Consider the following 57,671-nt stretch of genomic DNA (forward strand, 5'->3'; position numbering starts at 1 on the left):
TCGACGGAGAACTCCTCGGCGCCCGGACGGTCTTGACGGCCCGGCCGTGCCGGACCGGTCGGCCGTCGCTCCGCCGGTGGCGCCAGAGGTCGCCGGGCCCGTCCGAGCCCTTCGACCGGCTTGGGGAGCAGCGATGGCGTGCGAGCCCCTGACCTGGAAGGTCCTGGCTCGCTCCTGGCTGCACCGGATTCGTGACCTGGTGAGTTCCGCCGTCGCGTGGGGCTCCGGGGGAGAGGCAGGGTTCCTTGAGGGAGCCCGGCTCCGTTCGGTCGGCGCGACCGTGGCGCACGCGCCTGAGCCCTGGCCCGTGTGGTCGCCCGGAGCGTGTCTCTCCGATGAGCCTGCCAGCTGTCGGACGGTCCATCCGGTCAGTGATCACCGATGTGGTGCGGGGCCGGATCGAGCCTGGTCGGAAGGCATCCCACCGCAACGCGCCCGGCCGGTGCGCCGTTCATCCCTGCCCAGCCGTCGGGCCGTCCGCGGCCCGCTGGGGCGACGTGCTGGTCAGGACGGGGCGGCGTTCGCGTGAAAGCGCGAAGTCGGCCCGGTACGCCCGAATGTGCGTCACATGCCCTGCTGCCCAGGGTCGCGGTCGACCGGCGGCTCGATCGTCTGCCGTTGCCGGGACGCGTAGGACCGGCTCTTGTTGCGGTTCCCGCACACCTTCATCGAGCACCAGCGGCGGCTGCGGTTCTTCGACACGTCCCAGAAGGCCCAACCGCAGGTGTGTTCCGCGCAGCGCTTGAGCCGGGCGGCGTCCCCGGTCGTGACGAGCTCGCTCCACGCGATCGCCAGCGCGGCCAGCGGCCGACGCTCCGCCGGTAGCTCCGCTGCGGGGGTCAGTGCGCCACGCGCTGTGACCAGCACGGGGTGTGCGGCCAGCACCCGGTCCGCCGCCGCGAGCAGTTCCGCGTCGGGGGTGTCGCCGACATGGGCGCCCAACTCCTCGCGGATGCCCGCGCGAAAGGTCACGTAGTTCTGGTGCGCTTCGGTGGAGATCTCGCCGGGCGACGCGAGCAGGCCGCGGTCCTTCAGCCAGTCGGCCAGTCCGGCCGGGGTGGCGATCTCGTCGTGTGCCTCTTCCACGTCGACCGTGTTGGCGAACGCCTCCACCAGGACGGCCGAGGCCGGTGGCTCCAGCATCGCGGGTCACCTCCTACAGGTTTCCACCATTCTACCGCCTAAACGTTTTGCTGGTTGCGTGACGATGGGGTGTACGTCAAAGTGATCTCACCAGCTAAAGCGTTAGACAGTTATAGGATGGTCATGGTTACAGCGATGCCTGAACGAACACGGACCGACGAGAGCCTCGGCGCGTCGACGCCGGGGCCCTGCGCCCCACCGGACCCCGGTCGCCGCAACACCGCTGTCCTGGTCGGCTTCACCGCCGCGACCAACCTCGCCGACGGCGTGATGAAGATGGCCCTCCCGCTGCTCGCCGCCCAGCTCACCGACTCTCCCGCCCAGGTCACCGCCGTCTCGTTGACCCTCACGCTGCCCTGGCTGCTTGTCGCCCTGCACATCGGCGTGATCGTCGACCGCTTCGACCGGCGGCGGCTGCTCTGGGGCGCGAATGGGATGCGGCTGCCTGCGATGGGGTGGCTCACCGTCTCGGCCGTGACCGGTGGCCTCACGCTCGGCCAGCTCTTCGCCGCCGGAGTGATCCTCGGCGTCGCCGACGTACTGGCCTCGACATCCGCCTCCGCTCTGGTCCCGGCCGCGGTGCCGCCAGCGGGTCGGCAGCGCGCCAACGTCTGGATGGTGGGGGCCGAGACCGTGGGGCAGGAATTCGCCGGGCCTTTCATCGGCGGGCTGCTGCTGGCGGCCGGGACGGGTCTCGCGCTGGGGCTGATAAGCGCCTCCTACGCGGTCGCCGCCCTGGCCCTGCTCCTGCTGGTGGGCCGCTTCCGGGCCGACCCTCCCGCCCCGGACGCGGCTCCCGTCCCGGTCAACAGCCGGATCGCCGAGGGGCTGCGCTTCCTCTGGCGGGACGAGGTGCTGCGCACACTGTCGCTGGTCGTCGCGGTGCTCGCCGCCGTCTGGGGTGCCTGGCTGGCACTCATGCCGCTCTACGCCAAGCAGGCCATGGAACTCGGACCGCAGCAGTACGGCATCGTGCTCAGCGCCCTCGGCGTCGGTGGGCTGGCCGGCACGATGGTTGTGACCTGGGTGAACCGGCTGCTCGGTGCTCGCCGGGCGATGTTCGCCGACCTGATCGGCACCGCCGCGATGGTGGCGCTGCCCGCCCTGACCACCAACATCTGGGCAGTGGCGGGCGGTGCGTTCCTCGGCGGCATGGGCGGCACGCTCTGGACGGTCAACTCCCGCACCGTCGCCCAGAGCAAGGTCCCCGACGAGATGCTCGGCCGCTACGACGCGGCGGCTCGGCTCTTCAGCTTCGGCGCCATGCCGCTGGGCGCCGCTCTGGTGGGCCTGCTGGCCGAACTGGGCGGAATGCGGATCGCCTTCGGGGCGTTCGCGGTGGCCGCAGCGGCGACACCGGTGCTGTTCCTCAGGAACGTCACCCGGTCGGCCCTGGAATCCCGCTAGGAACGCGCCTCTTCCGACGCGTTCCCCGCCCGACGCGCGGGGCAGACGTGCCCCGAGGCGATACGGGCCCCGAAAGGTCCGGAGACATACCCCGGCCCCTCCGGGAGAGGGCCCCGTTGACGCCGACGACCGTCCCGGATCTCCTGACCGGACGGGTGACCCCGGCGCCACGGCACTGGACCGAAAACGAGCCCGCCACGAGACCGTCAAGGGCGTGTTCGTCGGGCTCGCCCCGGCCGGCCGCCCCCGCGTTCAGGGCTCCGGCGGCGTACTGGTGCGCCCGCACGACTGTGGAGTCGGCCCCACGGTCCAGTCGGTTTCGTCGTTGGCGTCCGCAGCCGTCGGCACGGCTGCGAAGCCCGTGCCCAGGCGCCGTCGACGGCCCAGGTGATCAGCCGCTTGTGAGTGGTCTGGATCAGTGATCACTGACCGGACAGATACCTCCGATCAACCGGCCATCCCGTCGAAGGGACCACGCTCTAGACGAAGTTCTTGTTGATCAGGAGGTCCAGGATGTCGGTGCGGTAGTTGGGGAAGTCCATCGGCACGATGCCGAAGCGGGCTCGCTGATTCCTCCTGGGGTCCAGGTACTCGTAGACGCTCGGGAAGATCTTCTTGGCCCCGATGGAGGGATCGGGGATGGGGCCCTTGGCGGTGCTGGTGAAGTTGATGAACATCCTGGACGTGCTCTGGTCGTGGAAGGCCGCGTCGAACTGCGCGACGATCGCCCTCTTCTTCGCTTCGTCCGGGACGTTGTACTGGTCCTGGATGTCGCAGTGGTCGCTCCACTTGAGGGTGGTCCAGTCATGGGTGAAGTCGGTGAGGAGCACGACCTTTCCGCGGGCCTGTCCCAGAGCGGGCCACGACGGGTTGGTCCAGAAGAGCGGACGGAAGCCCATGGACGGGTCGTCCAGGTACCAGTTGAAGCGGCGCTTGAATTCCTCCGAGTCGAGTTTGTTGCCGCCCGCGTACTCGTTCTTGATCCGCATGACGATCACTTCACCCGGATTGCCGCGGAGGAAGTGGTCGCAGTCGTTGAGAACGTCCTGGTAACGCTTCTTCATGTAGATGTCGCTGTGGTAGAGACCCATCTCGTTCCTGGTCCCCGCCAGGCCGTTCAGACGGATGTCGAGGAACCGGATGCCGTTGTCGAGCTGCGTCAGCAGGTCCCAGTCCTGACACTTGGCGGCGGGTATCCCACTGGTGGAGCAGGTGTTGTGGGTACCGGGGATCGTCAGGCTGGTGAGGGACAGGCCGCTGGAGAGCGAGCCCATCCAGGACCGGTGGGACCAGCTCGCGGCAGTGGCCGTACTCGGGATGCCGAGCACCGCGGCGGTGGCGAGGCCCCCGGCACCGGCTCCCCACTTCAGAACGTCACGACGGGTAGGGCGCATCCGCACACTCCAGTTCGCAGGAGAATCACCGTGTTTGCTGGGAGCGTACGGTCATCGCCGAAGAGACGTGTCCTGATCCGGAGAACATGTCGATCTGATGTCCGTCGGGCATGGATCCACATTCTTTCCGGTCTGCCCCTGTCCCGGGCGATTCGGAACCGGATCTTCTCAGTTCTGAAATTACGGGACCGGGGATGCCGCGATATTCCGGGTAAATGGGGGTGCCGGGCTGCGGTGTGCCGAACCGGTCGAACTGCGCACCACCGTCGACCGTTTCAGCGACCTCACCCCCTCCCCGCGGTCACCGGCTCCGCCCGAACCCGGCCTCTCCTCCACCAGCACCCGAAGTGTTCCCGAGCCGGTTGACACGGCAACCACGGCGGCCGGACCCGGCCCGTACCCTCCGGCCGGGCGGCCGGACACCGAGACCTCTCACCAGCAGGACAACCGGGGAGCTGACGGTACGAGTCCGTCGGCGGCGGCGTCACCGTCGTGGAGGTGCTCGGAGAGCACCTCCGGCGTCACGAGCACCGTCGTGGGGAAACTCCTTCGCCGGAGGAACGGTCCGATGCCGAACCTCAGCGCTGCTACGGCTGGTCGGCTGCCGTCGACAGGTGGTGCCATGCGTGTCCGCAGGTGCCCTTGCAGGAGGTCTCCCTCCGTCGGGCGTCGGCGACGGCGAACACGGCGACGAGTACACGGAACGCCTTCACGTGCTCGTCGGCGGGGAGATCGGCGAACCCGGTGCGGGGCGGGTCCAAGCAGATCATCACCGAGGGGTTGGCCGTCGGCTTCACCCCGGAGCGCGCCACGCCGACGCGGCCGTCCGCGGCGGTGATGTGCGCCTGCATCGCGTAGCCGCCGACCTCCCGCAGCACCTCCTGCCTACCCGCCGGAGAGAGGCCGGAGAACCAGCTCGTCCCGTCGTCCAGCGTGCGGTGCCCCTGAGCCATCTCGTTGACGACCCGCTCGGCCTCCCGCCGGACGGCGCGGTCGTCCTCACCACTCGTTCCGGTCATCTCTTGATCGTCCCACGCTGCCGCACTTCGGGACGGGCCGCCGAAGGCCACTACCGCGCCCGCGTCCGCTCCCCTCCCCGGGCGACCGCGCGTGCCACGGTCCGGGTACGGCGGGCCTCACCGCCCTACGACGGTTCGGGAACGGCCGGGTGCGGGTTCACGGGCGGCGAGGGAACACCGCCGCCCGGCACCGTCGCGCGGGAGCCCCGGTGCGCGGCCGCCGGGAACGGCCGCGCACCGGCTCCCGATCAGGCGGTGTGCAGCGTGAGGCCGTAGCGGCCGAGGATCTCGTTCACGGGCTGGAACCAGGTCTCGCCGCCGGAGGAGCAGTTGCCCCAGCCGCCGGAGGTGACGCCCTGGGCCTGGTCGCCGCTGATGAACGCGCCGCCGGAGTCGCCGCCCTCCGCGCAGACGCTGGTCTTCGTCATCTGGTGCACGGCGCCCTGGCTGTAGTTGACCGTCTCGTTCTTGGCGAGGACGGTGCCGCAGTGCCACTTCGTGGTGGAGCCCGAGCGGCAGATCGACGTGCCCACGGGCGCCTCGGCGGAGCCGCGCACCAGCCGGTCCGGGATGGCGCCCCAGCCGAGGACGACGGGCACGGTCCACCAGCCGCTGTGGACGCTCACGTACGCGTAGTCGTCGCCGGGGAACGAGGAGCCCTGGAAGGTGCCCATGGCGGAGCCGTCCCAGCCGCGCACCGACGCCCCGGCCCGGCCGCAGTGACCGGCCGTCACGAACCCGCCGTGCACGGAGAAGCCGATCGAACAGCGCACGTTGCCGGTGTAGTACGGGTCGCCGCCGACGGTCCCCGCCGCGTAGGTACGGGGCGCGGTGGCCGCCTCGGCGACGGTGACGGGCCCGTTCGCCCGCGCCTCGTCGACGAAGGCGCGCACGGCGGGGGCGTCCCGCTCGGCCCGTACGACCGTGACGACGACGCTGTTCGCCTTCGGGTCGACGTGCCAGCCGGCCACGCCCTTCGGTGCGGAGAGCGCGTCGAGGCGGGTCTTGGCCCGGTCGAGGACGGCGGCGCTGTGGCGGACCACCCGGGTGTCGGCCCCGAGCGCCCGTATCCCGGCCTCCTCGGCGCGGTCGGTGAGGGCGACGACGAGCCGTCCCGAGGAGGGGTCGAACCACGAGCCTCCGTACGCGCCGCCCGCCGTCTGCCGGGCGGTCTTCTCGAGGCCCGTCGCCGCCTTCTCGGCGCGCAGCCGGTCCTCGGCCTGCCCCGAGGTCAGGCCGAAGTCCTGCCGGAGGGCGTCGAGCAGCCCGGCCGAGGCCGCCGGGGCGGCGGACGGGGGCGGCTCGGGGAGCGGGGCGGCGTTCGCGGCCCCGACGTGGGCGGCGCCGAGACCGAGCGTCAGCAACAGGGCCGCGATGGCGGAGCCCAGGGGGGTGGTGCGTTTCACGAAGCCTCCTGGTGTGGGGGAGTCGAACGCTTGAGAGCGCTCTCAGGGTGCGGTGGGGCGTACGCTAGCGGCATTGATTTGGCAGGGCCATACCAAAACGCGACAGTGCTCGTCGGCCTCGTGTCTCCGGCACCGCCCACCCCGGGGCGGCCCGGCGGGCGGCCGGTCGTCCGGCGGCCCGCCGACGGGCGGCGTATTCGTCGCGAAGGCGTACGGGGTGCCCGCGCGGCTTGGGTGCCGGACGAGCCGAAGAGGGGTTCCGGAACTCCGGAGCGCGGCGCGATCCCGGGCGGGACTTCACCAACTCTGCCGATCCACAGGGGAGTCGGTGCGTTTTGGGGGGATTCGCCGGGTGGGGTTCCTGGCCCGCCGCCGCGGGCGGGGCGCCCGTCCCCCGGCCCCGGGTGCGGCCGAGAGCCGGGTGGTCGGGAAGGGGAGGAGGGCTCCGCCGGAATGCGAGCTAGATCACGTCTCCGCCGTACATCTCTTCGGGTCCCTCGTGCGTCTTGTGTGCGCGAGGTCCGTACGGGCCTCGTGTGACGACGACTTCTACCAAGGGCAGAGCATTTTGATATCTACGACACCGCGCGTGCGCCGTGCCGTGACCATCACGGTCACGACCTCCGCCGTCCTGGCCGGCGGTCTCTTCGCCGGTCAGGCGCACGCCGCGACGCGGCCCGCCCCGTCCATCACGGCCCCCGGCGGCTTCGTGATGAACAACGGGACGGGCACGACGCTGTTCGGCAAGGCGGCGGACACCCGCCGGTCGACCGGCTCCACCACGAAGATCATGACGGCGAAGGTGGTGCTGGCCCAGCGGGGCCTGAACCTCGACGCCACGGTCACGATCGACAAGGCCTACAGCGACTACATCGTCGCCAAGGGGGCCTCCTCGGCCCGGCTCATCGTCGGGGACAAGGTGACGGTCCGTCAGCTCCTCTACGGCCTCATGCTGCCGTCGGGGTGCGACGCCGCCTACGCGCTGGCCGACAAGTTCGGCACCGGCACCACGCGGGGGGCCCGGATCAAGTCGTTCATCGGCAAGATGAACGACGAGGCCAGGAGGATGGGCCTGACGAACACGCGCTTCGACTCCTTCGACGGGATCAGCAACGGGTCGAACTACTCGACCCCGCGCGACCTGACGAAGATCGCGAGCAGTGCGATGAAGAACTCCACGTTCCGCACGATCGTGAAGACGAAGTCCACGAGCCAGAAGGTGATCACCAAGAGCGGTGGCTACCGGTACATGGCGTGGAGCAACACCAACAAGCTCCTGAGCACGTACAGCGGCGCGATCGGTGTGAAGACCGGTTCGGGTCCGCAGGCCAAGTACTGCCTCGTCTTCGCGGCCACCCGTGGCAACAAGACCGTCATCGGCGCGGTGCTCGGTGCGCCGAACGAGACGAACCGCACGGCTGACGTGAAGAAGCTGCTGGACTACGGCTTCACGAAGTAGCAGACGCGACCGGCACCCACGCACGGCTGACCGTGCCGGTCGCGGCTCCCGGCCGCCTCCCGTTCGACGGGAGGCGGCCGGGGCATCCCGCCCGCCTGAGCGGCCTGAGCCGTTGGAGTCCCCGGCCGGTGCGCGGGCCCGTCCCGTTCAGCCCGAGCCCCCGGGCGCCGGGGAGCAGGTGAGCACCGTCTTGCCGGTCGTGGTGCGGGCTTCGAGGGCCGCGTGGGCGTCCGCCGCGTCGGAGAGCGCGTACCGCTGCCCGATCCGGACCCGCAGGTGCCCGTCGCGCACCAGTCCGAGCACGTCCGTTCCCCGCCGGAGCAGTTCGGCCCGGTCCTGGACGTGGTGCTCCAGGTTCGGCCGGGTGACGTACACCGATCCGGCGGTGTTGAGACGCTGGAGGTCGATCGGCGGCACCGCGCCGCCGGACTGCCCGTAGACCGCCAGGACCCCGCGCGGGCGCAGCGCGGCCAGGCTCTCGTCGAACGTCGGACCGCCGATGCCGTCGAACACCGCCGCGGCGCCGAGACCGCCGGTGTGCCGCCGTACCGCCGCGAGCAGGGCCCCCGGTGTGTGGTCGACGACCTCGGCCGCGCCGACGGACCGCGCGGCCTCCGCCTTGGCCGGGGTCGACGCGGTGCCGATCACCGTCCCGCCGCGCAGCCGTACGAACTGGGTGAGCAACATGCCGACGCCGCCCGCCGCCGCGTGCACGACGACGGTGTCGCCGGGCCGGACCGGGCAGGTGTCGGCGGACAGGTAGTGGGCGGTCATGCCCTGGAGCAGGGCCGCCGCCGCCTGTTCGGCGGCGAGTCCCTCCGGTACGGGCACCAGCCGGTCGGCCCGTACCACCGCGTACTCCGCGTAGGCGCCCGGCAGGTTCGCCCAGGCGACCACGTCCCCGACGGCGACCTCGCGGACACCGGGCCCGAGCTCGACGACGGTACCGGCGCCCTCCTGTCCGGGCACGTACGGCAGTTCCTTGGCGTAGAGGCCGGAGCGGAGGTAGACGTCGATGTAGTTGACCCCGGCGGCGGTGAGCCGTACGAGCGCCTCGCCCGCGCGCGGTACGGGGCGCGGCAGTTCGACGAGTTCGAGTACGTCCGGCGCACCGGACCGGCTGACCTGAATGGCTCTCATGGTGGGGAGCGTACGGCGGCCGTCCGGCGCCGGACGGATGCCCAGGGGTTCAGAGCCGGTCATAACCGGCCTCCTCGGCGAGGTCGCGGACGATCGGCAGGACCTGGCGGATCTCGTGCTCGTGACGGCGCCACTTGTCCGGGTCGGGAGCGGTCTGGGTCATCACGACGGGGAGGTCACGGCGGCCCCAGGCATCGGTGAAGGGCAGCTTCACCGCCTCGGCCACGGCCTCCATCGTGGCCACCGGGTCGGCCTGGACGTCCTCGTAGCGCACGAGTACGGAGTTGCCGGTGGGGGCGAGGGCGCGGGCGGCGTCCAGGACGGCCCGGTTGTGGGTCTGCCAGTTGTGCGCGCAGACCTCGGCCAGGCGCAGTCCGACCCAGTCCCGCCAGCCGGGCGGCAGGCTCAGGTTCCACCACTGCTTGCCCCACGGGAACACGTCCGAGTAGCCCTGGATGCGCAGCGGTACGGGCACCGGGTAGGAGAAGAACATCCTCGGGTTGAGCCAGGCGTCCATGAGGGAGCCGATGCTGGTGCGCGGATCGCGGACGACGAACACGAAGGTGGCGTCGGGGTAGAGGGCCTGGAGGAAGGGGACGCGGAAGCAGGACTGGATGCTCTTCTCCACCAGCCGGATTCCGCCCGCCAGATCCTCCGGGGTGGGGCGCGGTCCGCGCGGCGGGAAGCAGAACGGGGTGATCTCGTCGAGTTCGCCGCCGTCCCGGGTGGTGGGCGGTCCTTCGGGCAGGTCGCCGGGGAAACGTTCCCTGAGGGCCTTGAGCGGTACGTCGTAGTAGTACGGCTGGAGGCCCTGGGCGCTGATGAATTCGAGGTGGTCGAGCTTGTCGTCGACGGACCACTCCGCACCGGGCCTGCGCGCGGCGGCGAGCAGGTCGGCGTCGAGCCGGGCCGCCACCTCGGGGGTCGCGTCGGAGGCGTCGAGGGCGTTGGAGTCCCAGCCGCGCCGGCTGGGGTGGAGGCCGCCGCGTTCCCATATCGGCTTGCCCTCTCGGCCGATGCTCCAGACGTGCTCGCTGCGTTCGATCAGGCCCCGGACCAGGCTGGTGCCGGAGCGGGGATGGCCGACGACGAAGATGGGCTGCTTGAGCATGGCGGAGTTCGCTTTCGTGAGGAGGCGGGTTCTCATACGGGCCAGCGGGCGGACCTGACGTGCCGGTTCGCGAGTCCGGCCACGGTGATCACGGCCTGGGCGCCCGCGATCAGCACGATCGCGCCGGTGACTCCGAGGAACTGCAGGGACACCCCGCCGACCAGGGAGCCGAGCGGGGAGCCCGCCCCGATGAGGGTGATGGTCGCGGCGATGGCCCGGCCCCGTCGGTGGTCCGGGGTCTGCCGGAAGATCATGATGTCGACGAGGATCTTCAGCGCGGGCAGTCCGAGGGCCGCCAGGGTCAGCATGGCGAAGACCCAGACCGGTCCGAGCGGGACCGCGAGGAGGGCCACCGCCGCCGTGGTCAGCGTGGACGCGGAGATCAGCAGCGCGCCGGGGCTGAGCAGCCGGTTGAGCCTCGGCACCAGCGCCGAGCCGACGAGCATCCCGACGGCGGTGCCGGACAGGGCCAGACCGATGGTGCCGGGGGAGTGGTGCTGGTCGCGCAGGGTCACCATCACCATCAGGATCGCGGCGGTGATGCTGAAGTAGAAGATGCTGATCAGGAGCAGCGCGGACCGCAGCAGCCGGTCGCCGAGGAGTTCGACCACCCCGGAGAAGGCGGTGGTCAGCGGCCCCAGCGCGCTCTTCCTCTCCCGCTCCACCGGTTCGTCGGGCGGCGTCGTCTTCGGTACGCGGACCAGCAGGGCGCAGACGAACGAGATCACGAAGCCGATGATCGCGGCGAGGAACGGGAACGTACGCGACACCAGGTAGAGCGCGCCGCCGAGCGGCGGTCCGGCCAGGGCGGCGGCTCCGCTGCGGGCCTCGTCCTGACTGAGCGCGGCGGTCAGCTGATGGTCCGGCACCACGGCGCGGATCAGCAGCATCCGGGCCGGTGCGCCGAAGGCCGTACCGGCGCCCAGGACGATCGCTGCGAGGATCAGCAGACCGAAGTTCGCGCGGTCGGTCATCAGGGTGAGGACGATGAACGCGAGAGTGAGCGCCCGGACCGCCTCGGAGATCAGCAGGATGCGGCGCCGGTCCCAGCGGTCGACCACCGCCCCGGCGGGCAGTCCGACGAGGAGGGCGGTGCCGATCTGGGCGAAACCGAACAGGCCGGCCAGCGCGGGCGACCCGGTCAAGGACATGATCAGCAGGGGATAGGCGACCTCCACGGTTTCGAGGCCGAGGTTGGCCGATGCCGCCCCGATCCACAGAATTTGGAAACGCCGGTTACGGCGCAGGGGCACTGGCGTGGCGGAAGCCGTGCTATCACCCTGACGTAAGCGTTCACTCATGCGTGAAAGGTAGCATGTGCGTGAATGGTTTGCTACGAGGAAACGGAGATGGGTCCATGGCTGACGATGCCGACGCGGTGACGGTCGTCCGGGAGGTGGACGACGTGGAGACGCTGAAGGCCCTGTCCGACCCGCTGAGACTGGCGATCCTGCGCGCGATGATGAGCGATGTGCGCGCCGCGCACCGGGTGAAGGACATCGCCCGGCTCCTGGACCAGCCGACCACACGGCTCTACCGGCACATCAAGGTGCTCGAAGCGGCGGGCCTGATCAAGGTGGCGCAGACCCGGATGGTCTCCGGCATCCAGGAGAGCCAGTACCAGGTGGCGCAGTTCGCCCTGCGGCTGAGCCGTGACCTGCTGGCCGCGCCGGGCAACGCGGGCGACCTGGCCGACGCGTTCGCCGTGACGCTGAACGACTTCCGCGACCGGCTCGTACGGGACATCATCAGCGGTCGTTTCCAGCCGGAGCCCGAGGCCGGGGAGAAGCCCGATCCGCTCGGCCCGATGGTCGTGGCACTGGACCGGCGGCTGACGCCGGAGCGGGCCACCGAGTTCCGGTCCCGTCTGTCCGCGCTGATGGAGGAGTTCAACCGGCCCGACGACGAGGAGAACGCCGTCGTGCCGGTCGAGTTCCTGCTGATGTTCTGGGCGCCGAAGGAACCGGTGGGAGAGCCGCCCGCGTAGCCCGCGCTCCGCCCGGGGCGCGGCGTCCCGGAGGCGCGGCGTCCCGCACACGCGCGGGCGGGCCGGACCCGGGGCGCGTGACAGCGCCCCCGGGTCCGGCCCGTCATGGCCGTCAGGGGCCGTACTCCCGCACGAGTACCGGCGGTCGGACCCGAGGCGCGGGGGAGCGCCCCTCAGGTCCGGTCGGCCCGTCCGCCGGGCAGGGCCGCCGGACGCCTGCGGGGCAGGGCCGCCGGGCCCGCGCCGGGTCTCACTTGGCCGCGATGAAGAGCCGTCCGCCGGGGAACCGGTGCGGCACACAACGGGCCTGGTCGAAACCGGCCTGCCGGAAACGGTCCAGCCAGTCCTCCTCCGGAGGCAGCGTCACGTTCATGAACCCGGCGTGCAGATAGGTGAACAGCGCGCTGAACCTGCGCTCGCGCTCCGCCGACGCGTACGGCACCGCGTCGGTGATCGCCATGATGCCGCCGGGCCGCAGCGCCTCCCGGCACCTGCGCAGCACCCGGTCGAAGACATCGCCCTCCTGCACGATGTCGTGGAACACGAACCCGGCGTGGATGACATCGGCACCGGCCACCGGAGAGGGGTCGTCCGCGACGGACTGGATCGGCCGCTCCACCACCGTGAGCCGGTCGCCGACGCCCGCCGACTCCGCCGCGCGGGCCGCCTCCTCACACGCCCCCGCACTCATGTCCAGGGCCACTCCGGTGCTGTCCGGCAGCCTGCCGAGCAGATCGATCAGCAGACCGGCCGCACCGGCGCCGAGGTCGACGATCCTCCGCGGCCGGACGGCGAGGATCGCCTCGGTGGCGGCAGGGTAGAAGCCCTGGCTGCCGATCCACCGCGAACTGACCGCCACCTCGCGCCCGTTCCGCCTGTACTGCGCGGCGGCGGCCACCGGATCGCGCAGGAACTCGGCGGGATGCTGGACGTACGGCTGGTTGGCCCGCAAGGACCAGGTCAGGTAGCCCGACTGGTGGATCCGGTCGGCGAAGTCGTCCGAGGCCCGGAACTCCTTCACGCCCGTCGGCACGAGCAGCGCCGCGGCGACCAGCACGGACAGGAAACCGCCCATGCCCTCCTCGGGCACGTCCGCGGCCACGGCCAGCTCGGCCACGGTGACCGGCTCGCCGCGCTCCAGCAGCGGGACGACACCCAGCCGGTCGGCCATCTCCAGCAGGGTGGCGACGGCGGCGAGATCGGCCGCGGTCTCAGGGGGACTGATGCTTGACATCGCGCTCTCCCACTCCATTTCGACGATCATCTCGAGTTCCACGGTGCCGGGCCGGTACGGTTCCCGGCCGGGCGGGCACGGCACCGTCGGCGCCGTGCGGGTCAGGGGGCCCGCCGCCACCGCTCGGCGGCGGGGCGACGGGAAGGGCGGGGGCGCGCGGACCGACCGGGTTCACCGGGGTCCGGGCCACCCTCGGGCCTACGGAGCGACGGGCGGGTGCCGACCGCTCCGCCGGGCGCGGACGCGCGGGACGTCCGTGCCCGGTCTCACCGGGGATCCGCCCCGGTGCCCCCGGTACGCCGACGGAGCTTCGGACGGGCACGGTTCTCCGCCCGCCCGAGCCGCGCGGCGAGCGCGGCGACCGTCGGCGACTCGAACAGCGCGGCCACGCTGAGGCTCGTGTCGAACCGGGTCCGCACCCGGTTGAGCAGCCGGGTGGCGAGCAGGGAGTGGCCGCCGAGGTCGAAGAAGTTGTCGTGCACGCCGACCCGCGAGGTCTTCAGGACCTCGGCGAACATCGCGCACAGAGCGGCCTCCCGCTCGTCCCTGGGGGCCACGTAGGCCGTGTCGGACGCGCCCGGTCCGGGCGCGGGCAGCGCCTTCCGGTCGACCTTGCCGTTGCCGGTGAGCGGCAGCCGGTCCAGGGTGACGAACACGCTCGGCACCATGTGGTCCGGGAGCGTCAGCGCGGCGTGCGCCCGTACGGCGGCCACGTCCACGTCCGACGGCACGAGGTAGCCGATCAGCCGTTCGCCGTCCCCCGTGACCGTCGCGTGGGCCACGTCCGGATGCCCGGTCAGGGCCGCCTCCACCTCGGCCGGCTCGATCCGGAACCCGCGCACCTTCAGCTGGGCGTCGACACGGCCCTCGAACTCCAGCACCCCGTCCGCCCGGTACCGGGCCAGGTCCCCGGTGCGGTACATCCGCCCACCGGCCGGGCCGTACGGGTCGGCCAGGAACCGGGACGCGGTCACGTCCGGCTGGTACGCGTAGCCCCGGGCCAGGCCGGTCCCGGTCACGTACACCTCACCGGGCACCCCGGCGGGCACCGGCCGCAGCCGCTCGTCGAGCAGGTACAGCCGGGTGTTGTCCATCGCCCGGCCGATCGGCACCGTACGGGCGGGCACCGTGCCGATCGGGTACCAGGAGGAGATGACGGTGGTCTCCGTGGTGCCCCAGGCCGCCGCGACCGCGGTGCCCGGCGCCTCGGCCACCAGGTCGGCGACCGCCCCCGGAGACACCACGTCACCGGCCGTCCACACCAGGTCCAGCGCGGCCAGCGCCGGTGCCGCCTCGGCCACCATCAGGTTGAACAGCGCCGAGGTGAAGACCGCCGTGGTGGCCTTCCCCCCGACGATGGCGCGGGCCAGCACCTCGGTGTCCAGATCGCCCTCGGGCGCGATCACCACCCGCCCGCCGGTCAGCAGCGGCAGCCAGATCTCGTACGTGGACGGGTCGAACGACGTCGGCGAGTGCATCAGCGCGTCGGCCGGGCTCAGCCCCTCCCAGGCCCGGTCCGTGACGAACTCGGCGACACTGCGGTGCGAGACGCTGACCGCCTTCGGAGTCCCGGTCGAACCGCTGGTGAACATCGTGTACGCGGTCCGGTCCGGGTGGCGCAGGGCCGTGGGGCCCCGGTCCTCGGCACCGGGGGAGGGCGTGAGCACCGTGACCCCGGTCAGGTCCGTGGGCCGGTCGGTGACGAGCAGCCGCGCCCGCATGTGGTCGACCATCCGCTGCCGCCGGGCCAGCGGCGCCGCCCCGGGCAGCGGCAGATAGCCGCCCCCCGCCTTGGCCACGGCGAGCACCGACACGAGGTAGTCGATGCCGCGCGGCTGGCTCACTCCCACCGGCTCGTCGGGCCCGCACCCCGCCGCCACCAGCAGGTGCGCCAGATGGTTCGCCCGCCGGTCGAGCTCCCGGTAGCCGATCGTCCGGTCGCCCTCGACCGCGGCGACCGCGTCGGGGGTGGCGGCGGCCTGCCGGGCGAACAGCACGGCGAGGTCCTCGTCCACGACCGGCCGCGCGATGTCGTCCCGCTCCGACAGCGCGGCCCGCCGCTCGGCCTCGGAGAGCAGGTCGACGCGCCCGATCGGCACATCGGGATCGGCGACGGCCGCCCCCAGGACCCGCAGCAGACGGTCCGTCAGGGAGACCACGGTGTCCCGGTCGAACAGATCGGTGCGGTAGCGCACCTCACCGGTGACGCCCTCGGGCACCCGGCCCTCTCCGTGGTGCTCCGTGAAGCTCAGGTTGAGGTCGAAGTCCACCGGACCGACCCGGACGGCCTCGACCGCGCCCTCGGCCGGTGCGGGCGACACGTCCACGCCCGGCAGGGCGACCGCGGCCCCGGCGTTGTTCTGCAGCACCAGCATCGTCTGGAAGAGGGGGTGCCTGCTCAGCGACCGCTCGGGGTTGAGCGCGGTGACGATCCGGTCGAACGGCAGTTCCTGATGGGCGTACGCGGCCAGGTCCAGGTCCCGCACCCGGCCCAGCAGCTCACGGAAGCTCGGGTCGCCCGAGGTGTCGGTCCGCAGGACCAGACTGTTGACGAAGCAGCCGATCAACTGGTCCAGACTGTCGTCGCTGCGCCCGGCGACCGTGGTGCCGACGGGGATGTCGGTGCCCGCGCCGAGCCGGGTGTACAGCGCCGCGAGCGCGGTGTGCAGCACCATGAACAGCGTGGTGTGCGTCCGCCGGGCCAGCTCCAGCAGACCGGCGTGCAGCGGTGCGGGCAGGGTGACCGTCAGCAGGGCGCCCGGCAGGTCCGAGGAGTCGGGCCGGGGCCGGTCGTAGGGCAGCGCCAGTTCCCGGGGGAGCCCGGCGAGCCGCTCGGACCAGTACGCCGTCAGACCTTCCCCGGCCGGCCCTTCCAGCAGGGCCCGCTGCCACAGCGTGTAGTCGGCGTACTGCACCGGCAGCGGACGCCGGACCGGGGCGTCACCCCGGACCCGGGCGGCGTACGCCTGGGCGAGGTCATGGCTCAGCGGAGCCAGGGACCAGCCGTCCCCCGCGATGTGATGCATCAGCAGCAGCAGCGTGTACCGGTCGGGACCGGTACGGAACAGATGGAGCCGCAGCGGCAGATCGGTGGTGAGGTCGAACCGGTGCCCGGCGGCGGCCGTCAGCTCCCGGTCCAGACCGGCCGGGTCCACCCGCGTGATCCGCAGCACCTCGTCCGGGTCGGCCACCTCCAGGACCTGCTGACGGGGTACCCCGTCGGTCTCAGGGAAGAGGGTGCGAAGCGTCTCGTGCCGTTCGAGGAGGTCACCCACCGCGGCCCGCAGCCCCTCGGTGTCCAGCGGCCCGTCCAGGCGCAGCACCAGCGGCCAGCCCAGCCCGTTCCAGCGGGAGAGGAACCACAGCCGTTCCTGGGCGTACGACAGGGGCAGCGGGGAGGGCCGGGCCCCCGGGACCAGGGCGGCGCGGGCCCGCCGCGCCCCCTCGCCGGAGCCGAGCCGGGCGGCGAGCGCCGCCGCCGTCGGGGCCTCGAACAGGTCCGCGACGCCCAGGTCGGCCCCCAGGTGCGTACGGATCCGGTTGACCAGACGGGTGGCGAGGAGCGAATGCCCGCCGAGGTCGAAGAAGCTGTCGTGGGCGCCGACCCGGGACCTGCCGAGCAGCTCGCCCATGAGCGCGACGAGGATCTCCTCGGTGGGGGTGCGCGGCGCCGTGTACCCGCCGCCGGTCTCGAACTCGGGCTCCGGCAGGGCCCGCCGGTCCAGCTTGCCGTTCGCCGTGAGCGGCAGCCGGTCGAGGACGACGAAGGCGCTGGGCACCATGTAGTCGGGCAGCGCCGAGGCGATCCGGTCCCGTACGTCCGCGATGTCGGGAGCCGCGCCGTCGGGCACCAGATAGGCGACGAGCCTGCGTTCGCCGCCGCGGTCCTCGTGGGCGGTGACGAACGCCTGGGCGAGCTCCGGCAGGGCGGTGAGGCAGGACTCGACCTCGGCCGGTTCGACCCGGAAGCCGCGGATCTTCAGCTGGGCGTCGGCCCGCCCGACGAAGTCCAGGGTGCCGTCGGCACGCCACCGGGTGATGTCACCGGTCCGGTACATCCGGTCGCCGGGCGGCCCCCACGGGTCGGCGGTGAACCGTTCCGCGGTCAGGTCGGGCTGTCCCGCGTATCCGCGCGACACGCCCGAACCGGCGATGTACAGCTCGCCCGGGACCCCGGCGGGAACCGGCTGGAGCCGCCCGTCGAGCACGTACAGCCGGGTGTTGTCCATCGGGGCCCCGATCGGCACCCGGCCGGGCACGGCCGCCGCACCGGACATCGAGAACCGGGAGGAGCAGGTGGTGGTCTCGGTCGGACCGTACAGCGCCCGGACGGTCAGACCGGGGTGCCGGTCGAGGAGCCGTCCGACCGCCGCGGGAGGCACGACGTCGCCGCCGGTCAGGACCTCCCGGACGCCCGCGAAGCACTCCGGGTCCTCCGCGAGCGCCGCGAACAGGCCGGAGGTGAGCCAGACCCGGTCCACCCCGGACGCGGTCACCGCGCGGGCCAGACCGGCGTCGTCGAGGACCTCCCCCGGAGCCACCACGACCGTGCCGCCGGTCAGCAGCGGGGTCCAGATCTCGTGGACCGAGGCGTCGAACCCGGTGGCCGAGTGCATCAGCACCGTACCGCCGGCCCGCCAGAGCCGGTCGCGGACGAACCCGGCCGCGTTCCGGTGCGTCAGGACGACCGCCTTGGGCGCACCGGTCGAGCCGCTGGTGAACATCACGTACGCGGCCTGGTCCGGGTGCGGCTCCGGGCGGGGCGGCCCGGGAGCCGCGCCGTCCTCGGGCGCCAGCACGGTCAGACCGGTCAGGCCGTGGGGCCGGTCGGTGACGAGCAGGGCCGCGCCCGCGAGCTCGCACATCCGGCGCAGCCGGTCCGTGGGCACGGCCGACGGCAACGGCAGGTAGGAGGCACCGGCCTTGAGCGCGGCGAGCATGGACACGATCAGATCGGCCGACCGGTCCTGGAGCAGCGCCACCGGTCGGTCCGGGACCGCTCCGGCCGCGACGAGCCGGTGCGCCAGGTGGTTGGCGCGCCGGTCCAGCTCGGCGTAGGTCAGGACGACCGGCCCGGTGACCGCGACCGCGTCGGGCGTCGCCGCGGCGCGCTCGGCGAACAGCCCGGGTACCGAGGCGTCGGGCAGCGGCCGACCGGTGTCGTTCCAGGAGCGCAGAAGGGTGTCGCGCTCGCCGTCGTCCAGGACGTCGAGCCCGCCGAGCCGCTGGTCGGGGTCGGTGGCGACGGCCCGCAGGACACGGACGAAGCGGTCGGCCAGCGCTTGTACGGTGGCCGGGTCGAAGAGCCCGGTGCGGTAGACGATCTCGCCGACGACACCGTCGGCGGCGCCGTCCCGCCGGTAGGCGTCGGTGAGGTTCACGAACAGGTCGAGCTGGGCGGCGGACGGCGTCGACCGGACCACCTCGACGTCCAGACCGGTCAGGCCGAAGTCGGCGTCCGCGTTGTTCTGCAGGACCAGCATGGTCTGGAAGAGGGGGTGACGACCGAGCGCGCGGGCCGGGTTGAGCGCCTCCACGACCCGGTCGAAGGGCAGCTCCTGGTGGCTCAGGGCGGCCACGTCATCGGTCCTGGCGCGTTCCAGGAGTTCACGGAAGGTCGGATCGCCCGAGGTGTCGGTGCGCAGCACCAGGTTGTTGACGAAGAAGCCGACCAGATGGTCGAGCTTGTCGTCGCCGCGCCCGGCGACCACGGTGCCGATGGGGATGTCGGTGCCCGCGCCGAGCCGGGTGAACAGCGCGGCGAGGGCCGTGTGCAGCACCATGAAGAGGGTGGTGCGGCTCTGCTGCGCCAGCGCCAGCAGCTCGGCGTGCAGCGCCGCGGGTATCCGCATCGGGAGCAGCTCGCCCGCGTGGTCGGCGCCGCTGGGGCGGGGCCGGTCGTAGGGCAGGGCGAGTTCCTCCGGAAGGTCCCTCAGGTGGTCGCGCCAGAAGCCGGTCAGCTGCTCCTGGTACTCCGTGGTCAGCAGCTCGCGCTGCCACAGCGCGTAGTCGGCGTACTGCACCGGCAGCGGCTCCCACCGCGGCGCCGTCCCGGCGGCCCGTGCCGCGTACGCGGTGGCCAGGTCCTGGGCCAGCGGGCCCATCGACCAGCCGTCCCCGGCGATGTGGTGCAGCACGAGCACCAGGGTGTGCCGGTCCTGCGCGGTGCTCAGCAGCCGCACCCGCACCGGCACGTCGGCGGTGATGTCGAAGGGCTCGCGGCAGACGGTCCTGACGGCCTCGTCCAGGTCGTCCCCGGCCACGTCGAGTACCCCGACCAGGGCGTCCGCCGCCACCTCGGGGAGGACCCGCTGGTACGGCCGCCCGTCCCGCTCCTCGAACACGGTGCGCAGCGACTCGTGCCGCGCGAGGAGGTCCCCGACCGAGGCGACGAGGGCGGCCCGGTCCACCGGGCCCGTCAGCCGCAGGACCACGGGCAGGTTGTAGGTCCAGCCGAGCGGATCCATCCGGTTGACGAACCACAGGCGCTGCTGGGCCCAGGACAGCGGAACGCGCTCCGGGCGCGGGGCGGCGACCAGCGCCGGTGCCTCCTGTCCCGCGCTCCCGGCGATGGTCGCCGCGAGACCGGCGACGGTGGGCGTGGCGAACAGCGCGTCGAGCCCGAGCCGGACGCCGAAGGCGCCCCGGATCCGGTTGAGCAGACGGGCGGCGAGGAGCGAGTGCCCGCCCAGGTCGAAGAAGTCGTCGTCGATGCCGATCCAGGCCCGGTCGAGCAGTTCGGCGGCGAGCTCGCAGAGCAGCTTCTCCCGCGCGTCACGGGGGGCCCGGCCGGACACGTCACCGCGGAAGTCGGGTTCGGGCAGCGCCCGCCGGTCCAGCTTGCCGCTCGCGGTCAGGGGCAGCGCGTCGAGCACCATGAACGCGGAGGGCACCAGAGAGGAGGGGAGCCGCTCCTTGGACCAGTCGCGCAGGGCCGCGACGAGCAGCCCACGACGACGGGTGGCGATCGGGTCGTTGGTGAAACCGGTGAGCCCGGTGGGATCGCCGACGGGGACGGCGGATGCGGGGGAGGCGACGGCGGTGGCGGCGGATTCCGGGGGTGCGGTGGAGCCGGGGGAACCGACGGACCCGGACCCGGGCGTGCCGGTGGGTCCGGTAGCGGCGCGATGCAGGTACACGCCGTCCAGCACCCCGCCGCCGTCCGCCGCGGGGAAGAGCACGTCGAGCAGGTCCGGGCCCTCGGCGGACCAGGTGACCACGGCGGTGCGGCCGTGCGCCTCGGCGAGGGCGTGCCAGTACTCCGGGTCGATCCGGTCGTCCGGCCCGTCGAGCGCGGCCCGCGCGGCCCCGGCCGGGGCGCCCGCCCGGACCGCGCGCGCGGCGGCGACCTCACCGGCGACCCGGGCGTTGCGCACCCCGGTGAGCCGCAGCGCGGCGCCGTCGGCCAGCCGTGCGGCCAGGTCCTCCGGGCCCCGCACGTCGAGCCCCCAGCCCAGCGCCGGGACCGCAGACAGGTCCTGGGCGTCGGCGCCGTCCTCGTGCAGCACCACGTCGTAGCGGTGCTTGGTCAGTTCGTTGTGGTCGGCGCCGCGCTTGAGCCGTACGTCCACGGCTCCTGCGCCGACGGTGCCGAAGAGGCCCGGATGGATCAGGAGCTCCTTCTCCAGGACCACGGCCTGCTCGATCTCGCGGCGCAGCACCCCGGGGCCCGGATCGTGGTCGAGCTGCCCGAGCCGGACGCCGGTCCACATGCTGTCCACCAGCGGCAGGCACCGTACGTCCCCGACGAGCAGCCGGCCGCCCGGGGCGAGCAGGCCGAGGAGCTTGGCCAGCACGTCCCGCAGGTACCGTTCGTCGGGGAAGTACTGGACGACCGAGTTGATGACGATCGTGTCGAAGCGGCCCCGGGGCAGACCGGTGGTGACGTCGGCGGCCTGGACGCGCAGGGTGACCTTCCCCGCGACGTCCGGCTCACCGGCGAGCCGCTCGCGCAGCCCCTCGATCGCCGACGCCGAGTAGTCGGTGCCCCAGTACTCGTCCACCAGGCCGACCAGCTGCGTCAGGATCAGCCCCGATCCGACGCCGACCTCCAGCACGCGCCGGGGGGCGAAGCCCCGTACGCGGGTGACGACGGCCTCCCGCCAGCGGGCCATCTGCTCGACCGGGATGCCCTCACCGGTGTAGGTGGAGTTCCAGCCGGAGAAGTCCGCCCCGAAGGCCGACCGGTCGGACTCGTCGTAGAACGTGTCGTAGATCTGCTGCCACTCGTCGACGTGCCGTTCCGCGTTGCCGTCGTCGGTGTCCCGCGCCGGTGCGCCGACCAGATACGCGGCGAGCCGCTTCTCGCCCCGCCGGTCCTCGTGGACCAGGACGCGGGCCTGCTCCACCGCCGGGTGCCCGGCCAGGACCGCCTCGATCTCGCCCGGCTCGATCCGCAGCCCCCGGATCTTGACCTGGTCGTCGGCCCGGCCGCAGTACGCCAGCTGACCGTCCGGCAGCCGCCGCACCAGGTCGCCCGTGCGGTACATCCGGGCCCCCGGCTCCCCGAACGGATCGGGGACGTACCGCTGCGCGGTGAGCCCGGGACGGTCGACGTACCCACGGGTCACGCCGCCGCCCCCGCCGTACAGCTCGCCGATCTCGCCGGGGGGCGTCGGGCGCAGCCGGTCGTCCAGGACGTACAGACGGGTGTCGCCGGACGGGAAGCCGATCGGCGGGGCGTCGGGACCGGGGACGAGCGGGGCCGAGAGGGTGACGGCGATGGTCGTCTCGGTGGGGCCGTAGCCGTTGACCATCCGGCGGCCGGGGCTCCACAGGTCCACGAGGCGCGCGCCGCACGCCTCACCGCCGACCATCAGGGACCGCAGCTCCGGCAGTTCCGTCCGGGGCACGGTCGCGAGGACCGACGGCGGTACGAAGGCGTGGCTGATCCGGTGGTCCGCGAGGAACGCGGCCAGCTCCTCCCCGGCGAGGGTGCCGGGGGGCGAGACGACCAGGGTGCCGCCCGGCGCGAACGCCAGGAGCACCTCGATGATCATGGCGTCGAAGCTGGGCGAGGCGAGCTGCGACACCACGGAGCCGGGGCCCGCGGCCATCCGGTCCACCAGGTCGGCGGCGAACGGCGGCAGCCCCCGGTGCGGCACCGCGACGCCCTTGGGACGGCCCGTCGAACCGGACGTGTAGATGACGTACGCCAGGGACAGCGGACGGTCCACCGGATCGGGGGCCGTCACCGGCGCCGACGCCGCCTCGGCGAGCAGCTCGGGCAGCGACAGCTGGGCGGTCCCCGGGGTGTCGGGCAGCGCGGGCCGCCCCGCCCCGGCGGTCAGCAGGACGCGGGGCCCGCTGTCGGCGCACATGAACGCGATCCGCTCGGCCGGGTGATGCACGTCCACCGGCAGGAACGCGCCTCCGGCCTTCCCGACCGCGAGCAGGGCGACGATCAGGTCCGCCGAGCGGGGCAGCGCGAGCGCCACCACGTCCTCGGCGCCGATGCCGCGACCGCGCAGCACATGCGCCAGCCGATTGGCCCGGACGTCCAGCTCGGCGTAGCTCAGCTCGACCGGTCCGCAGCGCAGGGCAGGTGCGTCACCGCGCCGCGCCGCGTGCCCGGCCACCAGACCGTGCAAGGACTCGGACGGTTCGACAGCGGCCGACGGCAAGCGCTCCGGCGAAAACGGCATCGCGGCTCTCCATGATCGATGTGTGCCGGTGGTCCCATGAGGGCTGGCCCGTGACGAGTGGTCCATGACGAGTGGTCCATGAGGGCTGGCCCATGATGAGCGGGCGCCGAGCGGCCCGACAACCCCTAGAAGAGGCCGCCGGAACCCCAGCGGACGGGGCCGTTTCGAGGCGGTCCGCCCTGCCCTCCGCGCCATCGGCCTATCGTGTGCGGCCGACGACCGTCGATGTCTCGCAGGCGCAGGAGGATCCGTGTTCCCGTTGTCTTTCGCGCAGCAACGCCTGTGGTTCCTCAACCGCCTCGACACGGGCGCCTGGACCTACAACCTGCCGCTCGCGCTCCGGCTCGACGGCCCGCTCCACACCCCGGCCCTGCGCTCCGCCCTGGCCGATCTGGTGGCCCGGCACGAGAGCCTGCGCACGGTCTTCCCCGAGGTCGGGGGAGAACCCCGGCAGAGCGTCCGGGACACCGTCGACGTCACCGAGTTCCTCACCGAACTCGACGTCCCGGCCGCGGAACTGCCCACGGCACTGGACCGGCTGGCCCGGCACGCCTTCGACCTCACCACGGACCTGCCGCTGAGGGTGTGGCTGCTGCGCGCCGACGAGCACGACCACACGCTGTACCTGGTGCTCCACCACATCGTCGGCGACGGCTGGTCCACGGCGCTGCTCGGCCGCGACCTGGCCACCGCCTACGCGGCCCGCCGCGCCGGAGCCGCGCCGGACTGGGAGCCCCTGCCCGTCCAGTACGCCGACTACGCGCTCTGGCAGCGGGAACTCCTGGAGGGTCCGGACGGCGCGGACCTCCTCGCCCACTGGACCGCCCGGCTCGACGGCCTGCCCGACGAACTGCCGCTGCCGCTCGACCGGCCCCGGCCGGAGATCTCCGGCGACGACGGCGGCGAAGTCCTCCTCGACCTGCCCCCGGAGCTGCACGCCCGTCTGCTGCGGCTCGCCCGCGAGGCCGACGCCTCGCTGTTCATGGTCGTCCACGCGGCCCTCGCGGCGCTGCTGACCCGGCTCGGCGCCGGCACCGACATCCCGCTCGGCACGATGGACGCGGGCCGCGCCGAAGAGGACCTCGAAGACCTCATCGGTTTCTTCGTCAACACCCTGGTGCTGCGGCTCGACACGGGCGGGAACCCCACGTTCCGCGAACTCCTGGCACGGGCCCGGGAGACCGACCTCGCCGCCCTCGCCCACCCCGAGCTGCCCTTCGACCGGCTCGTCGAAGCCCTCAACCCGAGCCGGTCGCTCAACCGGCACCCGCTCTTCCAGGTCGCGCTCGTCCTGCAGAACAACGCCGCCGCGCGCTACGCGCTGGACGGCCTGACCGTCACCGAACTGCGGAACCGGACCATCGCGGCGCACTTCGACCTGTCGGTCGCCTTCACCGACCGGTACGCCCCCGACGGCACCCCCCTCGGGATGTCCGCGCAACTCGTCCACCGCACCGAACTCTTCGACCGGGACACCGTCACGGCCCTCGGACACCGCCTGGTACGGCTCCTCGAAGAAGCCGTCCGGGACCCCGACCGGGCCCTGGGCGACATCGACCTCCTCGACGCCCGGGAACGCGACACCCTGCTGCGCGTCTGGAACGGCACGACCCGGCCGGAGACACCCACCGGACTCGCCGAGGCGTTCACCCGGCAGGCCGCCCTGACACCCGGCGCCCCCGCCGTGTCCGACACGGACGGCACCCTCGACTACGCCGAACTGGACCGGCGCAGCGACCTGCTGGCCGGCCGCCTGCGCCGCCGGGGCGTCACGGCGGAGACCCGCGTCGCCATCCTCCAGCAGCGCTCCGCCGACCTGATAGTGTCGATGCTCGCCGTGCTCAAGGCGGGCGGCTGCTTCGTACCGCTGCCGCTGACCGCGCCCACCGAACGGCTCCGCGACATGCTCCGGCAGGCCGGCGCGGAACTGCTCCTCGTCGACGACGTGCTGCGCGACCACGAAGCGGCGAGCGGCACGGGCACAGGCACGGGCACGGGCATCGGAACCCTGACGGTGACCGGCTTCCGGGCCACCGAGGCCGATCGCGCCGCCGTCCCGGCCGCCTCCGCGCACCCCGAACAGGCCGCGTACATCATGTACACCTCGGGCTCGACCGGCGCGCCCAAGGGCGTCGTCACCACCCAGCGCGGTGTGCTCGCCTTCGCCCGCGACCGCTGCTGGAACGACGAACGGCCCCGCCGCGCCCTGCTCCACTCACCGCACGCCTTCGACGCCTCCACCTGCGAGATCTGGGTGCCGCTGCTGTCCGGCGGAGAAGTCGTCGTGGCACCCGTCGGCGACGTCGACGGAACCGTCGTACGGGCCGCCGGACTCACCGACGTCCTCCTCGTCTCCGGCCTCTTCCAGGTCATCGCCGAGGAGGACCCGGACTGCTTCACCGGAGTGCGCGAGGTCATGACCGGCGGCGACGTCATCAGCCCCGCCGCGGTCCGCGCCGTCCTGCGCCGCCACCCCGGCCTGACCGTCCGCGCCACCTACGGCCCCACCGAACTGACCATGTGCTCCGTCCAGCTGCCGCTGCGCGACCCGGACGCGGTGCCCGACAGCGTGCCGCTGGGCCTGCCGATGGACAACACCGCCGCGTACGTCCTCGACGACCGGCTGCGACCGGTACCGGTCGGGGTCGTGGGCGAGCTGTACGCCTCCGGCGCCGGTCTGGCACGCGGCTACGACGGCCGCCCCGGACAGAGCGCCGAACGCTTCCTCGCCGACCCGTTCGGCGCGCCCGGCACCCGCATGTACCGCACCGGCGACCTCGCCCGGTGGCGCGCCGACGGCACCCTGGAATTCGCGGGCCGGGCCGACAGCCAGGTGAAGATCCGGGGCTTCCGGGTCGAACCCGGAGAGGTGGAGAGCGTCCTGGTCCGCCACCCGCACGTCGCACAGGCCCATGTGCACGCCCGCGAGGACCGGCCGGGCGACAAACGCCTCGTCGGCTATCTGGTGCCCGCCGTACCCTCCCCGGACCTCACCGGGATCCGCGCCGCCGCCGCCTCCGTACTGCCCCCGTACATGGTGCCCGCCGCCCTGGTCCCCCTCCGGCAGCTGCCGCTCACCCCCAACGGCAAGATCGACCGGAGACTGCTCCCCGCACCCGACGAGACCGCCTCCGGCACCGAGCACGTCGCCCCCCGCGACGACCGGGAACGCGCCCTGTGCGCCCTGTTCGCCGAAGTGCTCCAGATACCCCGCGTCGGCGTCCACGACGGCTTCTTCACCCTCGGCGGCCACTCGCTGCTCGCGATCCGGCTGATCAACCGCATCCGCACCACGCTCGGCGCGGACCTCGGCGTCGCCACCCTCTTCCAGGCCCCCACCGTCGCCGAACTCGCCACCCGCCTCGCCGCACCCGGCGGCACCCGACGCATCCCCGCCGCCCCCCGCACCACCGCCCCGCCCCTCTCGTACCAGCAGGAGGGCCTCTGGTTCCTGCACCAGCTCGACCCCGCCTCCCCGGTCTACAACGTGCCGCTCGCCCTGCGTCTGCGCGGCCGACTCGACACGGAACGGCTCTCCCGCGCCCTGGGCCTGCTGGTCGCCCGGCACGAGAGCCTGCGCACCCGCTTCGTCGCCGTGGACGGCGTGCCCGTCCAGGTGACCGACCCCGCACCGGCGTCCTGGCCGCTCACGGTGACCCCGACGCACCCCGACGCGGTGCCCGAGGCGCTCGCCGGGGCCGCCACCCGCCCCTTCGACCTGGCCGCCGACCGACTGCTGCGCACCGAACTGCTGCGGCTGGGCCCGACCGAGCACGTCCTGGTGCTGTGCACCCACCACATCATCGCCGACGGCTGGTCGGCCGGTGTCCTGCTCGACGAACTGGCCACCCTGTACACCGACCCGGACGGCTCCCTCCCCGCCCTGGACATCCAGCCCGCCGACCACGCGGTCTGGCAGCGAGCCCGGCTCGCCGACGACGTCCTGGACAAACAGCTCGGCTACTGGCGCGAACAGCTCCACGCCCTGCCCCGGCTCGACTTCCCCGCCGACCGCCCGCGCGGCACCGGCGCCGGACACCCCGGAGCCACGGCGGAACTCGTCCTCCGTGACGACCTCGGCGCGGCACTGCGCCGACTGGCCGACACCGAACGCGGATCGCTCCTGTCCGTCCTGATGGCCGGATTCCTCGTCGTCCTCTCCCGGCACACCGGACAGGACGACATCGGCATCGGCTCGGTCTTCTACGGCCGCGACCGCCCCGAACTGGAACCACTGGTCGGCTACTTCGCCAACACCGTCGTGCTCCGCGCCGACGTCACGGGCAACCCGTCCTTCCGGGAACTGGTGAGCCGCTGCGAACTCGCCGTACGGGGCGCCGCCGAACACCAGGACCTCCCCTTCACCACCCTGGTCGAACAGCTCCGACCGGCCCGCGAACCCGGCCGCAACCCGCTCTTCCAGATCAGCCTCACCCTGCACGCCGACGAAGTCCCCTCGGCCGCGGCGGCGTTCGGACCGGTCACCGTCGAACCACTGCCGGTCTCCGGCCGGGTCGCCCGCTTCGACCTGGCCGCCCACGCCACCGTCACCGCCGACGGCGGACTGCGGCTCCAGGCCGAGTACGCCACCGACCTCTTCGACGACGACCGGATCAACAGGCTCCTCGGACACCTGGGCCGCGTCCTGACCCGGGCGGCCCGTGAACCCGACGCCACGGTGTGCGACTTCGAGCTCACCGGGCCCGAGGAGACGGCACTGCTGCACCGGTGGAGCGCGGCCCGGCGTACGACACCGGCCGACGCCTCGCTGTGGGACCTGTTCGCCGAACAGGTCCGGCTGCGCCCCGACGCGGTCGCGGTGGTCGCGGGCGAGGAACGGACGACCTACCGGGAACTGGCCCGGCGCGCCGAACGCCTGGCCGCCCGTCTGGCCGCCCGGGACATCACCCGGGGCAGCCTGGTCGGCCTCTGCGCCCGCCGGGACACCGACCTCGTCGTCGGCGTCCTCGGCATCCTGCGCGCCGGAGCCGCCTACGTACCGCTCGATCCCGACCACCCGGCGCAGCGCCTCTCCGCCATGGCCGCCGACGCGGGCCTCTCGGTGGTCGTCACCCAGCGCGGACTGGAGGTGCCCGCGACCCCGCTGCTCCTGGACGCCGACACCGACGGCGACCTCCCCGTGCCGGACGTGACCGCGACCGCGGCCGACCTGGCCTACCTGATCTACACCTCCGGCTCGACCGGGGCTCCCAAGGCGGTCACCGTCCCGCACGGCCAGGTCGTCCGGCTGATGCGGGCCACCCAGGACCTGTACCGCTTCGACGAGCGGGACGTGTGGACGCTGTTCCACTCGTCCTCCTTCGACTTCTCCGTCTGGGAGATCTGGGGCGCCCTCGTCCACGGCGGCCGACTGGTCGTGGTGCCGTTCTGGCAGACCCGCTCGCCCGAGGACTTCCAGGGCCTGCTGGCCCGCGAGGGAGTCACGGTCCTCAACCAGACCCCGGCCGCGTTCCGGCAGCTCGTCGCCGCCGACGAGGAACGCCCGGTGCCGCTCTCCCTGCGGTACGTGATCTTCGGCGGGGACGCCCTGGACATCGACTCGGTGCGCCGCTGGTTCGACCGGCACGGCGAGGAACACCCCCGGCTGGTCAACATGTACGGGATCACCGAGACCACGGTCCACGTCACGTACTCCCCGCTGACCAGGGAACTCCTGGAGGACAACGCCAGCCCCATCGGCGAGCCGATCCCCGACCTGTCCCTGTGGGTCGTCGACCGGGCCGGGCGCCCGGCACCCATCGGCGTACCGGGCGAACTCCTCGTCGGCGGCGCCGGACTGTCCTGGGGCTATCTGCACCGGCCAGGCCTGAGCGCCCAGCGCTTCGTCGCCGACCGGTTCGGCGGCGCCCCCGGCGCCCGCCTCTACCGCTCCGGCGACCTGGCCCGCCGCCGCGCCGACGGCGGCCTGGAGTACCTGGGCCGCATCGACCAGCAGGTCAAGATCCGCGGGTTCCGCATCGAACTCGGCGAGATCGAGGCCGTGCTCGCCGCCCACCCGCGCGTCGACCACGCCTGCGTGACCGTGCGCGACGACCGGCTGGTCGGCTACGTGGTCACCGGGGAGGCGGGCGACCTCGCCGAGATCCGCGCGCACCTGGCGGCCCGGCTGCCCGACTACATGGTGCCCTCCGCGCTGGTGCCGGTGGACCGCATCGCGCTGACCGGCAACGGCAAGGTGGACCGGGCCGCGCTGCCCGCGCCGGAGCCGAGCCGCGTCGGCGAGTTCGTCGCACCGCGCTCCGACACCGAGCGCGCGGTCGCCCGGATCTGGTCCGCCCTCCTGGGCACCGACCGGATCGGCGTCCTCGACAGCTTCTTCGACCTGGGCGGCACGTCCCTCGACCTGACCCGGCTGCGCGCCGAGATCCGCCGACAGCTCGGCGTCGAACTGGACATGCGCGACCTGTACTCGGCTCCGACCGTGGAGATGACCGCCGTGCTGCTCGACCCGTCCCGCCGCGACCGCCCCCAGCCCTCGCCGGACGCGCCGAGCGGCGACCGCCCCCAGCCCTCGCCGCTCGTGCCGATCAAACCCACCGGCGGCAGGCCGCCGCTCTTCCTGGTCCACGCCGTCGGCGGCTCCGTCGTCCCGTACCTTCCGCTGGCCCGTCTCATCGACCCCGAACAGCCCCTCTACGGACTGGAGGACCCGGGGCTCGACGGCGGACCGGTCACCACCTCCCTGACCGCCCTGGCCGCGCGGTACGTCGAGGCGATCCGCGCCGTCCAGCCGCACGGCCCCTACCACCTCGGCGGCTGGTCCCTGGGCGGTGTGGTGGCCGCGGAGATGGCCGCGCGGCTGACCGCCGTCGGCGAGGAGACCGCGCTGGTCGTCATGCTGGACACCGGGATGCCCCCGTACCTCGGCGAGGAACTCCCCGACCGCGCGGTCCTCCTGGGCGGCTTCGTCCACGACCTGGCCGGTCTGGCGGGCGTGCCGGCGCCCCGGTACGACGAGGCCGCCCTGCGGGGCCTGTCGCCGGACCGTCAGGACGAGGCGCTCCTGGACCTCCTGGAGCGCGCGGCCCTCGTCCCCCCGGGCATCCGGGAGGACATGAGGGAGCGCGTCCGGGTCTTCGAGGCCAACACCCGCGCGCTGCTGCGGCACCGGCCGGGCCCGGTCGACGGCCGCCTGGTGCTCCTCTCCGCGCGGGAGCAGCCGCACCGGCCCAAGACCCGCCCGTGGCGCGTCCTCGCCCGTGGCGGCTTCGAGTTCCACACGGTCCCCGGCGACCACCACACCATGCTCCAGCAGCCCCATCTGACCGCCCTGGCGGAGAGCCTGCGCGGCGTCCTGGACCGACTCGTCCGCTCCTGACGCCCAGCCGCCGCCCCGGGCCCGGTCGGCCCGCCCCGGGACGGTGGCCGGAGGGCCCGTACCAGCCCGTACCGGACGGGGGCGCGGGCCCCGGACATCCGCGCGTACGACACGGGGGCGGTGGTACGGGACCGGGCGGGTGCGACGCGTACGGCACGGCGGCGGGGAGGCGCGTGGAGCACGGCGGCGGGGCGGAGACGCACCCCGGACGCAGCGCCGGGGGCGGCACGCACAGGACGGCGGGAGCGGAGGAACCCGCTCCCGCCGTCCTGTTTCCCGTGGACCGGCGCCTCAGGTGCGCCGGGGGTCCTCCCCGGACCGCACCGGGGACGCTTCCCCGGACCGGGCGAGCCGCTCGGCGAAGTCCGCGAGCACCGGGTGTTCCAGCAGGACCCGCACCCGGACCGTGATGCCGAGGCGTCGGCGCACCGCCGCCACCACCTCCATGGCGGCCAGCGACTGGCCGCCCAGGGCGAAGAAGTCGTCGTCGTCCGCGACCGGGACGCCCAGGACCTCCTGCCAGATCTCGGCGACTTCGGTGGTGTCCATCGTGCATCAGCTCCTTGAGGGGCTCACGCCGGGCTCAGCCGCACCGGCAGACTGGTCAGTCCATGGATGAAGTTGGCGGTGCTCCACACCGGGGTGCCCGCCGGGGCCACCGTGCGCACGCGGCGGACCAGCGCGGTCAGCAGTGCGGTCAGCTCCAGCCTGGCGACCCGGGACCCGACGCAGACGTGCGGCCCCCAGCCGAAGGCCAGGTGCCGGTTGGGCGTCCGGTCCGGCCGGAAGGTGTCCGGGTCGGCGAAGACGGCCGGGTCGCGGTTGGCCGAGCAGATCCAGGCCGTCACCCGGTCGCCGGGGAGCAGCCCGGTCCCGGCGACCGTCACCGGGCGGGTCACCGTGCGCAGCGCGTGCAGTCCCGGGCTGGTCCAGCGCAGGATCTCCTCCACCGCGGTGGGCAGCAGCTCCGGTGACGCGCGCAGCGCCGTCCACAGCTCGGGCCGTTCGCAGAAGACGAGGAGCGCTCCGGCCGCCGCGTACCGGACGGTCTCGCTGGCTCCGGTGAGCACCCCGCTGCAGTTGAGGACCAGCTCCTCGTCGGTGAGGTCGCCGCCGGCCGCGAGCAGCGCGCTGACGAGGTCGTCGCCGGGGCGGGCGCGCCGCCGGTCGATCAGGTCGGCGAAGTAGCCGAAGATCTCGGCGTTGGCGTCCAGCCGGTCGATCGGGTCGGGGGAGTCCAGGCCGTCGGTGGTGAGTCTGCCGATCAACGGCCAGTCCGCGCGGGGCAGGTCCATCATGGCGCAGATGACCTGGTTGGGCAGTCGTTGGGCCAGGTCGCCCACGGCGTCCCGGACCAGGGGCCCGGCGGCCCCGTCCGGCCGGTCGTCCGCGCGGCCTTCGCCACCCGTGCCGACGACCTCGTCCACCAGGTCGGTGACCCCGGCGACGATCCGGTCGTGCCAGAGGCGCAGCGCCGCCGGGGTGAACGGCGCCCCCACCACGCGGCGGATCCGGCCGTGCCGGGGCGGGTCGCTGACCACCATCATCCGGTCGGCGACCAGGTCGGCCGCCCCGTCCGATCCGCCGAGCCTGATGCCGGAACGGGAGCTGAAGGTGGCCGGATCACCCAGTACGGTCTCGACGTCGTCGTAGCGGGCGGCGACCCAGAAGCCGGGACCGTCCGGCTCCGGATGCCGGGTCAGCCCCGGGCGCTCGCGCAGGGCCGCGAGCTGGTCGAGGAACCGGTACCCGGAGAAGACGTCCGGTGCGAGCAGGTCGATGTCCATCGCGGGTCAGCGGGCCTCGATCACGGAGAACGGCGACTCCGGGATCGGCAGGACCCGGTGGGTGCGGAATCCGGCCGCCTCCAGGATGCGGGTGAACCCGGCCCGGTCGCGTTCCCGGCCCCCGGTGAGGACCATCATGCCGAGGTCGCTCCAGTGGCTGACGTGCTGGGTGCCGTCCTCCGGCACCAGCATCTCGATGACGAGGAGCCGGCCGCCGGCCGCCAGCGAGCGACGGCTCGACCGCAGGATCTCCACGGCCTGCTCGTCGGTCCAGTCGTGCAGGACGCTGCACAGCAGATGGGTGTCGGCGCCGGTGGGCACCGAGACGAAGAAGTCGCCGGGCACCGCGCGGCAGCCGGGGACACCGCCGCCCAGGTTCACCTCGTCGATCACCGTGGGGCGGTCGAACAGGATGCCGCCCGCGTGCGGGGCCACCGAGAGGATCTCGCCGAGGAGGAAGCCGTCGGCGCCACCGATGTCCAGGATGACCTCGGAGCCCGTCCAGTCGACGGCCTCGGCCGCCTGCCGGTAGAGACGACCGGTCCGTTCCCGCATCCGGCGCAGGAACGCGAGGTTGGCGCCGCGCCGGGTGTTCTTGACCCCGAAGAAACCGCCGCCGCCGTCGCCGTCTCCGCCGTCTCCGCCGTCGAAGGACGCCGCACCGGTACGGAAGGTGTCCGTGGCGCGCAGCCAGGCGAGCTGGCTCTCGGCGTTCACCAGTGACGCCGAGAGGCTGTCCGGGGCGTCCCGGCGCAGCCGGGCGCCGAGCGGGGTCAGCCGGAAGCCGGTGGCCGGGGCGCCGGAGAAGAACCCGGCCGTGGTGAGGGCGGACAGCAGCCGTCCCAGGGCGTCGGGATCGGCGTCGATCAGGGCCGCCGTGGTCTCCACCGGCTGCGGGGCCGTCGGCTCCATCACATCGGCGACGCCGAGTTCGACGGCGATGCGCAGGGCGTGCGGCAGCACCGCGACCATGCTGTCGTCGACGAGCGTGAGGTAGTCCCGCACGATCCTGTCGGTGGCCTCGGCGGCGCGGTCGCCGTCGGCGTCGGCCTCCACGACGGATGCCTCGACGGCGCTCGCGTCGGCGGTGACGGCATCGGCGGCGGAGGTCTCGGCGGCGGTGATCCCGGCGTTCTCGGTGGTCTCGGTGTACGTGGTCATCGTCAGCCCCTTTCCTGGGGTCGGGACGCGCAGCAGTTCTGTCACGGCACGGTGGTCGACCTTGCCGTTGGCGTTGTGGGGGAGTTCGTCGAGGCGGCGCACCAGATCGGGCACCAGATGGCCGGGGAGCAGACCGCGCAGCTCCGCGCGCACCCGGTCCGGGTCCGCACCGCCGGTGAAGGCCAGCGCCAGCCGCTCGTACGCGCCGCTCCGGCCGGTCAGGGCGACCGCCACGCAGTCGCGGACTCCGGCGCGGTCCCCGGCGCGGCTCTCCACCTCGCCCAGCTCCACCCGGTAGCCGCGGATCTTCACCTGCCGGTCCGCGCGGCCCAGGAAGTGCAGGACGCCCCCGGCGTCGCGCTCCGCGCGGTCACCGGTGCGGTAGACCCTGGTCGGCACGCCCTCCACGTCGACCGTGACGAAGCGCTCGGCGGTCCGTTCCGGGTCGTGGAGATAGCCCTGGGCGAGGCCCGCGCCCGCGACGCACAGCTCGCCGTCGATCAGATGGACGTCGGTGCCGGGCACCGGGCGCCCGATGGGCACGCCGTGCGGCAGGTCGCAGTCCTCGGGCCGGATGCGGTGCGTGGTGGCGAAGGCGAAACTCTCCACCGGGCCGTAGCAGTTGTGGACGGTCGTGTCCGGATGCCCCGCCAGCAGCGCGCGCACCGGCTCGGGCGACAGCCGCTCACCGCCGATGAACATCAGGTCGATCCCGCGGAAGCAGCCGGGGTCCAGCCGCACCAGCAGGTTGACCACGGACGCGACCAGGACGAGGGTGTTCACGCCGTGCCGCGCGACCAGGTCGCGCAGGGTGTCCGGCAGCAGATGGTCCTCGTCCGGCAGCACCACGGTGCCGCCCCGGGACAACATGCCCCACAGTTCGAGGCCGCAGGCGTCCCACCCGACCGGGGCGAGCTGGGGCAGCACCCGCCCGGGGGCGAAGGCGGCCAGCGGGCCGCTGTCGAAGAGCCGCAGCACCGCCCGGTGCGGAGTCACCACCCCCTTGGGGGTGCCCGTGCTGCCGGAGGTGAAGAAGACACACGCGGGGTCGTCCGGCCCGAGGTCCGCGTGGACCGGAGGGGTCCCGGGGACGGGCTCGGCCGGTGGCGTCCAGCACGGGGCGCCGGCGAGCGGGACGTCCGTGACGAACAGCGGTGCCCGCAGCAGGCGCAGCAGTTCCCGCACCCGCTCGTCCGGCCACTTCACGTCGATGGGGCAGTACGCCGCGCCCGTCTTCAGGACGGCCAGCAGCAAGGTCGCCATACGGGCCGAGCGGGCGACGCGCACCGGCACCAGGCAGCCCGGCCCCACCCCTGCCGCGACCAGTGCGGCGGCGTACGAATCGGCCGTTGAAACAAGTCGGGAATAGGTGACGGGACCGTTGTCGTCGATCAGCGCAATATGGTCGCCGTATTCTGCCGCGCGCTTGTCGAGTGCCTGATGAATCAGCACGTACCGCTCCTTGTCCGCAGCTTCGATCGCACGCATACTCACCTGCCACGAGCGCGTGCGCAACCCCTATGAACCCCATAGCGGACACCCCGGTACCCAAGCGCGGGAAGGGGTGTTCCGCACTGTTCGGCGGCTGGGGGCGGAGCGCGTTGACATTCTTCCGGGCCCGTCCGTAGCGTTTTTCCGTCGCGGTACCGGGATCTGACAATTCGCGTTCCCGCCGTTGAAAACCGATTATCGAGCCTTGGGGGAATTCATGCCGTCCACACCCCAGACCAGAGATCAGCACGCCGTCGACGCCGGGATCGACCACATCACCCTCTCCGTCGGTGACGCCCACGCCCGTGCGGCCGAGTTCGTCGAGCGCTACGGCTTCGAGGTGATCGCCGCCGGGGAGACCCCGGAGTTCACCGCGGTGGCGGTGGGACAGCGGGACATCGTCCTGCTGCTGCTCGAAGGCCGCACCGACGACCATCCGGCCACCCTGTTCACGGCCCGGCACGGCGACGGCGTGAGCGACATCGCCCTGCGGGTGGCGGCGCCGGACCGCAGGGCGGCCCTCGAAGCCTTCGGTGACGTGACGCACACCTTCGTGACCCGGTCCCCCGGCGAGCCCTGGTCGCTGCCCGGCATCGACCCGGTGCGGGGCGGGGAGACCACGGCCCCGGCCGGGGGACACCTGCTGTGCGTCGACCACATCGCGGTCTGCCTGGAGAACGGCGAACTGGGACCGACCGTCGAGTTCTACCGCCGCGAGCTGGGCTGGCGGGTGGTGTTCGAGGAGGACATCCACGTCGGCGCGCAGGCCATGCAGTCCAAGGTGGTGCAGAGCCCGGACACCGGAGTGACGCTGACACTGCTCCAGCCCATGAGCGGAGCCGTCCCCGGCCAGATCGACGACTTCCTGAAGAGGCACGGCGGCGGCGGGGTGCAGCACCTGGCCTTCGCGGTGCCGGGCATCGTGGCGGCGGTCGCCGAACTCGGCGCCGCGGGCGTACGGTTCCTGACCACTCCCGACACGTACTACGAGGACCTGGAGGAGCGGCTCGGCTCGTCCGGCTACCCGGTGGAGGAACTGCGCGCGCACCATGTGCTCGCCGACCGGGACCACGACGGCGAGCTGTTCCAGATCTTCACCCGGTCCGAGCACCCGCGCCGTACCCACTTCATGGAGATCATCGAACGCCGGGGCGCGACCACGTTCGGCAGCAACAACATCCGCAAGCTGTACGAGGCGGTCGAACGACAGGACTCGGCGTGACGGGCGGCCCGAGCGTACTGGCGGCCGATCCGCTCACCCTCGCCGACGTCGAGGACCGTGCCCGCGCCGTGCTGGCGCCCGAGGTGTACGACTTCGTGGCCGGCGGAAGCGGTGACGAGTCGACGCTGAACGCCAACCGGGCCGCGTTCGACCGGTGCCACCTCGTCCCCCGCGTCCTGTCCGGAGCGGCGAGCGCCGACACCACGACGACCCTCCTCGGGGTCCCGGCGTCGATGCCCGTCGCGGTCGCGCCGATGGCGTTCCACTCGGTGGTCCACCCGGACGGCGAACCCGCGGTGTCCCGCGCGGCGGCCGGGGCCGGGATCCCCTTCACCGCGGCGACCCTGGCCAGCCGCCCGCTGGACGAACTGACCGCCGCCGACGGCGCCCTGTTCCTCCAGTTGTACTGGCTGCGCGACCGGGCCCGCACCGAGTGGCTGATCGACGAGGCCGAACGGCTCGGGGCCCGCGCCCTGATCCTCACCGTGGACGTGCCGTTCATGGGACGGCGGCTGCGCGATCTGCGCAACGGCTTCGCCGTACCGGCACACGCCGCCCCGGTCAACCTGCCCGACGCGCAGCGCGGCGCGGGGCAGAGCGTCGGCGGTCACGCCGCCGCCGTGATCGACCCCACCCTGTCCTGGTCCGACCTGGAACGGCTGCGGCGCAGGACCAGGCTGCCGCTGGTCCTCAAGGGGGTCCTCGACCCGGCGGACGCCCGGCGCGCGGTGGACCTCGGCGCGGACGGCCTGGTGGTGTCCAACCACGGCGGCCGGCAACTGGACGGCGCCGTGCCCAGCCTCCTGGCCCTGCCCGCGATCCGGGCCGAGGTCGGCGACGCCTGCGAGGTGCTGCTCGACAGCGGTGTGCGCAGCGGCACCGACGTGCTGCGCGCGCTGGCCCTCGGCGCCTCCGGGGTGCTGCTCGGACGGCCGGTCCTGTGGGGCCTCGCCTCCGGCGGCGAAGCAGGTGTGACCTCGGCGCTGGAACTGCTGCGCACCGAGATCGAAGTGGCGATGGCCCTCGCCGGAGCCCCGCACGTGGCCGCGGCCGGACGCCTCGGCGTCCGGTGGACGTCCGCAACCCCCGAACGGGAGGACTCATGACCGAGGCGTCCCACGCCTCGACGGCACGGCCGGTGACGGCGCTCGACCTGGCGGACCTGCACGGGTCGCTGTCCGATCCGGCGCTGCTGTCGATGAACCTGCTGAACGAGGTGTCCGAGCGCTACCCGGACGCGGTCTCCTTCGCGCCCGGACGGCCGGACCCCGGCGGGTTCACGGTCGAGGACGTCCACCGGCACCTGCGCACCTGGACCGAGCACGTCGGCGGTGGCGCCGGGGGAGCGGGCGCCGCCCGCGACCGGCTCTACCAGTACGGCAGGACGAAGGGCGTCATCCAGGACCTGGTGGCCCGCAACCTCGCCACCGACGAGGGCATCCGGGTCGACCCCGAGTCGATCCTGGTGACCGTCGGCTGCCAGGAGGCCATGGTCCTGGTGCTGCGCGCGCTGCGCGCCGACGAGCGCGATGTGCTCCTGGCCACCGAACCGTCCTATGTGGGCGTCACCGGCGCGGCCCGCCTGGTCGACCTGCCGGTGGTGCCGGTCGACAGCGGCACCGGCGGCATCGACCTGGACGACCTGGCCGCCAAGGTGCGGGGCGCGCGGGAGGCCGGTCTGCGCCCCCGGGCCTGCTACCTGGTGCCCGACTTCGCCAACCCGACCGGACTCAGTCTCGACGTACCGACCCGGCACCGGCTCCTCGACCTGGCCGCCGAGCTGGACATCCTCGTCATCGAGGACAACCCGTACGGCTTCTTCGGCGACGGCGCCTCCCCGAAACCGACGCTCAAGTCGCTGGACGAGGGCCGCCGGGTCGTCTACCTCGGCTCGTACGCCAAGACCGTGCTGCCCGGCGCCCGCATCGGGTTCGTGGTGGCCGACCAGCCGGTCCTGCGGGACGGCGAGACCGTCGGCACCCTCGCCGACGAGCTCTCGAAGATCAAGAGCATGATCACGGTCAACACCCCGCCGATCGCCCAGGCGGTCATCGGCGGAAAACTGCTGGAGAGCGATTTCGCGCTGCGCGAAGCGAACCGGGACGCCACCGCGCGGTACGGACAGCGGCTGCGTCATCTGCTCGACGGGCTGGCCGCGCGGTTCCCGGCGCCGTCGCCGGTCACCTGGAACCGACCGGACGGCGGATTCTTCCTGGTCGTCACGGTCCCGTTCGTCGCCGATGACGACCTGCTCGCCCACTCGGCCGAGCGGCACAAGGTCATCTGGACGCCGATGCACCACTTCTACGCGGCGGGGGGCGGACTGCGGCAGCTGCGACTGTCCTGCAGCTCGCTCCCGCCGGAGGAGATCGACCTCGGTCTGGACCGGTTCGCCGCGCTGGTGACCGACCTTCTGGAGAGGACCTGAGAACCATGAGAGCGCTGACCGTAAACGAGCGGATCGTGTCGGACGACACCGACGCCTATGTGATCGCGGAGATCGGCCACAACCACGAGGGCGACCTGGACAAGGCCGAGGAGCTGGTGCGCCAGGCGGCCGCGGCCGGGGCCAGCGCGGTCAAACTGCAGAAGCGGGACAACCGCTCGCTCTACACCAGGGAGATGTACGACTCCCCCTACACCGGACGCAACAGCTTCGGCCCCACGTACGGAGCGCACCGCGAGTTCCTGGAGTTCGGCACCCGCGAGTACACCCACCTCCAGCAGCTCTCCGCCGAACTGGGCGTGGACTTCTTCGCGACCGCCTTCGACTTCGCCAGCGTCGACTTCCTGGCCGAACTGGGCGTCCCCGCGATCAAGATCGCGTCCGGTGACATCAGGAACACCCCGCTGCTGGCCTACGCGGCGAAGGCGGGCAAGCCGCTGATCGTGAGCACCGGCGGCGCCGACATGGAGTCGGTGCGGCGCGCCTGCGGCACCGTCCTGCCGATCAACCCGGACCTCGCGCTGCTCCAGTGCACGGCCACCTACCCGGCCGAGCCGGAGGAGCTGAACCTGGCGGTGCTCGGCACCTACCGGGCCGAGTTCCCCGACACGGTGATCGGCTTCTCCGGGCACGACCTCGGCCCGTGGGCCGCCTGGACCGCGTACGCGCTGGGCGCCCGGGTGGTCGAGAAGCACGTCACCCTCGACCGCACCCGGCCCGGCAGCGACCACAAGTTCTCGCTGGAACAGGCGGACATGGCCGAACTGGTCGACGGGCTGCGCCGGGTGCGCCGCTCGCTGGGCGGCCCGGACAAGCGGGTGCTGGAGCGCGAACGGCCCGCGATGGGCAAGATGGGCAAGAAGCTCGTCACCCACCGGGACCTGCCCGCCGGACACCGCCTCACCCTGGAGGACGTGGCGATCAAGTCGCCGGGCGACGGGCTGACCCCCGACCGGCTCGCCGACGTGGTGGGCCGACTCCTCGGCAGGCCCCTGGCGGCCGACGCCGACATCACCCTGGACGACCTGGTGGACGGCGATGCCGGCCGCGACTGACCTGACCGGATCGGTCGCCGTGGTGACCGGGGTGTGCGGACGGCTCGGACCGGTGTGGGTGGACGCCCTGCTCGGCGCCGGTGCCCGGGTGGTGGGCCTGGACGTACGGGACACCGTCGGGCCGGAGCTGCGGGCGGTGGTGGACGCCCACGACCCGAAGCGGTTCCTGACCCTGGTGGCGGACGTCACCGACACCGGCGGTCTGCGCCGGGCGCTCGACGACTGCCTCGAACGGGCCGGGGAACCGACCGTCCTCGTCAACAACGCCGGTGTCGACAGCCCGCCGTCGGCCCGGGGCGGCGGCTGGCTCTTCGAGGACATCCCGGACGAGGTGTCCGGCGGCGTCCTCGACGTCAACGCCCTGGGGACGCTGCGGATGTGCCAGGTGTTCGGGTCACGGATGGCCCGGAACGGCGGCGGCTCCGTCGTCAACATCGGCTCGATGTACGGCCGTCTCGCACCCGACCCCCGGATGTACGAGCACCTGCCGGTGGACCCGCCGTTCCTGAAACCGCCCGCGTACGGCATGTCCAAGGCGGGCGTCGCCGCGCTCACCCGGTACCTCGCGGCCCTGTGGGGCCCGGCCGGGGTCCGGGTGAACACCCTGTCACCCGGCGGGGTGCTGGGCGCGCAGGACCCGGTGTTCCGGGAGAAGTTCGACGCCCGGGTGCCGCTGCGGCGGATGGCCCGCGCCGAGGACCTGACCGGCCCGCTGCTGTTCCTCGCCTCCGGCCTGAGCAGCTACGTCACCGGTACCGAACTCGCCGTCGACGGCGGGTTCGGCTGTTGGTGACACCGACCCCTCCACGAGGAGAAGCCATGGACAGCTCCCTGGCCTGGATACCGCGTGCCGAGTTCGAGCGCGTCCTGGGCGACGTAGCCGATCCGCACGACAGGGCCCGCGCCTTCGCGGCGATGTGCCGGATCAACACCCTCTACATGATCGCGCGGGCCGGTTCGGGCCACATCGGCTCCAGCTTCAGCGCCGCCGACGTGGTGAGCTGGCTGGTCCTCGAAGAACTCGACCGGCCGTTCGAAGCCGACGGAGACGTGTACTTCTCGTCGAAGGGCCACGACGCGCCCGGACTGTACGCGGCGATGATCGCGCTCGGACTCCTCGACGAGGACCTCCTGCACCGGCTGCGGCGGATCGACGGACTGCCGGGACACCCCGACGTCGGCACCCCCGGAATGCCCTTCAACACCGGCTCCCTCGGCATGGGCATCTCCAAGGCGAAGGGCCTGGTCCTCGCCCACCGCCTGTCCGGCCGGGTCTCCCGGGTGGTGGTGATGACCGGCGACGGCGAGCTCCAGGAGGGCCAGAACTGGGAGGCGCTGCCCAGCGCCGCCCGGTACGGGATGGGCGAGCTGACCGTGGTCGTCGACCACAACCGCCTCCAGTCCGACACCTACGTCACCGACGTCAGCGACCTCGGCGACCTGACCGGCAAGTTCACCGCCGCGGGCTGGGGCGTGCTCCGGTGCGACGGCCACGACCCCGGCCAACTGGAGAAGGCGTTCGCCCGCCGCGCCGCCGACCACCCCGACCGGCCCGTGGTGATCATCGCGGACACGGTCAAGGGCGGCGGCTGCCCCACCTTCGCCGCCACCTCGATGGCACCCGGCGAATGGCGCTACCGCCACCACAGCGGCGCCCCGGGCCCCGAGGACCGCGACCGCGCGTACCGGGAACTCACCGACACCGCCGACGGGATACTGCGCGGGCGCGGCCTGCCCCCGCTCCGGCCGGTCGTACGGACCGTGGACCCGCCGGTGAAACCGTCCGGCGTACGGCTGCCCGAGGTGTACGGGAGGCTGCTCACCGAGGCGGCCCGCGAGGACCCCCGGATCGTCGCCCTCGACGGCGACCTGATCCTCGACACCGGCCTCATCCCGTTCCGCGAGGCCCACCCGGACCGGTTCGTCGAATGCGGCATCGCCGAACAGGACATGGTCTCCATGGCCGGCGGACTCGCCGCGGGCGGAATGCGCCCCTTCGCGCACTCCTTCTCCTGCTTCCTGCACGCACGGCCCAACGAACACATCTACAACAACGCCACCGAACGACGGCCGGTGGTCTACGTCGGCTCGCTCGCCGGACTGCTGCCCGCCGGACCCGGCCACTCCCACCAGGCGGTCCGCGACGTGTCGGCGCTCTGCGCCGTCCCCGGCCTGACCATCCTGGAACCCTCCCACCCCGCCCAGCTGGCCGCCGCCCTGGACCACTGCCGGTCCACCCCGGACAGCGTCTATCTGCGCCTGTCCAGCCAACCGGTCCCCGCCGAACTCGCCGCACTGCCCCCGGCCCCCCTGAAGACCGGCAGGGGACAGGTGCTGCGGGACGGCGGCCGGGCGGTCGCCCTCGGCGCCGGACCGGTGGTCCTCGGACAACTCCTCGCCACCGCCGACCTGCTCGCCGCCCGGGGCATCGCGCTGACCGTGGTGGACCTGCCCTGGCACAACCGGATCGACCCGGAGTGGCTGGCCGGACTGCTCACCGGCGTCCGGCACCTGTTCGTCGTCGAGCACCAGTACGACAGCGGAGGCCAGGCCGACCTGATCGCCCGGCACCTCATGGAGACGGGCACCGGGGACGGCATCGCCTTCCACGGCCTCGGCCTCACCGAAGTACCGCGCTGCGGCACCGACGCCGAAGTGCTCGCCGCGCACGGTCTGGACGCGGCCCACCTCGCGGACCTCATCGGCGCGGACGTCCTGGACCACACCCGCACCCCCCGACCCGACGGAGACACCACGTGGAAACTGTCCGCAACGAACTGAACCGCCCGCCCCAGGAGACCGTCGACGGCTTCCGCGCGGTCCTCGCCGAGTACAGCCCGAGCTGCCTGGTCACCGACGCCCGGCGCAGGGTCGGCGCCATCGGCGGACTGCTCCCGGTGAAACACCACCACAAGATCGCCGGACCGGCCCTCACCGTCAACCTCTCCATCGACGACCTCGTCGACTGTATGCCCGTGCTCAGGCAGGCACAGCCCGGCGACGTGATCGTGGTCGCCTGCCACGGCACCACCCGTACCGCGATGTGGGGCGGCCTGATGTCCACCCTGTCACGCCAGATCGGCATCGCCGCCGGAATCGTCGACGGCGCCGTCCGCGACGTCGACGAGATCCGCGACCTCGACTTCCCCGTCTGGTACCGCAGCACCGTCCCCCGGCCCTCCCCGACCGCCGTGCACGACCGCACCGAGCCCGTCCAGGTCAACGTCCCGGTGGTGATCGACGGCCAGGTCATCAACCCCGGGGACATCCTGGTCGCCGACGAGAACGGCATCGCCGTCGTACCGAAGGACGAGGCCGAGACCGTACTCGCCCGCACCCGGATGAACATCGACCGGGAGCGGGTCATCCGCGAGAAGATCAGCTCCGGCCTGTCGGTCGCCGAACTGATCGCCGAGTTCGGACACCTGTGATGCGCGTCTACCTCACCGGCGCCGACGGGATGCTCGGCACCGCGCTGCGCCAGGAACTCGCGGCGCGCCCGGAGACCGCCGACTGGCCCGTCCTCGGGGTGTCCCTCGCCGACTTCGACATCGGCGACGGGACGGCCGTACGCGACTCGATCGACGCCTTCCGGCCCGACGTGGTCGTGCACACCGCCGCCAACGCGGTCGTCGACTCCTGCGAACGGGACCCGGCCCCGGCCCTGCGCGTCAACGTCGGCGGCACCCACCACGTCGCCGAGGCCTGCCGACGGCACGGCAGCCGACTGATCTACATCTCCAGCGACTACGTCTTCGACGGCCGGGCCCCCGGACCCGCCGGATACAACGAGGACGACATCCCCTCCCCGGTCAGCGTCTACGGACTGAGCAAACTCGCCGGGGAACGGATCGTCGAAGCCGTGCCGGACCACCTCGTGGTCCGCACGTCCTGGCTGTACGGCGGCACCGACCCACGCCTGGACCAGGTGCTCGCCGCCGCCCGGGAGTTCCTCGACGGCGGCCGTCCGCGACTGATCGACGACCAGTTCAGCAGCCCGACCTACCTCCCCGACCTGGCGTCCGCACTGGTCCGGCTGCTCCCCGGCGCCCTGGCCGTCCGCGGCCTGCTGCACATCGCCAACCGGGGCCGGGCGAGCTGGTACCAGGTGGGCCTCGCCCTCGCCGAACGCCTCGGCACCGCCCACCCGGTGCCCATGTCCATGGCCGAGGCGGGATTCGTCGGCGGCCGGCCGCGCGACTCCCGCCTCGACAGCACCCGCGCGGCCGCCTTCGTCCACGCGATGCCCCACTGGACCGACGCCCTCGCCCGGTACTGCGCCCTGCTCACCGCGGGCGACCGGGGACCGGTGAGCCGCTGATGCCCCAGCCGTTCCTGCTGCTGGACTTCGACGGTGTGGTCTGCGACACCGAACGGGCCGCCCTGCTCGCCTGGCAGGACCTCTACGACCGGCTCGGCGTGCCCTTCGGCACCGAGACCCGCGCCGGGATGCTCGGCAACTCGGCCGGGGCGCACCTCGCCCTGGCCGACCTGGCCGCCCGGCTCGGCCGGCCGGTCGCCGACGACGAGTGGGACTGGCAGCGGGAACGGCGGGCCGCCCGGTGCGGGGCCGCACCGGCCCGGCCCGGCGTGGAGCGGCTGCTGCGCACCGCGGAGGCGGCCGCGATCGTGTCCAGCAGCCCGGCCGCCTGGGTGGAGGGCCACCTGGGACGGCTCGGGCTGCGGCACCACTTCGCCTTCCTGGTGACCGGCGACGACACCGACCGCCACAAACCGCGACCGGACCTGTACCTGCTCGCGCTGGCACGCGCCGGGGTGGGGGCCGACGACGCCCTGGCCGTCGAGGACTCCCCGAGCGGGGTCACCGCCGCCCGCGCCGCCGGTCTACGCTGCGTGGCGGTCCCCTGGGAACCGTCCGGGGCACCCGGCCTGGCCGACGCCGACGCGGTGCTGCCCAGCCTGGGCGACCTGGACCTGCGGCGCTATCAGCGCAACGAGGTGTGACATGGAGATCACGGCGGACACCGCCCTGGAAGAACTGTCCCGGCACGTCCTGATGGACGGTCTGGACCTCGTACTGGACCTGGAGCGCAGCCGGGGCAGCACCCTGATCGACGCGCGCGGCGGCGAGGAGTACCTGGACCTCCTCACCTTCTACGGCTCACTGCCCCTGGGCATGAACCACCCCGGCATGACCGAGGACCCGGCGTTCCTCGCCGAACTCACCCGGGCCGCCCTGCACAAGGTCACCAACTCCGACATCTACACCGTGCAGTACGCCCGGTTCGCGGCGACGTTCCGCCGGGTCCTCGGCGACCCGGCGCTGCCCCACCTCTTCTTCATCGACGGCGGCGCCCTGGCCGTCGAGAACGCCCTGAAGGTCGCCTTCGACTGGCGGGCGCAACGGGACGGCACCGACCCCGCCGCACCCCTCGAAGTCCTCCACATGGAGGGCGCCTTCCACGGACGCAGCGGCTACACGCTGAGCCTCACCAACACCTCGCCGACGGTGACCGCGCGGTACCCGGGATGGGCCTGGCCGCGCGTGCCGGTACCCGGGCCCGGCGCCGAACGGGAGGCGGTCGAGGTCGCGCGACGGCACCTGGCCGAGCGCGGCGACCGGATCGCCTGCTTCATCGCCGAGCCGGTCCAGGGAGCGGGCGGCGACCGGCACCTCGGCAGGGAGTTCCTGCTGCACATGCAGGAGCTGTGCCACCGGTACGACGTGCTGTTCGTGCTCGACGAGGTGCAGACCGGCTGCGGCCTGTCCGGCGCCCCGTGGACGTACCAGCGGCTCGGACTCGCCCCCGACGTGGTGGCCTTCGGCAAGAAGACCCAGGTGTGCGGTCTGATGGCGGGCGGCCGGGTGGACCAGGTCCCCGAAGGGGCGCTGGCCGTGCCGAACCGCCTCGGCTCCACCTGGGGCGGCAACACCGCCGACATGGTACGGGCCACCCGCATCCTGGAGATCATCGAGCGGGACGGACTGGTGGCGGGGGCCGAGACCAGGGGCGCCCACCTGGGCCGCCTCCTCGCCGACCTGGCGGCGGCCCACCCCGCACTGGTCCGCGACGTGCGCGGGCTCGGCCTGATGTGGGCCTTCGACCTGCCCGACACGGCCCTGCGCGACGAGGTCCTGGACCGGCTGCGCCGCTCCCACCGGGTGCTGCTGCTGCCCGGCGGACCGCGCGCCGTACGGTTCCGCCCGGCCCTGACCATCGGGCTCGACGCACTCGACAAGGGCGTCGCCGCACTGGACGCGGTGCTCACCGCCATGGGCCCGCGATGAACGGCCACGGGCTCCGTGTACGGGGACGTAGGGGTTGTCAGGAGTTTGCCGCGCGACCAGAATGCGGGCAGCTCTTCCATTCGACGGCGATAAAGGAGTGCGCTGGCTCATGAGCAATCCGTTCGAGGATGAAAATGCCTCATACCGCGTTCTGGTCAATGCGGAGGAGCAGTATTCCCTGTGGCCGGATTTCGCGGAGGTCCCGGCGGGCTGGACCGTCGTCCTGCCGAGCACGACCCGGCAGGAATGCCTGGACTACGTGAACGAACACTGGGTCGACATGCGCCCCAAGAGCCTCGTCGAGGCGATGCGCCGGGCCGACTGACCCCGCCCCGCCCCGCCCGCCACGGCCAGGGACCACGCCGCGAGAGCGCGTGGTCCCTGGCCGTTTCCCGTGTCCGTCACGACCCCTCCCGGACGCCCCGCGTTTCCCCCGGGGCGAAAAAGGTCCGCGGCGGCCGTTCCACGGCCCGCACCGGCCGTTCCACGGGATTATCCCGCGCCCGTTCCGTCACACCGGAAACCACGGCCCCCGCGGGGGCCGATAGCGCGCCGATAGCCGGTCGATGAGCCCGGCGGCGAGCATGGGTCCCGTCGGCGACCGGAACACCCGGTCCGCGGGTGCTGACGGCGTGCGGCGAGAGGACGATCCCTCCCGGCCCACCCGCGACCTACTGCCTGGCCGAGGAACGGTATTCCCTCTTTCTCACCGACCCATGGGAGGAGTTCGCGGTGGAACTGGTGGAGCGCGAAGCACCGATGGCGCTGTTGACGACACTGGCCGAACGGGCGCGGGACGGACACGGACGCGCCGTGCTGGTCTCCGGACCGGTGGCGGCCGGCAAGAGCGTCCTGGTGCACAACTTCGCCGATCACGCCCTGAGCCTGGGAATGCTTCCCCTGGCGGCGCTGGCATCGAAGGACGAGCGGCACCTGACCCTGGGCGTGATGCGCCAACTGGTCGACGACGCGCCGCTGGACTCCGCGGACCGGACGCGCGCCGTGGCCCTCATCGAGGAGGGCGTGCGCGCCGCCCGGCACCGGGGCACCGACGCGCAACCGGACGACGGCGTCGTGCGCGGACTGGCCACCGTCCTGCTGGAACTGGCCGAACGCTGCCCCCTGTACATCGCCGTCGACGACGTCGAACAGGCCGACCAGTCCTCGCTGACCTGCCTCGCCTATCTGGCGCGACGCCTCAACAGCGCCCGGGTCCTCGCGGCGTTCACCCACGGCGGCCACGGCTGCGACACCGAGTTCCGCTTCGTGGCCGACCTGCTGCGACAGCCCAACTGCCACCGCGTCGAGGTCACCCAGCTCTCCCCGGCGGGCGTCCGGCAGCTGACGGCCCAGCACCTCGGAGAGACCGTCGCCGCCGAACGCTCCGCCGACTGGCACGCCTACAGCGGAGGCAACCCCCTCCTGGTCGAAGCACTGGTCCGCGACCACCTGGGCGGCGGCGAGGCGGGCCCCCGCTACCGCGAGGCCGTCCTGTCCTGCCTGCGCCGCAGCTGCCCGGACATGGTCCGGACGCTGAGCGGCTACGTGGTCCTCGGCGAGCTGGACAACCTGGACGGACTGCTCGACCTGAGCCCGGTCCGGACCACGGAGGCGGTCCACGCGCTGATCGCGGGCGGACTGCTCACCATGGACGGATTCCGGCACGAGGCCGCCCGCGACGCGGTGACCGGAGCCGTCGACGCGGACGGCCTCGCCCGGCTCCACACCCGCGCCGCCGTCCTGGCCCACGAACGAGGCGCCGGGACCGAGGTGATCGCCGACCACCTGCTGCGCGCCGGAGCGCCCCCCGAAGCCGGAGTGCTGGAGGAGCCCTGGGCCCTGCCGGCCCTGGAGGACGCCGCCGCGCACGCCCTGCGCGACGGCGCGGCCGACCGCGCGGTCGACTGCCTCCGGCTCGCCCGGCACATCTGCGCGGACCCGCTCCGGCGGGCCCGTATCACCGCCGCACTCATCCGGGCCGAGTGGAGCATCAACCCCGGTGTGTCCAGCGGCAGGCTCGGCGAACTCGTCGAAGCGATGCGCAAGGGCCGCCTGCGGGGCGCCGACGCGCTCACCCTGGCCCGCGCGCTCCTCTGGCACGGCCGCTTCGAACAGGCCCAGGAGGTCCTGCGCCACCTGGCCTCGACAGGGTGGGCGACCGACCCCGAGACGGCCACGGAACTGCAGATCACCCGCCGCCGCCTGCGCCACACCTATCCCTCACTGCTCGCCGCGCTCGGCCCGAGGCCCGCCTCCGGACGTCCCCCCACGCACTCGGTGAGCGCCGACCGCCGCCTCCAGGCGGTGTCCGCGCTGGCCGCCGTCCTCGGCGGAGGTCCCCATCAGGAGGCCGTCGGCGTGGCGCAGCGGGTGCTCCACGGCACCCGGCCGGACGAACTGTCCACCGAGACCGTCGAGAGCGCCCTCCTCGCCCTCGCCTACAGCGGGCGGGCCGAGCGCGCGTCGGCCTGGTGCGAGCTGTTCCTCGACCGGATGCGGACGCGGCACACACCGAGCAGAAGGGCCAGGCTGGGCGCCGTACGGGCGGAGATCGCCCTGCGCCGGGGCGACCTCACCGACGCCCGGCGGTACGCGAGCGAGGCCCTCGCCGTCCTCCCGGCGATCAGCTGGGGCGTGACCGTCGGCGCGCCGCTGAGCACCCTGATCCTGGCCACCACCGCGATGGGCCGCTACGACGAGGCGCAGACCTATCTGGACCACCGCGTCCCCGAGCCGATGTCCGAGACCCGCTACGGGATGCACTACCTCTACGCGCGGGCACGGTTCGGACTGGCCACCGGCTATCTGGAGATGGCCCTGGAGGACCTGCGCCGGTGCGGCGCCACGCTGGGCCGGTGGGGGATGGACACGCCAGGACTCATCCCGTGGCGCACCGACGTCGCCGAGGTGTACCTGGGCCTCGGCCGCCCCGCCGACGCCCGGCGGATGCTGGAGGAGCAGTCGGCCAGGTTCCCCGTCATGCCGAACCGGGTCCGCGGCAGCGCGAGCCGGGTCCTGGCCGGTGCCGGGGCCCCGGCACACCGGCCGACACTGCTGCGCCAGGCCGCCGAACTGCTGCAGTCCGACGACGGCGACCGCTACGAACTCGCCCTCGCCTTCGCCGACCTGGCCCGCGCCTACCGGACCCTGGGCGAGTTCCGGCGGGCCGCGGCGGCCGAGCGCCGCGCGGTCATCGTGGCCGCCGACTGCCACGCCGAAGCACTGGTCCGGGGCCTGGCCGTGGAGAGCGCCACCGCGCTGCCGACACCCGCCGACGGGGGCGACGGCCTCACCGAGGCCGAGCGCCGGGTGGCCGCGATGGCCGCCGTCGGCTGCTCCAACCGGGAGATCGCCGAGGGACTGCACGTCACGGTCAGCACGGTCGAGCAGCATCTGACCCGTACCTACCGCAAACTGCGGATCAGCCGCCGCGCGGACCTGCCGTCCCTGCTGGGCGGACCGGTGACGGGAGACCTCACCGACGCCCGGCGGCGCTGAGCCCGGCCGGGCTCAGCGCATTTCCGTACCTCCCGCCGCGAAGGAGCCACATAGCCAGACGTGTTCGTAAGCTGAATTCAAGCCATATGGCCCGGCGTTCTTCTCGAAGCCCGTACTGAATCGGGGGCGCCGCTTCCCGCCGTCGAATCCCCGGCCCCCGCGGAAAACACCGCTCACTGGACAGAGCCGATCGGGTTAGGTAGATATGACGTTGGTGCGTAGCTGACCGGCGGAAACTATGGCGTGGATGTGAAGGGCGGTCATGCGCTTTCAATTACTGGGGCCGTTGGAAGTCGTCGGCCCCGGTGGCCCGGCGCTGATCACCGCCGAGCGCCAGCGCATCGTTCTGGCTGTCCTGCTGCTCGAACCGAACCGGATCGTTCCGGTCGGCCGGCTCGTCGACGCGGTCTGGGGCGCCTCCCCGCCGCCGACCGCGCGCGCCCAGATCCAGATCTGCGTCTCCATCGTCCGCGCCAGCATGGCGAAGGCCGGTCTGCCCGACATCATCCGGACCAGATCGCCCGGATACCTCGTCGAGGTCGGGGACGACGAACTGGACCTCCATGTCTTCGAGCGGGCCGCGGCGGCCGGACGCACCGCCGCGGAGGCGGGCCGCTTCGCGGAGGCGGCGGACGCCTTCGAGACCGCGCTGGGGCTCTGGCGCGGTTCGTCGTGCTTCGGCGGCGGCATCACCAGTACGGTGCTCCAGGCCCCGGCCGCGCGCCTCGACGAGCAACGGCTCGCCGTCGTGGAGCAGTGGGTGGACGCGCGCCTCGCCCTCGGCCTGCACCAGCAGCTCGTCGCGCGGCTGATCGACCTGGTCATGCAGAACCCGCTGCGCGAACACCTCCGCGCCCAGCTCATGGTGGCGCTGTCCCGGTCGGGGCGCCAGGCCGAGGCGCTGGAGGTCTACCGGCGGGGCCGGCGCGAACTGATCGACGAACTCGGCATCGAGCCGGGGGAGGAGCTCCGCCGCCTCCAGGAGTCGATCCTGTCCGGCCGGCTGGACGGCGCCCCGCCGGCCGACGTGCCGTCCACGCGGACGCTGCCGCCGACCCCGACAGCACCGGCGGCGCAGATGGCCCCGGCGGCCACCACGGTCGTCGACCCACCCGCGGTGCCCCGTCTGCTGCCCGGCGCCATCGCCGACTTCAGCGGACGCGACGACCTGCTCGCCCGGCTCGAAGAGGCGCTGGAGGAGGACACGGAGACCTCGTACGCCCTGCGGATCGTCTCGATCACCGGCCGGGGAGGCGTCGGCAAGACCGCCCTCGCGGTGCACTTCGGGCACTCTCTGGCGAAACGATTCCCCGACGGCCAGATGTTCGCCAAGCTGCGCGGCCCCTCCGCCCAGCCGATCCTGCCGACCCGCATCCTGGAGCGCTTCCTGCGCAGCCTGGGCATACCCGGATCGGGGATGCCGTCCACCATCGAGGAACGGGCCGAACTGTTCCGGAACCTGGTCGCCGACCGGCGGATGCTCATCGTCCTCGACGACGCGATCGACGAGGAACAGGTGCGCTGGCTGCTGCCGGGCTCGTCCAACTGCCCCGTCCTGATCACGAGCCGGTCCCGGCTGGCCGGTCTGGAGGGCGCGAGCTGCGTCCAGATCGACGTGTTCTCCACCGAGCAGGCGCTGCAACTGCTCAGCCGGGTCCTCGGACGCGAACGGGTCCACGGCGAACTGCCCAGCGCCCTGCACCTGATAGAGCTCTGCGGCAACCTCGCGCTCGCCCTGCGGATCGTGGCGGCGCGGCTCGTCACCCGGCCCCACTGGCCCCTGAGCAAGCTGGTGGCCCGGCTCCGCGACGAACGCCAGCGCCTGGACGAACTCACCCACGGCGGAGTCGGCGTCCGGGCCGGTCTGGCCATGGTCTACGAGGGGCTGCCCACCGACGCGCAGCGCCTCTTCCGGCGGCTGTCCATGCTGGAGGCGGCGGAGTTCGCCAGCTGGGTCGCGGCGCCCCTGCTCGACGTCGCCGTGACGGAGGCCGAGGACGTCCTGGAGTTCCTCGTGGACGCCCAGCTCGTCGACGTCGACGTGGTGAAGGGCCGCCGCCCCCGCTACCGGCTGCACGACCTGGTCCGGGTCTACTCCCAGGAGTGCCTGGCCGAGCACGAGAGCACCGCCGAACGGTCCGTCGTCCTCGGCCGGGTGCTGAGCACCTGGCTGCTCCTGGTCGAGGAGGCGCACCGACGCGCCTACGGCGGCGACCACACGCTGATCCACGGTGAGGCGCCCCGCCTGGCCCTGGAGCAGTCCGTCGTCGACCGCGAACTCGCCGATCCGCTCGGCTGGTTCGAGGACGAGCGGGCCAGCCTGATCACGGCCGTCAGACAGGCCGCCGGGGCCGGTCTCGACGAACTGTGCTGGGACCTGGCGCTGACCTCGGTCACGCTCTTCGAGATGTACGGCTACTTCGACGACTGGCGCACCACGCACGAGATCGCGCTCGACGTCACCCGGCGCAACGACAACCGCCGGGGCCAGGCGGCGATGCTGTACTCGCTGGGCGCCCTGCACATGTTCGAGTACCGGCTGGACGAGGCGCGCGGCAGGCTGGGGCCCGCCCGCGAGCTGTTCCGCCAGGTCGGGGACGTGCACGGCGAGGCGCTCGCGGTCCGCAACCTCGCGTTCGTCGACCGCATCCAGGGCCGTCTGGACGAGGCGATGGCGGGTTACGAGACGGCGCTGCCCATGCTCGCCGACGTCAACGACTCGACCGCCGAGGCCCACGTCCTGAGCAACATGGCACAGATCCATCTGGACCGAGGGCTGATCGCGGAGGGCAAACGGACCATGGCGGCGGGCCTGGCCGCGGTGGAGCGCTCGGGCAACCGGCGGGTGCGCGCGCAGATCCTGTGCCGTCTGGGCGAGGCGCATCTGCAGATCGAGGAGGTGACCGAGGCCGAGTACGTGTTCACCCAGGCGCTGGAGACCGTCCGCTCGGTCGGCGACCCGGTCGGCGAGTGCTACGCCCTGCGCGGTCTGGCCATTGTCCGGTCCCGTCAGGGGAGCCACGGCGCGGCCTACGAGATGCTGGAACAGGCCATGGGGATCGCCTCCCGGGCCCGTGAGTACCTCGCCATCGGCAGGATCCAGCTCTCGCTCGGCGAGGTGGCCGCGGACCGGGGCCACTACGAACGGGCCAAGGAGCACATCGGCACGGCACTGGACATCTTCGGGCGGATGCAGGCCGCGAGCTGGCAGAAACGGTCCGCGCGCCTCATGAGCGAGGTCTGCGCGGCCTCCGACGACGCGGCCGCGGCCGCCGCCTACGCGCGGGCGGGCTCGGCCTGACGCCGGGCCCGGAGCGACCGGCGGCGGACCGCGTTCGCGCCGTCCCGGTGTCCGGCGGCCCGGTACCGGAACCGGCCAGCCGGGTGCGGGACGTCCGTGTCCGCTCCGGCCGCGTGGCAGGATGCCCGCCTCGGTGGCGGGTTCCCGCCCGGCGGACGACGGGCGGTGAGAGAGAAGGAAGGCCCCCGTCGTGATGACGGCGGGGCTGATGCTCACAGACGGGACGCATCCGGTGTCCCGTCCCCCAAGGGATGCGATCGATGAGGCCGGTGTCACGTGAAACTCGGAGTGTGTGTCTCTGATGGAACCAATGGGCGGCCCGTCGACGGGCTGCTGATCCGTATCGAAAGGCCCCGGCTGGACGAGTGGCAGACCGTGTGGCACGGGCTCACCGGCAGGGACGGGCGGCTCGACCGCCCGTCCCTGCCGGAGGACGCCCCCGGTCCGTTCCGGCTGGTCCTGGAGACCGACCGGTATTTCACGACGCTCGGGATGCGGCCGTTCTACAGTCACATCGCGGTCGCGTTCGCCGAATGGGAGGCGGACCAGGAGATCCCCATCGTGATCGCGCCCCATGGATACGCGGTGTGCGCCGTCGGCCGGTAGCCGTGGCACCCGGGTGACGCGCGGCGGACGCGCGAACGAGGCATGACAGGCCGTACGAGAAGACGTACGGCACGACGCGTGACACGACGCGTGACACGACGCGCGAGGAGACCTGCGGCAGGACGTACGACGGCGGATGGCCCCACCCCGGTCATCTCCCCGCGGTGGCCAGGCCCCGCGGTCGCCCGGCCCCCCCCGAGGCCCGGCGATGTCGTCGCAGGCGCGGACGGAGCCCGCGCCCGTGCCGACGAGGCGGCGGCGGGCGAAGGCGATCCCTTCCCCCGTGCACCTCGCCGGACACACCGGTCGCCAGGACGGCTCCCCGTCGTACGGTGCCCAGGGCCGCGTACCAGAGGCGGTCGCCCTGCGGAACCGGGCGCTTAGCGAGGAGTTAGCGTTCTGGTAGGGGGACGAAAAGGGGACTCACTAGAACTGGAGTCGTCCACCCGGACCTCCGGGTCACGAGTTTCCGCATGGGAGATCGATATGTTGGCTCTGCTGTACGCGCTGGCCGGATTCGCGGGCATCTGTACCCCCTCCGACACCATCTGGGGCTGACCGTCGCCCGAGTGCCTTCACTCATGTGTGACGCGGAACGCGATGCGACGGCGGACGAGGAGCGGACGGTGAACGGCACGTGCCGACCGGGGGGTGACGCCGGATGAGCATCTCGGTCCGGGTCATCGACTCCACCAACGGCTGTCCGGTCGCGGATCTGGCCGTCACCCTGCACGCCCGGGAGCACGGCACGTGGCCCGCGCTGACCCGGGCACGGACGGACGACGCGGGGCGCGTCGGCTCGCTGAGCGGCGAGGCCCTGCCCCACGGCTTCTACCGGCTCGTCTTCGAGACCGGCGAGTACTTCGCGGAGCGGGCCGTCGACAGCCTGTACGCCGAGGTCATCGTCTCGCTCCACCATCAAGGTGATCCGAACCACCTGCACATTCCGTTGCTGCTGAGCCCGTTCTCGTACACCACCTACCGGGGCAACGTCCCCGGCGCGGTGACCGCAGGGACGGTCTGAGGGCGGGCGGCGCGCGCGTGCTGAACTCCCCCGTCCCCCACGGCCCGTGCGGCGATCCCGCGCGGTCGTGACACGGGTGGCGCGGTCCGCCGGCGGAGACGGTGCGGGGACCGCAAGCAGAAGGGGTGGAAAAGTTGTCCGACGCATCGCCATCGACGATCCTCACCGTGCCGGTCGCCTCCCTGCTGCCCGCGGACTCCCCGCGTCTCCTGGGGCTGGACGAGGGCCATGCGCGGGCACTGGCGGAGAGCGGGACCGAGTTCGAGCCGATCCTCGTGCACCGGGACACCGGACGGGTGGTCGACGGGATGCACCGGCTCCGGGCCGCCGTCCTGCGCGGGGAACACCGCATCACGGTCCGCCATGTCGACGGCGCGTCGGCCGATCTGTTCATCCAGTCGGTGCGGGCCAACACCGGCCATGGCCTCCCCCTGACGCCGGGGGACCGCAAGGCGGCCGTCCTGCGCATCCTCACCACCCACCCCCACTGGTCGGACCGGGCCATCGCCGCCGTCACAGGGGTGTCGCCGAAGACGGTAGGGGTCGTACGGGGGAAGCGTTCGACTGAGGAATCTCCTCAGTCGAACGCCGACGTCCCCCGGGTGGGACGGGACGGCCGGGCCCGCCCCGCCGACATGCCGGAACGGCGCCGGAAAGCCCGCTCCCTGCTCGCGGAGCGGCCCCGCGCGACCCTGCGCGAGGTCGCCCAGGAGGCCGGGGTCTCGGTCAGCACCGCCCACCGCCTGCGCCAGGAACTGCGGTCCTGTACGGCCGGTCCCGGGCCCGACGAGCGGACGCCCGCCCCCGTGACCGTCCGCGAGGACCCCCCGTACCTCACCTCGCTCGTGGTCGCGGCACCCCAGCGCTGCTCCGGCCTGACCTCCCTCCCGGTCCCGGTGGACCCCTCCTCGAGGGGGGCCGCGCGGATGCGCGTACGGGCCATGGACGTGCTGTCCAACGACCCCTCGATCCGCTTCACGGACAGTGGTCGCGCCCTGCTGCGCTGGCTCAACGGACAGGCCCAGGGGCTCGCGGCGGGCGAACAACTGCTGGCGGCCGTCCCCCCGCACTGCGCCCACGCGCTCACCGAGGTGATGAGCCATTACGCCCGGGAGTGGGAACGGCTGGCCGCCGGAATGCGGCAGACGGACCCGGTGAACGGCCCCTGGCGCGTGGTCCGCTGAGGCGTCCACCGCCGGTCGGCGCCCCCGGGGCCGCCGACCGCCACCATTGAGGCGCCCGCTGCCGACTCGCCGCCGGACCCCCACCGCCGTAGCCCGTCTCCGCGCGCCCCGAGGGGGCCCACGGTCCCCGGGGCACCGCCGCGCGGGGCCGTCGCCGCCCGGTCGCCCGTCACCGCCCCGCCCCGCCCGCCCGCCACTGCCGCCGGCCGCCCGCCACGACCGGCGGCGGAACCATGTCCGCCGCCGTACGGGAGCCCCGCGGCCGTGGCCGCGCCCTCCGTGCCGGACGAGGATCCGGCCCGGCCCGGCCCCGCGCCCTCCCGCGCCTCGGCCGGTGCGCGAGCCCGCCACCCCGCCCCCAGCCGCTCCGGCCGTCCCTCCCCGATTCCGTGTCCCGTCCCTCCCCGACGTGCCCTGGCGCATTTCCATGCGCGGATGGCGCATATGAGAATTCCTCGGTGACGTAGCTCACGTTTGACGGGAGAATTACGTCCAGTTGACTCCCTTTACAGGGGAGACGGAACGGCGAATATGCTCAATTGCCGGACTCATAAGCATTGATGAAACCTTCTGCGGCGCCGCCTTCGTGGTTACCGTGAGACGCGAAACGAGGGGGCGGGCACCGGGCCCCGGGCTTCGCGGCCGTGCTCCCCTCGCCCGGATCCGTTCCGCTGATCCGAGTGATCCGGTCCGCACTCACGGACCCCGTGTTCCCCGGGTGCCGGTGGCGGTCCGTCAGAGACAGGCCGACGCCATGGGTGACGCCGGAGCGTCGAGCACGGGACGGTCCGCGCACAGACGACCGGTGGGCCCGTGGCAGGTGCGACGCGTTCTGACAGGAGCAGAGTGAACATCTCGGTGGACGACGCCAGAGTCATGGCCAAGGCACTCTTCGAAGCACGTGCGACGGGCCGCCCGATCCCTCCCTTCACCGACGGGCGTCCGACGCTGGACGTGCACGACGGCTACGCCGTCCAGCGCGAACTGGTCGCGATGCTGACGGCGGGCGACGACACCGTCGTGGGCTACAAGGCGGGACTCACCTCCGCCCCCATGCAGGAGCTGTTCGGCGTCAGCACCCCGGACTACGGACCGGTGCTCGGCTCGACCGTGTACGAGAACGGGGCCACCACCCCGGGCGACGCGTTCATCGCGCCCAAGGTCGAGGCGGAGATCGTCTTCCGGCTCGGCGCGCCCCTGAAGGGTCCCGGTGTCACCGTGGCCGAGGCCCGTGAGGCGATCACCGAGGTCATGGCGGGCCTGGAGATCGTCGACTCGCGGATCGAGGACTGGCGCATCCGGCTCGCCGACACCGTCGCCGACCTCGCGTCCAACGGCGCGGTCGTGCTCGGCCCGCCCGTCGCGCTGCCCGACGACTGCGACGTCCGGCTCATCGGCATGGCGTTCTCCCGCAACGGCGACCTCGTGGCGACCGGAGCCGGAGCCGCCGCCCTGGGAGACCCGGCCGCGGTGGTCGCCTGGCTGGCGAACGTCCTGGGCGAGCACGGCGTGACGCTCGAAGCGGGCCAGCTGATCATGACGGGCGCGCTCCACGCAGCGGTCCCGATGCGGCCCGGCGACAGCTTCGTGGCGGAGTTCGACCGGCTGGGCACCGTCACCCTTCACATGGGCGGCATCGGCGGTATCCGTGACAACGGCGATGCCGACGGCCTCGGTGGTACCGGTGGTACCGGTGGTACCGGTGGTACCGGTGGTACCGGCAACAGCGGCGACGACAGCGACTCGTAGACCACTCTCGCGCCCCAAGGTGAATCTCTAGACAGGGAAGGGCGATGCAGCCATGAAGCGAAACGGGCGCCTGCCCGTGGCCGTCCTCGGCGCCGGCCTCATCGGAGTCGATCTGGCCGAGAAGATCATGCGTTCGGAGTTCCTCGACTGCGGTCTGGTCGTGGGACGCGACGAGAAGACGCCCGGCCTGCGACAGGCGGCCGAACTCGGCCTTCCCATCGGGACACGGGGGATCGACTCCCTCCTGGACGCCCCCGAGCCGTTCGCCATCGTCTTCGACGCGACCAACGCCCTGGCCCACGCCGAACACGCGGAACGCCTGAGCCTTTCGGGCACCAAGCTCGTGGACCTGACCCCGAGCAAGGTGGGGCGGATGGTCATCCCCAGCGTCAACGCGGCGGAGGTCCTCGGCTGCGACGACATCAACATGATCAGCTGCGGCGGCCAGGCCTCGATACCGATCCTGCACGCGATCACCCAGACGCACCGGGTCGACTACGTCGAGGTCGTCACCACGGCCGCCAGCCCCAGCGTCGGACGCTCCACCCGGCTCAACCTCGACGAGTACATCGAGACCACGCAGGACGCGGTGCGCGACTTCACCGGCGTCAAGG

Annotated in this window: 34 protein-coding genes and 1 pseudogene (1 of these 35 cut by a window edge); 22 read left to right on the plus strand and 13 right to left on the minus strand. The window is 72.9% G+C overall.

What is annotated here, in order from left to right; all coding sequences use genetic code 11:
* Positions 1-564 precede the first annotated feature (564 nt).
* Complete coding sequence (locus tag ACIO92_RS26390; protein WP_402283062.1) at positions 565-1,143, minus strand: CGNR zinc finger domain-containing protein; 579 nt, start codon at positions 1,141-1,143, stop codon at positions 565-567.
* Between the two features lie 135 nt (positions 1,144-1,278).
* On the opposite strand from ACIO92_RS26390, the gene ACIO92_RS26395 reads away from it, so the two are divergent.
* Complete coding sequence (locus ACIO92_RS26395) at positions 1,279-2,550, plus strand: MFS transporter (RefSeq protein ID WP_401239486.1); 1,272 nt, start codon at positions 1,279-1,281, stop codon at positions 2,548-2,550.
* A gap of 188 nt (positions 2,551-2,738) precedes the next feature.
* Here the strand turns inward: ACIO92_RS26395 and ACIO92_RS26400 are convergent.
* The 4 genes and pseudogenes from ACIO92_RS26400 to ACIO92_RS26415 form a co-directional block, all read right to left on the minus strand.
* Positions 2,739-2,963: pseudogene (locus ACIO92_RS26400) on the minus strand (IS5/IS1182 family transposase); the annotation flags it as partial.
* 66 nt (positions 2,964-3,029) lie between these two features.
* A complete protein-coding gene (locus ACIO92_RS26405) occupies positions 3,030-3,944 on the minus strand; it encodes a phosphatidylinositol-specific phospholipase C (protein WP_402283060.1) in 915 nt (304 codons plus the stop codon).
* Between the two features lie 587 nt (positions 3,945-4,531).
* Positions 4,532-4,963: a DUF5958 family protein gene (locus tag ACIO92_RS26410; protein ID WP_401239492.1), complete on the minus strand. Its 432-nt coding sequence runs from the start codon at positions 4,961-4,963 to the stop codon at positions 4,532-4,534.
* 248 nt (positions 4,964-5,211) lie between these two features.
* Positions 5,212-6,369, minus strand: a complete 1,158-nt coding sequence (locus ACIO92_RS26415; RefSeq protein WP_402283058.1) for a S1 family peptidase — start codon at positions 6,367-6,369, stop codon at positions 5,212-5,214.
* A gap of 589 nt (positions 6,370-6,958) precedes the next feature.
* Here ACIO92_RS26415 and ACIO92_RS26420 point away from each other — a divergent pair.
* Entirely contained in the window at positions 6,959-7,828 is an 870-nt protein-coding gene (locus tag ACIO92_RS26420) for a D-alanyl-D-alanine carboxypeptidase (protein WP_366443399.1), read from the plus strand.
* Positions 7,829-7,975: 147 nt separating this feature from the next.
* Here ACIO92_RS26420 and ACIO92_RS26425 read toward each other — a convergent pair whose 3' ends face one another.
* Genes ACIO92_RS26425 through ACIO92_RS26435 form a run of 3 tightly spaced genes read right to left on the minus strand, consistent with a single transcriptional unit; the run spans position 7,976 to position 11,380 of the window.
* Positions 7,976-8,968: a quinone oxidoreductase gene (locus tag ACIO92_RS26425; RefSeq protein WP_366443400.1), complete on the minus strand. Its 993-nt coding sequence runs from the start codon at positions 8,966-8,968 to the stop codon at positions 7,976-7,978.
* A 49-nt stretch (positions 8,969-9,017) separates the two neighbouring features.
* Positions 9,018-10,079, minus strand: coding sequence for a sulfotransferase (locus ACIO92_RS26430; RefSeq protein WP_366443401.1), 1,062 nt, complete (start codon positions 10,077-10,079; stop codon positions 9,018-9,020).
* A 32-nt stretch (positions 10,080-10,111) separates the two neighbouring features.
* Positions 10,112-11,380: an MFS transporter gene (locus ACIO92_RS26435; protein WP_366443402.1), complete on the minus strand. Its 1,269-nt coding sequence runs from the start codon at positions 11,378-11,380 to the stop codon at positions 10,112-10,114.
* A 56-nt stretch (positions 11,381-11,436) separates the two neighbouring features.
* Here ACIO92_RS26435 and ACIO92_RS26440 point away from each other — a divergent pair, with 56 nt between their 5' ends.
* The gene (locus ACIO92_RS26440) at positions 11,437-12,066 is read left to right on the plus strand and encodes a helix-turn-helix domain-containing protein (RefSeq protein ID WP_366443403.1); all 630 of its coding nucleotides are present in this window, start codon (positions 11,437-11,439) and stop codon (positions 12,064-12,066) included.
* A gap of 250 nt (positions 12,067-12,316) precedes the next feature.
* On the opposite strand, the gene ACIO92_RS26445 is transcribed toward ACIO92_RS26440, so the two are convergent.
* Together ACIO92_RS26445 and ACIO92_RS26450 are read right to left on the minus strand one after the other, a co-directional pair.
* On the minus strand, positions 12,317-13,300 hold the full coding sequence (locus ACIO92_RS26445) for a class I SAM-dependent methyltransferase (RefSeq protein WP_402283054.1): 984 nt from the start codon (positions 13,298-13,300) through the stop codon (positions 12,317-12,319).
* Between the two features lie 266 nt (positions 13,301-13,566).
* Positions 13,567-22,944, minus strand: coding sequence for an amino acid adenylation domain-containing protein (locus tag ACIO92_RS26450; RefSeq protein ID WP_402283052.1), 9,378 nt, complete (start codon positions 22,942-22,944; stop codon positions 13,567-13,569).
* Between the two features lie 250 nt (positions 22,945-23,194).
* Between ACIO92_RS26450 and ACIO92_RS26455 the strand changes: the two genes are divergently transcribed.
* The gene (locus ACIO92_RS26455; protein ID WP_402283050.1) at positions 23,195-30,283 is read left to right on the plus strand and encodes an amino acid adenylation domain-containing protein; all 7,089 of its coding nucleotides are present in this window, start codon (positions 23,195-23,197) and stop codon (positions 30,281-30,283) included.
* A 291-nt stretch (positions 30,284-30,574) separates the two neighbouring features.
* Here ACIO92_RS26455 and ACIO92_RS26460 read toward each other — a convergent pair whose 3' ends face one another.
* From ACIO92_RS26460 to ACIO92_RS26470, 3 genes are read right to left on the minus strand one after another with little or no spacing between them, the layout of a single operon-like run.
* A complete protein-coding gene (locus ACIO92_RS26460; protein ID WP_366443407.1) occupies positions 30,575-30,832 on the minus strand; it encodes a phosphopantetheine-binding protein in 258 nt (85 codons plus the stop codon).
* A 23-nt stretch (positions 30,833-30,855) separates the two neighbouring features.
* Positions 30,856-32,070 carry a cytochrome P450 gene (locus ACIO92_RS26465; RefSeq protein WP_366443408.1) on the minus strand — a complete coding sequence of 405 codons (1,215 nt, stop codon included), beginning with the start codon at positions 32,068-32,070 and terminating at the stop codon, positions 30,856-30,858.
* A 6-nt stretch (positions 32,071-32,076) separates the two neighbouring features.
* On the minus strand, positions 32,077-34,683 hold the full coding sequence (locus tag ACIO92_RS26470) for an AMP-binding protein (RefSeq protein WP_402283048.1): 2,607 nt from the start codon (positions 34,681-34,683) through the stop codon (positions 32,077-32,079).
* A 256-nt stretch (positions 34,684-34,939) separates the two neighbouring features.
* On the opposite strand from ACIO92_RS26470, the gene ACIO92_RS26475 reads away from it, so the two are divergent.
* The 18 genes from ACIO92_RS26475 to ACIO92_RS26560 form a co-directional block, all read left to right on the plus strand.
* Complete coding sequence (locus tag ACIO92_RS26475; RefSeq protein WP_366443410.1) at positions 34,940-35,944, plus strand: VOC family protein; 1,005 nt, start codon at positions 34,940-34,942, stop codon at positions 35,942-35,944.
* Positions 35,941-37,050, plus strand: a complete 1,110-nt coding sequence (locus ACIO92_RS26480) for an alpha-hydroxy acid oxidase (protein WP_401239513.1) — start codon at positions 35,941-35,943, stop codon at positions 37,048-37,050. The genes ACIO92_RS26475 and ACIO92_RS26480 overlap by 4 nt, the downstream gene beginning before the upstream one ends.
* Positions 37,047-38,372, plus strand: a complete 1,326-nt coding sequence (locus ACIO92_RS26485; protein ID WP_366443412.1) for a PLP-dependent aminotransferase family protein — start codon at positions 37,047-37,049, stop codon at positions 38,370-38,372. Before ACIO92_RS26480 ends, ACIO92_RS26485 begins: the two co-directional genes overlap by 4 nt.
* Before the next feature lie 5 nt (positions 38,373-38,377).
* Complete coding sequence (locus ACIO92_RS26490; protein ID WP_366443413.1) at positions 38,378-39,445, plus strand: N-acetylneuraminate synthase family protein; 1,068 nt, start codon at positions 38,378-38,380, stop codon at positions 39,443-39,445.
* Complete coding sequence (locus ACIO92_RS26495) at positions 39,429-40,238, plus strand: SDR family oxidoreductase (RefSeq protein ID WP_366443414.1); 810 nt, start codon at positions 39,429-39,431, stop codon at positions 40,236-40,238. Before ACIO92_RS26490 ends, ACIO92_RS26495 begins: the two co-directional genes overlap by 17 nt.
* A gap of 26 nt (positions 40,239-40,264) precedes the next feature.
* Positions 40,265-42,226, plus strand: coding sequence for a transketolase C-terminal domain-containing protein (locus tag ACIO92_RS26500; protein WP_401239520.1), 1,962 nt, complete (start codon positions 40,265-40,267; stop codon positions 42,224-42,226).
* On the plus strand, positions 42,202-42,876 hold the full coding sequence (locus ACIO92_RS26505) for an RraA family protein (protein WP_351792506.1): 675 nt from the start codon (positions 42,202-42,204) through the stop codon (positions 42,874-42,876). The genes ACIO92_RS26500 and ACIO92_RS26505 overlap by 25 nt, the downstream gene beginning before the upstream one ends.
* Positions 42,876-43,766, plus strand: coding sequence for a dTDP-4-dehydrorhamnose reductase (rfbD, locus tag ACIO92_RS26510; RefSeq protein ID WP_366443416.1), 891 nt, complete (start codon positions 42,876-42,878; stop codon positions 43,764-43,766). Before ACIO92_RS26505 ends, rfbD begins: the two co-directional genes overlap by 1 nt.
* Positions 43,766-44,410 carry an HAD-IA family hydrolase gene (locus ACIO92_RS26515; RefSeq protein WP_366443417.1) on the plus strand — a complete coding sequence of 215 codons (645 nt, stop codon included), beginning with the start codon at positions 43,766-43,768 and terminating at the stop codon, positions 44,408-44,410. Before rfbD ends, ACIO92_RS26515 begins: the two co-directional genes overlap by 1 nt.
* 1 nt (position 44,411) lies before the next feature.
* A complete protein-coding gene (lat, locus tag ACIO92_RS26520) occupies positions 44,412-45,695 on the plus strand; it encodes an L-lysine 6-transaminase (RefSeq protein ID WP_402283044.1) in 1,284 nt (427 codons plus the stop codon).
* A 109-nt stretch (positions 45,696-45,804) separates the two neighbouring features.
* Positions 45,805-46,020: an MbtH family protein gene (locus tag ACIO92_RS26525; RefSeq protein WP_366443419.1), complete on the plus strand. Its 216-nt coding sequence runs from the start codon at positions 45,805-45,807 to the stop codon at positions 46,018-46,020.
* 407 nt (positions 46,021-46,427) lie between these two features.
* Complete coding sequence (locus ACIO92_RS26530) at positions 46,428-49,193, plus strand: AAA family ATPase (protein ID WP_401239526.1); 2,766 nt, start codon at positions 46,428-46,430, stop codon at positions 49,191-49,193.
* 262 nt (positions 49,194-49,455) lie between these two features.
* Complete coding sequence (locus ACIO92_RS26535) at positions 49,456-52,494, plus strand: BTAD domain-containing putative transcriptional regulator (protein WP_366443421.1); 3,039 nt, start codon at positions 49,456-49,458, stop codon at positions 52,492-52,494.
* Between the two features lie 288 nt (positions 52,495-52,782).
* Positions 52,783-53,100 (plus strand): hydroxyisourate hydrolase, encoded by a 318-nt coding sequence (locus tag ACIO92_RS26540; protein ID WP_402283041.1) that lies wholly within the window; start codon positions 52,783-52,785, stop codon positions 53,098-53,100.
* A 661-nt stretch (positions 53,101-53,761) separates the two neighbouring features.
* Positions 53,762-54,124: a hydroxyisourate hydrolase gene (gene uraH / locus ACIO92_RS26545; RefSeq protein WP_366443423.1), complete on the plus strand. Its 363-nt coding sequence runs from the start codon at positions 53,762-53,764 to the stop codon at positions 54,122-54,124.
* 134 nt (positions 54,125-54,258) lie between these two features.
* Positions 54,259-55,308 carry a helix-turn-helix domain-containing protein gene (locus ACIO92_RS26550; protein ID WP_401239533.1) on the plus strand — a complete coding sequence of 350 codons (1,050 nt, stop codon included), beginning with the start codon at positions 54,259-54,261 and terminating at the stop codon, positions 55,306-55,308.
* 846 nt (positions 55,309-56,154) lie between these two features.
* Positions 56,155-57,057 (plus strand): 2-keto-4-pentenoate hydratase, encoded by a 903-nt coding sequence (locus ACIO92_RS26555; protein ID WP_402283039.1) that lies wholly within the window; start codon positions 56,155-56,157, stop codon positions 57,055-57,057.
* Between the two features lie 52 nt (positions 57,058-57,109).
* Positions 57,110-57,671, plus strand: the 5' portion of a protein-coding gene (locus tag ACIO92_RS26560) for an acetaldehyde dehydrogenase (acetylating) (protein WP_366443426.1). 332 nt of this gene lie beyond the right edge of the window; the window shows 562 of its 894 coding nt (coding positions 1-562); it begins with the start codon at positions 57,110-57,112; its stop codon lies beyond the right edge, outside the window.

This window comes from Streptomyces sp. NPDC087215 (assembly GCF_044744885.1).
GTDB lineage: Bacteria > Actinomycetota > Actinomycetes > Streptomycetales > Streptomycetaceae > Streptomyces.

What these genes read in the sequence shown, in the direction of transcription:
- ACIO92_RS26475 (WP_366443410.1), top strand. Translation starts at nt 34,940, where the DNA reads ATGCCGTCCACACCCCAGACCAGAGATCAGCACGCCGTCGACGCCGGG.
- ACIO92_RS26495 (WP_366443414.1), top strand. Translation starts at nt 39,429, where the DNA reads ATGCCGGCCGCGACTGACCTGACCGGATCGGTCGCCGTGGTGACCGGG.
- ACIO92_RS26445 (WP_402283054.1), bottom strand. Translation starts at nt 13,300, where the DNA reads ATGTCAAGCATCAGTCCCCCTGAGACCGCGGCCGATCTCGCCGCCGTC.
- ACIO92_RS26395 (WP_401239486.1), top strand. Translation starts at nt 1,279, where the DNA reads ATGCCTGAACGAACACGGACCGACGAGAGCCTCGGCGCGTCGACGCCG.
- ACIO92_RS26405 (WP_402283060.1), bottom strand. Translation starts at nt 3,944, where the DNA reads ATGCGCCCTACCCGTCGTGACGTTCTGAAGTGGGGAGCCGGTGCCGGG.
- rfbD (WP_366443416.1), top strand. Translation starts at nt 42,876, where the DNA reads ATGCGCGTCTACCTCACCGGCGCCGACGGGATGCTCGGCACCGCGCTG.
- ACIO92_RS26435 (WP_366443402.1), bottom strand. Translation starts at nt 11,380, where the DNA reads ATGAGTGAACGCTTACGTCAGGGTGATAGCACGGCTTCCGCCACGCCA.
- ACIO92_RS26390 (WP_402283062.1), bottom strand. Translation starts at nt 1,143, where the DNA reads ATGCTGGAGCCACCGGCCTCGGCCGTCCTGGTGGAGGCGTTCGCCAAC.
- ACIO92_RS26460 (WP_366443407.1), bottom strand. Translation starts at nt 30,832, where the DNA reads ATGGACACCACCGAAGTCGCCGAGATCTGGCAGGAGGTCCTGGGCGTC.
- uraH (WP_366443423.1), top strand. Translation starts at nt 53,762, where the DNA reads ATGAGCATCTCGGTCCGGGTCATCGACTCCACCAACGGCTGTCCGGTC.
- ACIO92_RS26525 (WP_366443419.1), top strand. Translation starts at nt 45,805, where the DNA reads ATGAGCAATCCGTTCGAGGATGAAAATGCCTCATACCGCGTTCTGGTC.
- ACIO92_RS26465 (WP_366443408.1), bottom strand. Translation starts at nt 32,070, where the DNA reads ATGGACATCGACCTGCTCGCACCGGACGTCTTCTCCGGGTACCGGTTC.
- ACIO92_RS26500 (WP_401239520.1), top strand. Translation starts at nt 40,265, where the DNA reads ATGGACAGCTCCCTGGCCTGGATACCGCGTGCCGAGTTCGAGCGCGTC.
- ACIO92_RS26425 (WP_366443400.1), bottom strand. Translation starts at nt 8,968, where the DNA reads ATGAGAGCCATTCAGGTCAGCCGGTCCGGTGCGCCGGACGTACTCGAA.
- ACIO92_RS26410 (WP_401239492.1), bottom strand. Translation starts at nt 4,963, where the DNA reads ATGACCGGAACGAGTGGTGAGGACGACCGCGCCGTCCGGCGGGAGGCC.
- ACIO92_RS26490 (WP_366443413.1), top strand. Translation starts at nt 38,378, where the DNA reads ATGAGAGCGCTGACCGTAAACGAGCGGATCGTGTCGGACGACACCGAC.
- ACIO92_RS26430 (WP_366443401.1), bottom strand. Translation starts at nt 10,079, where the DNA reads ATGCTCAAGCAGCCCATCTTCGTCGTCGGCCATCCCCGCTCCGGCACC.
- ACIO92_RS26450 (WP_402283052.1), bottom strand. Translation starts at nt 22,944, where the DNA reads ATGCCGTTTTCGCCGGAGCGCTTGCCGTCGGCCGCTGTCGAACCGTCC.
- ACIO92_RS26440 (WP_366443403.1), top strand. Translation starts at nt 11,437, where the DNA reads ATGGCTGACGATGCCGACGCGGTGACGGTCGTCCGGGAGGTGGACGAC.
- ACIO92_RS26515 (WP_366443417.1), top strand. Translation starts at nt 43,766, where the DNA reads ATGCCCCAGCCGTTCCTGCTGCTGGACTTCGACGGTGTGGTCTGCGAC.
- ACIO92_RS26535 (WP_366443421.1), top strand. Translation starts at nt 49,456, where the DNA reads ATGCGCTTTCAATTACTGGGGCCGTTGGAAGTCGTCGGCCCCGGTGGC.
- ACIO92_RS26485 (WP_366443412.1), top strand. Translation starts at nt 37,047, where the DNA reads ATGACCGAGGCGTCCCACGCCTCGACGGCACGGCCGGTGACGGCGCTC.
- lat (WP_402283044.1), top strand. Translation starts at nt 44,412, where the DNA reads ATGGAGATCACGGCGGACACCGCCCTGGAAGAACTGTCCCGGCACGTC.